We start from the raw sequence: 57,032 nt of genomic DNA, 5'->3' as shown, positions 1-57,032 counted from the left end.
TCCTGACCGTCGCGACCCGCGCGGTTGCCGCGGCGCCAAATCGCGCGCTGCGGGCGTTCGCGCCGCCGATCGCGCTGGCGCCAGTGCCGTTCCAGCAGGCATGGCACGCGCGGCGCAGGGCCGATCCCGCGCATCGCTGGCTGCGCCAGACAGTGTGGGAGTGCAGCCAGCAGCCTGAGGGCACCTAGCCGCGCGGTTTCGAGGTGGTGGCGGGTGATGGGGCGAGCACGCGCCGCCGGGCTGAAAGCAAGCCGACAAGCACGGTTTGAAGCGCTCGCATAAAATAGCGGCTCTTCTTGACCAACAAGAGCAGGCAGGCCGTCCGGCCAATGCCTGCCGTGCAGGCTCCTCCATGTCCGCTCCGCAAGCGCCCTCCGCCCCGCATTCACCCCCAGACGTGCCCGTGATGCAGGTTATCTTCGGCCTGATGCTGGCCATCATGCTGGGTGCCCTCGAACAATCGATCGTGGCCGTGGTCCTGCCCGAGATCGCCTTGCAGCTCAACGGTTTCGAGGACATGGCGTGGGTGATCTCCGCCTATCTGGTGGCGTCCACCGTGGTTACGCCGATCTACGGCAAGCTGTCCGACGTGCTCGGGCGCCGCTCGGTGCTGACGTTCTCGATCGTGCTGTTCGTGCTGGCGTCGATCGCCTGCGCGATGGCTACGACGATGCCGATGCTGATCGTTGCGCGCATTCTGCAGGGCCTTGGCGGTGGCGGCCTGATCTCGGTATCGCAAGCAACGATCGCCGACGTGGTGCCACTACGTGAACGCGGCAAGTACCAGGGCTACGTCAGCGGCGTCTGGGCCGTGGCCAGCATGGCCGGGCCCGTGATTGGCGGCTACCTTGCGCACTTCCTCTCATGGCGCTGGATTTTCTGGATCAACATTCCGCTGGGGCTGATCGCGCTGATCGTGGTGCGCCGGGCGCTGCGGCATCTGCCGGTCAGCGGACGCAAGCATCGCATCGACTACCTTGGCGCGCTGCTGTTTGGTGGCGGCCTGTCCGGCGTGCTGGTGTTCCTGACGCGGATGGGGCAGGGCCACTCGCCGCTGGAGCCGCAGACGATCGGCCTGCTGGCTGCCGGGCTGATCGGTCTGGTGCTTTTCATCTGGCAGGAGCGGCGTGCCGTCGACCCGGTGATTCCGCTGAAGATGCTCGCCGTGCCGACCGTCGCGATCTGCTGCCTGACGCTGTTCCTGTGCTTCTTCCAGTTGATCGCGATGTCGGTGCTGCTGCCGCTGCGCTTCCAGGTCGTGGGCGGCGCGGGGGCCGACACCGCCGCGCTGCGGCTGGTGCCGCTGACGCTGGCCATTCCGTTCGGCGCCTATGCGTCGGGCCGGCTGATGTCGTGGAGCGGGCGTTACAAGCCGCTGCAACTGGCTGGCTGTCTGGTGGCGCCGATTGCCATCGTCGGGCTGGCCTTTGTGCCGCCGCAGGCGGTGGTGCCGGCCGCGCTGGTGATGATCGTCCTGGGCCTGTCAATCGGCCTGCAACTGCCGAGCGGGCTGGTGGCCACGCAGAACTCGGTGCCGCCGCAGCAGGTTGGCATCGCCACCGCGCTGACCGCCTTCTCGCGCCTGCTTGGTGGCGCAGTGGGCGTGGCGGTGCTGACCACGGTGCTGATCGCGCTGCTACGCCATAGCGGCATGGCGGTCAGTGACCTGCATGGCGGCGAGGATGTGCTGATGAGCATGTTCCGGCGGGCCATGGATGCGGGGGATCAGGGCGATGCTGCCGCGGTGCGCGAGGCGGCGGAGCATGCCTTCCGCCTGCTGTTCCTGATGAGCGCGGGCGTGTCGTTGATCGCGCCGTTCTTCGTCATGCGGCTCAAGGAGAAGACGCTGCGCGGCAGCCCGGCCGGGGCAGCGGCGTCCGCCGCTGCCGAGTGATGCGGCGCGGGTTGCCCGCGTCCGCCATTCAGCTACGTGCGCGCAGTTCGTACACCCCGAGCCACGACGCTGTCTTGCCGACCCGGCCGCCGGATGCGCTCCACAGTACATCGAGGAGGCGGTTGTACTGGCGTGTGAACGCGCCCTTGATGCCACGGTTGACGTAAAAGGACCGCCACAGGCGCGTGCGATAGGGGTCCTTGAAGAAGTGAATGTCGACCATTTCAAGCAGGCCGGCTTCGCCATAGGAAATCGGCATGCCGGTTGCGCCGAACGCGTGCCGGATGCTCTGCGGCAGGTACGGGCGGATATGCGAGAAATCGTGATAGAAGCGCTCGCCGGGCGTTGGGCTCAGCATGATCATGCGGCCGTTCCTTGCCAGTTGCGCGCAGAGGCGGGGTACCAGTGCGACGAGTGCGTCCGGCGTGACGTGCTCGATGAGATGGCTCAGAAACACCACGTCGAATGGGTCCTGGGTCGTGGCGAAGAAGGCCTCCGGCTCGTAGGCCTGGAAGCCCTTTTCGCGGGCGCCCGCGACGTAGGCCGGATTCGCGTCGACGCCGGTGACCTCCATGCCCAGGCTTGCGAAGACGTTCAGGAATTTCCCGAGTCCGCAGCCGAAGTCCAGCACGCGTAGCGGCTTTGCGCTTGCGGCCTGATACTGCCGCATCAGCGACATGACGCGGACATACTCCAGGTACTGGTAGTGGGCGATTCTTTTCATGATCGGAGTCGTGCTGCGGAACTGTTCGTCGGGTACACCAGACCGCTCAGGAGCGGGCCATCGCGGGTTGCTTGACGAGCAGGGCGTGGCCGTTGAGGTTGTGAATGAACAGCCCGTCATCGTGGGCCGCGACGATTTCGTTGACGGCCTGGTTCGCGCCTTCGCAGCCGAATACGGCAAAGTCATCGAATACGACCATGCCGCCCGGCTGAACCCGCGGCCAGATTTCCGCGAACGACTCCTTGACGGAGCGGTAAGTGTCGACGTCGATATGCGCGAGGCAGATCGATGCCGGCAGACCTTGCAACGTGTCGTCCGGGAAGATGCCGCGGTGGATCCGGCATTCCACGTTGGCCTTCGCAAACAGGCTCCGCACGATGTCTTCGTCGGTGTCGGCGTGCTCTCCACCCGAGTAGAGCGTATCGAACTCGGCATCGTGCTTGACGACGCCGCTGAAGGTATCGAACAGATGCACCGGCCGGTTGTTCAAGGCATGAGCCATCAACGCACCGGTACCGCCCCGCCATACACCGACTTCGACGATCTCGCCGGCAACGCGACGGCATTGCCGCGCAAGACTGTAAAGCTCGTAGCAGCGGTAGATGTCCACCATGGTGAACGGCTTGACGATCTCGTAGATGGCGGAGAATGCCTCGTCATCGAGCCACGGTGAAAAGGTGGCAAAGGGGATGACCTGAGAGTGGCTGCACCCTTCCCTGAGCGATTCGAATCGGGTCTGCCGCATCCGGTTCAACAGATCTCTTCGCTCCGTGCGCAGCACAGCCAGAAAATCGGGAGATGTCTTTTCCATGGGTTCCGTCTACTTGATAAGGAACTCGACCATGTCCACATCGAGAACGGGGATTGCGAGCTTTCTCGCGACCTCGAGTCTCTCGGGAAAATGATTGTCGATAAAGATTGAGTCAGGTGAGAAATGGTCGGCCTTTGAGCCGCCGTCGGTGATCACGATGATCTGATCGAAGATGCCGCGGCTGATATGGGCCTTCTCGAGTGTCTGAGCGACATCGAACGCGTGCCGGGTGATCAGGTTCACTTTCTTGCCGTCCGCCTTGGACTGATACAGGAACGCCATGGTTTGCGGCACGGCATGTCCGTTCAGCACCAGGGTGTCGTCGAGATCGACGAAGACAGAGTCGTAGGCGAAATCCAGACGTGTACGCGTGGCGATACTCCGCTCCACCAGGTTGACGTGCGGATTGTCCAGCGCGACCAGATCGCGGCCGAGGTGATCCTGCACCGCCATCAGCGGCAGGTTCACGCCGCGCGCGCGCTGCGCGACCATCGTGCCGGCAACGCGGCATGAAATCTCGAGAAGCTTCCAGCGGCCATCCTTGTCCGCCTTGAGCTGGAAGAACCACGGTCCGCGGAGCTGCAGGCGTTGATTGATCTCGCGGGCGATGCCTTCGATCTCAGGGGACAGCGCCAGCAAGCGGGAGCGCATGGTGATGCCTGCCCGCACTCGTTCGCGGGTACGCGGTCCGGTCCAGACGAGCCGCCGTTTGCGGTCCGTGAAGCAATCCACGGTGATTTCTTCGCCCGGAAGGTACTCGACCAGGACCGGGAACTGCATCGCGTCCATCGCCGCGCGAGCCTGTTGCGGATCGTTTGCCAGCGTCACGCCCTGGCCGCCCTGTCCAAGATCAGGCTTGACGATGATCGGCCACGCTTTCACCGCCTCGACCGACTCGAACATGTGCGGCGCCCAGTCGGCATCGCGAAAGCACGCGTAGGTGGCGCTCTTGCGCCGCGCGATGGCCGCGGTCTGCGGGTCGCCATTGATCAGCGTGACGCCCATTCCAGGGGCGCGCGGCGCGAGATAGTCGAGCACGGAGTCGTGCGTTGCGAAGACGACATCAATGTCGAGTTCGACAAGAAGCCGCGAGAAGGTGCTGTCGAATTCGGCGTCGCTGATCTTCGGCAACCCGCCAACGTACCGTTCGAAGCGAAAGCGGCCGTGGTCGTCCACGCTGGATGCGCCGAACAGCTCGACATGCAACGAATACCTGAGCGCCTGGTGGATCTCGGCTGCGTTCTCCGAGCCGCAAGGGAAAACCAGGACCTTCAGTTTCTTGTTCATGGACGCATTCATTCAGTCTGACTTCAGGCGGTGTCGCCGCGCTCGCAGATCACGTAGATGCTCGAGCACAGATCCGGGTAGACCCGTCCCAACTCGAAGCATCCATCGAGATACTCCCTGGAGATGATGCCTGCCTTCAGTGCGGCGTCTATCTGGAAGTTCGCCAAGCCCTTGAAGATGATGCCGCCGTGAGTGACCGGTTGCAGCTGCGCGTCGCACAGGTCTGCCTTCAGCGTGTCCAGCGAATAGGTGACGCGATGGCCGTGCGCGGCTTCAGCGGGTGTGACGGCCGCCGCATGGCGGATCAATCCCATGTTGACGGCAATCTGGCGCGACCCGGCCCGCGCGTTCGGCGTCGCAACGAACAGGCGGCCACGCTCCGACAACCATTGGCGGATGCGGGACAGCACTTCGACAGGTTCGTCGAGATGCTCGAGCGTATGGATCAGGAAGATATTGTCGTACTTCTTCTTGGGTTCGAATGTTTCGAACGTCGAGTGATAGAACGTTGCCGCCTCGCCTGTCTTGGACGCGGCGACCTCGATGCAGTCGGAAGACGCCTCGACGACGTCGACCGTGGCAAAGTGCCCGAGCAGGCGCTGCGTGAAATGTCCTTCGAAGCAACCAAGCTCGAGCGCGTTCCCGGCCACCATGGATGGCCCGAACGTCTTGAGCATGTACTCATGCATCAGGTAGTCGAAGGCGTAGGCGTAGCTGTGTTCGGGATGGTCCTTGGCTTCGGCGTTGTAATCTCGGCTCATGATGTCAGTCCTGTCCGCGTTGATAGAAGCGCTGCTCGACCGGTACGTAGAACTCCTCGAGGGACGCGGGCACCCGGGCGTTGAAACCGATCACCTGCCGGAGGAATGGCGTGAGGGTCGAGACGCCGGAGCTGGCCATGAGCCTCGGATAGTCGAGCTGCGGTTTGAAGAAGGGGCAGGTGAACGTCAGCGTCAACGCCCTTCTGGGAAGATTTGTCGTGTTCTCTCCGGCGGCGTGCCAGATTCGGGAGTCGAACAGCAAGACCGAGCCGCGCTCGCCTGTCACGCGCGCCGCATCACGAAAGAACGTGTCGTTGGACGGCCTCTCGGGCTGATGCTGGGAACCGGAAAGAATATGGGTCGCGCCATTCGGCTCGGTGAACTCGTCGAGCATCACCAGCGTATTCAGCATGAAGCGCTTGGCGTTCGAATGAAAGCGGATATCCCTGTGAACGTCGTGGGCGTAGGTCTTGCCGTCGTTGATGAAGCCGCCGTACGAGTTCAGGATGTAGTTGCCGCCGAAGAACCATTTGACGATGGGATCGAGCGCTTCGAATTTCGCCAGCAGTTCGACATAGCAGCGGTCGTCGGAAAGCACGTGGTGAGCGGTGCCCTGACAGTTTTCCATCAGACCATTTGCCGTGCGGATCGCGTCACGCTTGTTCAGCGACGGAACAAGGGCGTGGTTCAGCGCGCCGACGAGTTCCTCATGGATCAGTCGCGGGACCACTGTCCAACCCTGGGATTCGAGTTCGGCTTCGTGCCTGGCAAGGTTCGTGTTCATGAATATGTTTGTCAATTCGGGACCATCATTGACGGTCGCGGTACTCCAGGACCTGCCGGGCAAGCGGAGCCAACTGCTCGGGCGAAAGACGCTGGTCGCAGGGAATGAAGAGCGTGTTGCGCGGCAGGCTCCGCTCGAACTCTGGCATGTCCTGGCTTTGCTCGAGGTCAGGCCAATAGGTTGCGCTGTATATGCGTTGGGACCGCCATGCTTCGCGCAGGCCCTGCGGCGCGCCCAGGAATGGGTAGCAAAGCGGCGCGCAATCGTGAGCCGCTGCAAGCGTCAGGCTGTTATGCCTGCTCAGGCATTCATGGAGAAAGGAGAAATTGGACGCACGCCGCGCGCGGATTTCCGGATAGTCGATCGCTGCGAGCAGGCGCTGCGTGAGCGGTGACATACGGCGCGGTTCCTGCCACTCCAGGCTGCACTCCGCGGCGGCATAGTCCGCATAGCCGGATTCGGCGCCACCCGCTAGTCGCTTCAGCAGGTGGCTGCTACGGGCTACCGAGCCATCGTCGGTCACTTCGGGAAGCTCCACCGATGCGCGTGTCGCGAGGTATCCGCCATCCGGTACGCCGACGAACTTGCGCGGTGAGTAAATCGTCGCCAGGTTGTCACGCGCCGCCGAGAAGAACGCGTGGGCATTGTCGATGATCACCTGTTCGTGTGGAAAGCGCGCGAGCACATCGTCCACGTGGCGATCGCATACACCGAAGTAGTTGACGTATAGCAGCCACTCGCCATCGGCGAGCGCGATATCGGGGCAACCGAGGTCGTGCCGCAGCGCGTATCGCTTGACTATCGAGCCCGCACTCCGAAGTGGTTCGAGCATGCTGTCGCACAGATACCAGGGTACCCAGACGGCTGCCGGTGCGTGTGTGCGAAGTAGAGCCAGGAATGCCGCGCGCGCCGATTGGAAGCGCAGTGCTTGCGGATACCACTCCTGACCGTACTGCGGCAATTCCAGGCCGAGGTAGCCGCCTATCGCGTCCGTGTTCATGCGGTGATGGCCTCTCGGGAAAGCATTGCGTGGACGGATTCGACATGATTGAACATCAGCACGTCGATGATCGACAGGCCGGGAACGAACGGCGCGCCGAACTGCGGATACGCAGGAAGCGCCGTATCGACGAACTCCAGGTCGATGCTGGCAGCGGCGAAGGTGCCAGCATCGTAGAGTGCGCGGCCGCCAGGTAGATTCACATAGGTACCTGCGTGTTCGCGAGCGCAGATATCGATAACACGCGCTTCGCTCCTGAGCGCTTCGTTGCCGTAGCCGGTTGACGTCGTCACGAACGTTGTCTCCAGGCCGAGGTATGCGCAGGTGTCGATCACGCTTTTCGCCGCGAGCCGTGCGATCGAATCCGTACTGTCGGAGAGCACCTGCTCGACCAGCCGGCTGACCGGTACGTATTGCGGCGCGCGCCCATAAGCGTGGCGGAGTTGCTCGAGCAGCTTCCCCAGCCAACGTTCGCGAGGCTGTGTGCGGACCTCGTCGATCCGGCGCGACGAGCTGGCTCCCGCCAGTGGTACGGTCAGGTAGTGTGGGGCGCTGGCGAGCAGGATGCGGTTCCGGTTGATCCAGCCATTCTTGATGAACGTGACATCGTCGTAGACCACGAAACGGTCCACCGATGCCGCTAGCTGGAAGTAGCCGAGGTACGGGAACAGATAGGGCTGCATGATTGCCAGCCGCATGCTCAATGCTCCGCGATGATGCTCACGACGCGCTGAACTTGCTCTTCAGTGAGCGCCGGATAGATCGGCAGGCACAGCACCTTCAGCGCCGCCTCCGATGCAATGGGCAAGTTATGGCGGCTGGCGGACGGCAGGCCGCGATACATCGGGAAATCCGAGATCAGCGGATAGAAGTAGCGCCGAGCGAAGATACCTTGCTCGCGGAACTTGTCAAACAGGGCATCCCGGCTGATCGGGTAGTCAGCTTCGACGTGAATGGGGAAGTACGCGTAGTTGGCTGTGGTTTCGCCGGCATCCGCCTGGCAACGAATGCCGGGGATGTTGCGCAACAGTTCGCGATAGCGTGCATCGATCGCCTTGCGGCGCTCGAGCGCCTCGTCGATGTGCTGCAACTGCAGCAGCCCAAACGCAGCGTTGATTTCACTCATCTTGCCGTTGATGCCGGCAGCGACGACGGTGACTTCGTCGACAAAACCGAAGTTCTTCAGATGATCGATGCGCTGCTTTGTCTTGGCATCGGGGCAGATGATGGCGCCACCTTCGAACGTGTTGAAGACCTTGGTGGCGTGCAGGCTGAGAATCGACAGGTCGCCGTGCTTCAGGATGCTGCCGCTTTCGTTACGGACGCCGAAGGCATGGGCGGCATCGTAGATCACCCTGAGGTTGTAGTTGTCCGCGATCTTCTGGATCGCGTCGACATCGCAGGGGTGGCCGTAGCAATGCACGGGCATGATCGCCGTTGTCTGCGGTGTGATCGCGGCCTCGATCTTTGCCGGATCGAGATTCATCGTATGCGGGTCGATGTCGACGAAGACGGGCTTGACGCCGTTCCACAGCAGCGAGTGCGCCGTCGCCACAAAGGAGTATGGCGTCGTGATGACCTCTCCCGTGATCCGCAGCGCCTGTAGCGCCGTCACGAGCGCGAGCGTGCCATTGGCGAACAGCGACAGGTAAGGGACGCCAAGGTACTCGCACAGTTCACGCTCGAACTGCTGGTGAAACGGCCCGCCATTGGTCAACACGCGCGAGTTCCAGATCTGCTGCAGATAGGGCAGGAACTCGTCGAGCGGAGGCAGGTGTGGCTGGGTGACGTAGATGCGGTCCTCGAGCAGGGCGCGCACGGATTCCGACGGAAGGCTGGCTGTCATGGTCGCTGATCCTTACGTGACGGGCTGGAGCGCGTGCTCGCTGGCTGCGGCGGGTGCAACCGTGTTCTGAACCGGTTCGATTTCGAAGCTATCGGGCGCCTGGCCCGCGCACCAGCGTTCCCACATCGCGCGTAGCGCAAGGGACAGGCTGGACGCGACGTTCGCGGGCTGGATCGACGTCGCGTGCATGCAACGCTCGCGCAGGGTGGCGCGTAGCTGCTTCAACGCATCCAGGTCCTTCGACAGGGCAAGCGCGCGTTGGACGAAGTCGTCTGCGTCGTTCGCGATGTACTGATGGAGTCCTAGCTGACCGAGCCAGCTAGCGCTGCCGCGGCTCAGCGGGCTGTTGCCTGCGATGGTTACCGTGGGTACGCCCATCCATAGCGCATTGATTGTCGTGGTTGCCCCGGTGTAGGGGAACGTGTCAAGGCAGATGTCGACGTGATGGTGCTGCTGGAGGTACACCGGTGTCTCGGTCCGGGTACGGAACGACAGGCGCCCGGCGTCGATGCCTTCATCGGCAAACCTGGTGAGACAGGTCTGCTGGTCTGCATCGCCCTCGATGGCACCGATGATCATTCGCGCGCTCGGGTCTGCGTGCAGGATTCTTGCCCAGAGCGCGACGACCTGCCGGCTTACCTTGTTCAGCCGATTGAAGCTGCCGTAGGTGATGTAACCCTTGTGCAGGGCAGGCAGGGTGTTGACAGGTGGGGAGGCGGCAGTCGGGCAATAGGGCGCGACTGCTGGCAGCAGGACGATCTTCTCGCTGAACTGCGCGTCAAATAGTCCTGGTGGTGTGCTGTGGCGGTCGGCCAGGAAATAGTCCATGGCGTCGAGTCCGGTCGTCGCCGGATATCCAAGCCATGTCACCTGGATTGGCGCAGGTTTCCGAGCGAACGCAGGCAAGCGATTGTGGTTCGTATGGCCTGACAGGTCGATCAGGATGTCGATCTCATCGCGGCGGACCGTCGCGGCAAAGCCGACATCGTTCATCCTGGTCACGACCGTCCACGATGCCGCGTGCGCTTGCAGGAAACTGGTGACCTCGTCTTCGATCGTGAAGTTGTAGTAGAAGTGCAGCGAGACACTCGGGTCCTTCGCCAGATACTCGACAACGGCCCCAAGATACGTACTGACAGCATGGTTGTAGAGATCACCGGATACAAGCCCGATCCGGAGCTTTCGACGGGGGTCGGGGACGTTCGCGTGCCGCTTCGGGCTGGTCCGGATCGCGTTCCGCTTGCCATAGGCGAAATGCGCTTCGGTCAGGGTTGCCGTATCAATGGCATCGCAGTGGGTCAGGCGGAACAGAACGGCACTGTTGTTCTTGGTATTGTTCGAGTCAAGCTCAATCGCCGTTTGCAGATGCCCAAGGGCCTCGGCTACCTGGCCCCTGTCGATCTGCACCATGCCGAAGCTGAGGTGGGCCAGCGCGTTATTGGGCGCAAGTTCGACAGCACGCCGGCCAGCGACGGCCGCTTCGTCATACCGCTTCTGGCAGTGCAGTACGCTCCCGAGGTGCCATAGTGTGTTGGCGTCGTCCGGGGCCGTCGAGAGAATGTGGCGGCAATGTGCTTCGGATTCCGACAGGCGGCCGATTTCGCGTAATGCGTTGGCAAGCAGTCTGCGGATCACCAGGTCGTTGGGCTGCAGTTCCACCGAGCGACTGGCTGCGTCGACGATATCCTGAAAGTGTCCTACCTGATGCAGGGCAAGGCCGAGTGCGCCCCATGCCGTGCCATCTGACGGGTACTCGGCCGTCAGGCCGCGGGCATACGCTATCGCTTCCTCAAGTTGCCGGTCCTGGATCAAGGCGTTGACCTTGTTCACTTTCGAGGATGGCGCCTTGCGCTTGTCGCCGCTCGCGGTGGCTGTGCCGGATGCGTTGCCGACGGCTTGATCCGGGGCGCCAGGCGTGGCGGCCGGCGTGGTGCCATTGGGTGTGGTGGCAGGCATTGCCACAGCAGCCGGCGCCGGCGACGCATTCGACCGCGCCATTTGCGTGATCAGCCAATCGAGGTCGGGGCCCTTGACCCCGCGCTGCTGCGCGAGATCGAGTGCGATCCAGGCAGCGGATGCCTGGCCGCTCTGGAACAGCGCGCTGATGTAGTTGACCCAATAGTGCCGGTTGTCGGGGCTGAGGCCGAGGGCGACCTCGAAGTTACGCAGCGAGTCCGCCGGTTCGCCCATCTGCACCTTGAGCATCGCGTAGCCATATTGGGCATCGGCGTGCATTGGCACGGCGCCGATGATGATCTCGTACAGGGCCCGCGCATCCTCATAAGCGCCGGCTTGCTGTAACTCAAGAGCGCTTTGCAGAATCAGCAGGACATCCTGCTCCTGCTGCTGCGCCTGAGGTAGGACTTCCGAGACTTCGGGACTGGACAAGGACAAGGACATGGGCATCGCCTGGACGGATTACGCCAGCATGATGCGTCCTGCCTCTACTGACTAAAGTACGGAGGAGAAGCCAAAAAATCAGTCAATTCGAATTGGGGTCGTTCAGCAGGCTTCTTCGGTGCCGCGATAAAAGTGACTGAAAATCATCATTTCTTCGGAAGATTAGCCACGCGTCGACGCGCGCGCGCCGCCAGCCCTGGGCCAAGCGCCCAGCGCAGCGTGGGTGCCAGCGCGCGCATGCCGGTCAATGCCAGCGAGCGGCGCAGCGATGGCCGGTGCAGGCCGAGCATCTGGCGCGCCCAGGGCGGCAGCAGCGCCACACCCGCATCGGCCATGGTCCGTACCGCCGGTATCAGCAGCGGATTGGCCACCGGCATCGTCATGACCAGTTGAACGACTTCGCGGGTGCGCTCGCTATTGACCAGCAGCGGCCGCTGCGCCTCCAGATAGGCGTCGATCTCCGCGCGGGAGCGCGGCACGTCCGGCGCGCCAAGCAGCGCGGCGACCCTGGCTTCTTCCTCGAAGTAACGATCCTGCTCGGCTGCGGAGAGCGGCCCGACATAGCGCAGGTATCCCGTCAGAAAGCTCGACACTTCGGCCACGTGTACCCACGTCAGCAGCGCCGGGTCGTCGGCGGCGTAGGGCTGGCCATCGGGCGCGGTGCCCTTGATGCAGGCATGGATGCGGCGCACGCGCTCGATCAGCGCCATGGCGTCGGCATGGCTGCCGTACGTGGTGCCTGCGATGAACTGCGCCGTTCGCCCGAGCCGGCCCTGCATGTCGGTGCGAAATGTGGAGTGGTCCCAGACGCCCGCCAATGCCAGCGGATGGAGCGCCTGCAGCAGCAGCGCGCTGACACCCCCGGCCAGCATCGCCGGGAAATCGGAATGAACGCGCCAGCAGACCGCGTCCGGCCCGAACAGGCCGGGGTCTCCGGGTGGGTTGTCGTAGTCGAGCGTCAGCCCGGAGTTGCTGCGCGTCAGGGCGCGGACCTGCGCGCCGGCCTGGTTGCGCAGACGCTGCAGCGGGCCGGCGGAAGGTGTGGACGGGGCGGACGAACGGGGGAGTCCTGGCGGCATTGCGGCATGGGCGCCTCCTCGACGCCAGAAAGCCACGGGTTCGATGGGGTCAGTCGTAACGCAGGTCCGTGGCCTTGCCCCAGAATACACGGTACGCGTAGGCCGTGTAACCCAGGATCGTGGGCAGCACGATCACCGCGCCGATCAGGATCACCATCAGCGATTCCGGCGCGCTGGCCGCCTGCCAGATGTCGATGCGATCGACCACGAGGTACGGGAACAGGCTGTAGGCCAGGCCGTTGAACGCCAGCAGGAAGATCACGGCGGTGCCCACGAACGGCACCCAGCACCAGCGGTCGTTGCCGTTCGCGTGCAGGTCACGCATCCGGCGCAGCAGTCGCTCGATGACCACGAACAGCACCATTGTCAGCAGCGGAATCGGCGCCAGCAGGATGATGTTCGGCAGGGAGAACCACTTCTCGAAAATGCGCTCGCTGACCATCGGCGTGACGATCGAGATGGCGGCCACGCCAATCGCGGTGAGCCACAGGCTGCGGCGCGCCCAGTAGATCGCGCGCAACTGCAGGTTGCCCGTGGTCTTCATGATCAGCCAGCTTGCGCCCAGCAGGCAGTAGCCGGCCACCAGGCACAGGCCAACGGCCACGGCGAACAGCAGGTTGGGAAGGTCGTAGCGGAAGCCGGTGATGTACAGGCCGAGCATCAGACCCTGCGAGAAGCTGGCCAGCAGCGAGCCCGCATAGAACGCGAAGTTCCACCAGGGCTTGTGCGGGTCCCGTGCCTTGACGCGGAAGTCGAAGGCGACGCCACGGATGATCAGGCCGGCCAGCATCAGCGCCACGGGCAGGTACAGCTGCGTCAGGATGACGCCGTGCGCCATCGGAAACGCGGTCAGCAGCAGGCCCACGCCGAGCACGAGCCACGTTTCGTTGGCGTCCCAGAACGGGCCGATCGAGGCGATCATGGTGTCCTTGTCGACGTCGTCGGCGCGCCGCAGCAGCACGCCCACGCCAAGATCGTAGCCGTCAAGGATCACGTAGATCAGCATCGACAAGCCCATCAACGCCAGAAACACCAGCGGCATCCAGCCGGCCGGCTGGGAAAGATCGTGCATCGTGGCCGGGTTCATTGCGCGCTCCTGAGCTGACCTGGGATAACGGATTGGGAGGAATCGTCCTTTGACTTGCCGGCCTTGCGCGCCAAGTGGAATACCACCGAGATATAGGCGACGATCAGTACGGCATAGAGCGTCAGGTACATGGCAAGCGTGCTGCCGATCATCGTCGCGGGCACCTTGGAGGCGGCCTGCGCCGTGGTCAGTACGCCGTAGACCAGATACGGCTGGCGGCCGATCTCGGTGACGTACCAGCCGGCGACCAGCGCGACCCAGCCGGAGAACGTCATCGCCACCAGCAGCCGCGCCATCCACGGCGCGGGCGCGCGGCGCTTGCGGAACTGCCACGCAGCGACCCACGAGGCCGCCAGCATCAGCAGGCCAACGCCAACCATGATGCGGAACGCGAAGAACAGCGGGGCCACGGGCGGGTGGCGATCGGCAAATGCGTCGATGCCCTTGATTTCGCCGTCGACTTTGTGGGTAAGGTAGATCGATGCCAGCTTCGGAATCGCGATCTCGAAATCGTTCGACTGCGTCGTGGCGTTGGGCAGGCCGAACAGCACAGCCGGCGCGCCCTTCTCGGTCTTCCATATGCCTTCCATCGCCGCGATCTTGGCCGGCTGGTGATGCAGCGTGTTCAGGCCGTGCAGGTCGCCGGCCACGATCTGCAGCGGAATCAGGATCGCCGCCAGCACCACGCCCGTATGCATCGAATGCAGGACTTCGCGGCTGCGATCGTTGCGCAGCCAGCGGTATGCGGAAATACCGGCCACCAGGAAGGCAACGGTAAGACCGGAAGCCAGCAGCATGTGGACCAGACGGTAGGGGAAGGACGGGTTGAAGATGACCTCGATCCAGCTTGTCACATGCGCGCGGCCGTCGATCATCTCGAAGCCGGCCGGGGTTTGCATCCACGAGTTCAGCGCCAGGATCCAGAACGCCGACAGCGTGGTGCCACCTGCCACCAGCAGCGTGGCGATGGTGTGCATCCGGTTGCTGACGCGGCGCATCCCAAACAGCATGATGCCCAGGAAGGTGGCTTCCAGGAAGAACGCGGTCAGGACTTCATAGGCCAGCAGCGGGCCCGCGATATTGCCGACGGTCTCCATGTATCCCGGCCAGTTGGTGCCGAACTGGAAGCTCATCGTGATGCCGCTGACCACGCCCAGCGCGAATGTCAGCGCGAAAATCTTCACCCAGACGCGATAGGCGTCCATCCAGTTTTCGTCGCCGGTCTTGTTGTAGCGCAGCTTGAAGAACAGGAGGACCCACGCCAGAGAGATGCTGATGGTGGGAAAGAGGATATGGAACGTGATATTCGCGGCGAACTGGATGCGGGCCAGTATCACCGGATCGACACTTGCAAACACGAATTACTCCTTGCGGGAACGGGCGGACTTCGCGGGGGCCTTGGCGGCTTCCCGGGGGGCTGGCTTGCTCGATGCCTTGTTGGAGGCCTTCTCCCTGCCGATACCAATGGCAGAGGTCAGACGGTCCTTCACGTCGAGCAGCTTGGTGACGCGCGAGCCCAGGCGCATCAGCTTTTCCAGCGTGGCGACGTCAAGCTTCTGCATGTCGCCGAACCACGTGGTGACCAGGAAAATCAGCCCGTACATCTCCTTCATGCGCGCCTGCGCATGGAGATCCTCGGGCGATGTCGGCGTTTCGAGCTGCACTTCGCGCAGCATCGACAACGTGGGATCGATCTCGCGCCGGCGGCGTTCCTCGGCCAGCGTGCGGAAGATGGCCCAGACGTCGTCGGGCGCGGAGAAATATTCGCGCCGGTCGCCGGGCTGGTGCGACAGCCGCACCAGGCTCCAGGATTCCAGTTCCTTCAGGCCGATGCTGACATTCGAGCGTGAAAATCCAAGAGATTCGGCGATTTCGTCGGCGTTGAGGGGGCGCGAGGCAGTGAAGAGCAGGGCGTAAATCTGACCAACCGTTCGGTTAATCCCCCAGCGACTGCCCATCTCCCCGAAGTGGAGAACAAAGCGCTGGATCAGGGGCGAGAGTTGCATGTTCGTTTCGAACTTTCAGAATTTTGTGAAAGTTTAGTACGAAACGCCTGATCGTGCTCAAGGAAGTTTGCGTGGCGCTTTGCCGCAGGGGGTATGCGTTGCGGGCTGCCTGGGCATATCGGGCGAGGGCAATTGTCTACCGAGAACACAATGCATCGGATTTGGCCAAGTATGCCGTAACGCAGGCCGACTCTCTGACCTCTCATTGATTCTCGACGCAACTTTCACCGCCACGAAGGACAGATGCAGCAAAGGGACCCGGCAGGGCACCACTTCAGTCTGCCCGCGCGAGCAGGTAGCGCGAGAGCATTCTGCAAAAATGATATTTGGTAGCATCATATGCTCCACATTCCAATATCGATCATGGATTTTGGAAGCAATTTTTAGTGCGCTCGTCGTAGCATTTCTACCCTTCTGAAGGATGAATGATGAGCACGGACACTCTGCGGTACTTCGATTACGCTGCAACCACACCGGCGGACCCTCGTGTCATGGAGGCGATGTTCGGCTGCCTGGGGGCCGCCGGCGTCTTCGGAAACCCTGCGTCGAACTCCCACGCTGCAGGGCTGAAGGCAAAGGATCTGGTCGAGCAGGCTCGCGCCCAGGTCGCCGCTCTGATTGGTGCAGAGCCATCCGAGATTGTCTGGACGTCCGGCGCGACAGAGTCGAACAATCTGGCTCTCAAGGGCTTTTTCGACCGCGAGCCGACACGGCGCCATTTGGTTACCAGCAAGCTTGAGCACAAGGCAATTCTGGACACCGCGTCGTACCTTGAGCGACTTGACGTTTCCGTTTCCTACCTCTTGCCGGATCCGTCAGGCGAGATTTCGCAGGCCGCTGTGGAAGCGGCCTGCAGCCATCACACGGGCCTCGTTTCGTTGATGATGGTGAACAACGAGATCGGCACCCTTACCAACATCGCCGAGATCTCGCGGCTCGTTCACGCCGCTGGCGCTCTGCTTCACGTGGACGCGGCGCAGGCGGTTGGCAAGACCGCGATTGACGTAAAGGCGATGGGCGTGGATCTGCTGTCGATGTCGGCACACAAAGTATATGGTCCGAAGGGCATCGGTGCGCTCTATGTGAGCCGCGAAGTGGCATCGCGTATCGCTTGCCAGATGCATGGTGGAGGACACGAGCAGGGACTACGGTCTGGCACCCTCGCCACGCACCAGATTGTCGGCATGGGAACGGCTTGCGAACTGGCGCGGACAGAAATGGCTTCGGACAACGAGCGCATCGCGCAACTGAGCGAGCGTTTGCTGAGTGGTGTGCGCGCGACAGGCGCCATCACGCAAAACGTCAGTTCCGCAGTCCGCATTCCGCACACACTCAGTCTGACTGTGGAGTTGCCCAATTTTCTCCCGTCCATGTTGGCCGACAACCTGGCCATCTCCTCAACGTCTGCCTGCAATTCGGCGGCTGGCAAACCGTCTCACGTGCTGACTTGCATCGGTCTGGGTAAGGATTCGGCGGAGCGCACAGTTCGCCTGAGCCTCGGACGCTTCACAACGGAGGCAGACGTGGATTTTGCGGTCGACTGCTTTCGTGGGGCCATAGAGCGCTGTCTGGAAGTGGGCGCGGGCCGACAGGACATGCAGATCAGGCAGCTCTCGAACGACGTGAGCGTGGCGCCACAGTTAAGCGGAGCCGACGTACGGGCGGCGCATGCGATTGGATTCCGTTCCATTGTCTGCAACCGGCACGATGGAGAGGCGGCCGGCCAGACCCAGTTCGCGAAAATCGCGGAGGTTGCCAGTTCGCTTGGCATGGCTGCGCACTACCTGCCCGTGGAATCGGGTGATGTCACCGTCGAAGCCGCTGCAGCCTTCGGTTTGCTCGTGGCAGAGCTGCCGAAGCCCGTACTTGCGTACTGCCGTACGGGAACCCGTTCGGCTACGCTGTGGAATTTGGCAAGCAGCAGGCAAGGCTGAAGGGGCGGTCGGCACGGAAAGATTGCGCGACGGGGCGTGCGTGGGTTGACGTGCCGTCCTCGGCGTTCGGCCAACGATCCTGCGGAAGGTAAGCAAAAACCATAGGCCTTCTCGCCCCCCCCGCCCCCCGAAATTGGATAGGACGCGAACTCGGCACTGGCGCGACACAAACGCCCGCAGCACGTTGGTACTCAAACGGCGACACATTACTGCCTTGACCATCAGTCGCCGGTGGCCGTCCAGAGGGCATTCGAGGGCCTCCGCTCGCCCTTTCGCGGTCATCCGCTCTCGAGCGACTTTAATGGCGACTTCCGATCCAGAAGTGCCGTTCGGTGACAGCCTACTCAGGTGTCTCTTGCCGAAGCACAGCCGTCGTTCGCCTGCTGGTTTGGCTGGCCGATGATCCGGACGGCCGTAAGGTCAGCCTCTCACAGAGCGCGACGTCGGCGTCCTCTCCCCCAGGTGCGGACCGTTAAAAAGCCCCTCATGATCACACATGGTCGAGGGGATTTTTTTCGCCTGGCAGCGAATTACCCATCAATCTGGGGTGCGTTTATGTTTGCGCAGTGCCGAAGGGGCGGCGCCATACCACTGACGGCAGGCCCGCGACAATGCAGATTGGGCGGGAAGGCCAAGAAGCAGGGTGATCTGCCCGAGAGGCAGATTGGTTTCGGACAAATAGCGCATCGCCAACTCCTTGCGCACATCGTTTCTTATGGCCTCGAAACTGGTTGCCTCCGCGGTAAGGCGGCGTTGCATCGTGCGCGGGTGCATGGCCAACAGATCGGCCACGCTGGCCTTGCTGTGGCTCGACGTGCCCAGCGTGTCGCGCAGCACCTGCCGCACACGATCCGAAACACTGCCGTGCTCGCTGCGGAAATTGCGGAAGATATAGTCCTCCGCGATCCGCCGCAACGTGGCGTCGACGCCCAGCAGGTCGGCCGCAAGCGTGCTGCGGCTGAGATGCAGACTGGCCCTTGGCTGCTCCACCAATACCCTGGCGCCAAAGAAGCGCTCGTAGGTGCTAAGCGATGCAATCGGCGTGTGAGGAATGGACACCGCGCGAAGCGCGTATCGGTCGCCGGCGAGTAGCCGGGTGAAGTTGTGCATATCCGCCAGGCACAGGTCAATGGCTTGCCGCTGGGCCGGCTGACGCGAGAGCCGGATCTCGATGGAGACCTCGGCCGCATCCTTCGCAATCTCGCTGTGCTCGTGGACTGTGTAGACGAGACCCGGACTATGCACAAACATATGGTGCGCCGCGAAATCCATACCGGCGCGGATTGTCGTTGCATTCTGCAACGCAATGCTCAAGGGCCCCAGCACGTCAATGCTCTGGTGGTTGGACAAGCGCAGGCCGAAGTCACCGGTCCGGGTCTGTTCCGCGCTGGCCTCCAGAAGATGCACGACAGCACGCAGGGAAATCATGGCGTCGTCGCTGTCGAGCGCCCCTTCGTCGACGTGATAGCGCCGCAGCAGCGGCGCGGGGTCGCAACCCATGGCGCGCATCAGCGCCGGGTAGCCACGCAGTCCGCTTGTTCGCACTAGGGCATCCATGGCTCGTAACGTAAATTAATTGTCTCGTGACGTCAAGAGTGGCTTGGCGCCACGCGCTACAGTTTCCGGACGACAAGGCCAGACATAAGGAGACGCTGCGTGAACGCCAATTACGACGTATTGATTATCGGCGCCGGACTATCCGGCATCGGCATGGCATGCCACCTGGCTGAGGCATGTCCGGGCAAGCGCGTCGGCATCCTGGAGCGGCGCAGTGCCATCGGCGGGACATGGGACCTGTTCCGGTATCCCGGCATCCGCTCAGATTCGGACATGTTCAGCTTCGGCTACAAGTTCCGCCCGTGGCACGAGTTGAAAGTCCTTGCCGACGGCCCTTCGATCCGTCGCTACATTGGCGATACCGCGCGCGAATACGGTGTCGACAAGTGGATCCAGTTCGGGCTGAAAGTCCTGCGGGCATCGTGGTCGAGCGAGGACCAGTACTGGACCGTCACCACACAGCAGGAAGGCAGCCACGATACCCGTACCCTCACTTGCAAGTTCCTGATCCCCTGCACGGGCTACTACAACTACGACCACGGGCACCGGCCCGACTTTGCCGGCCTTGAGCGGTTCCAGGGCATCTGCGTCCATCCGCAACACTGGCCTGAAGATCTGGACTATCGGGGCAAGCGTGTCGTCGTGATCGGCAGTGGCGCGACGGCGGTGACGCTGGTCCCGGCCATGGCCGGTCAGGCGTCACACGTCACGATGCTGCAGCGCTCGCCCAGCTACGTCTTCTCGGTGCCGGCATATGACAAGATCTCTGCCGTCCTGCAAAAGATGCTGCCGGCACGCTGGGTGTATGGCCTGGCACGGTGGCGCAATATCCGCCTGCAGCGCTTCATCTACAGGACCGCAAAGCGGTGGCCGCGGCGCGTCCGCTCCTGGCTGCTGTCGCATGTTGAACAACAGCTCGGACATGGCGCCGACATGCGGCACTTTTCGCCCAGTTACAACCCGTGGGACCAGCGGTTGTGCGCAGTGCCTGACGGCGATCTCTTCAAGGTTATCTCCGAAGGCAAGGCCTCTGTGGTGACGGACCACATCGAGACCTTTACCGAAACCGGCGTCCGCCTGAAGTCGGGCAAGAGCCTCGACGCTGACATCATCATCACGGCCACCGGGCTTCAGCTCCAGTCCCTTGGTGGCATGGAGGTACAGGTGGATGGGCGGCCGCGGCACCCCAGCAGTCTCATGACCTACAAGAGCGTGCTGATGCAGGACGTGCCCAACCTGGCCAACCTGTTTGGCTATACCAACGCATCCTGGACATTGAAGGTCGACCTGGCCGCCAACTACATCTGCCGCCTGCTCAACCACATGGACCGCCACGGCTACAACGTCGTAACGCCAATCGCCCCAGCCGGGGAAATGCTGGAAGAAACGGTCATGGATTCCCTGCAGTCTGGTTACGTGCAACGCGGTCGGAGTACCTTGCCTCGTCAGGGCCGTACGCCTCCCTGGCGCGTTCTCCACAACTTCGTGGCCGATCGCGAGATGTTGACGAGGCATCCGATTCACGATCCAGCGCTGAGGTTCGTCCGTGCCGCAACGACCACGACGGTGGCGCGCGGCCGGCCAGCCTGCGACCTTGTGGCAACCAGCATGGACGAAACAGCCGTGTGAGGTTCAGCCGCATTCCGCATCGGAGCCTTGCATGGTCAGCATTGATTCTTCCTTCCAAAGCCACGGTGAGCGTTGCGCGGCCACGCTGATGCTGCCGAGCCAGGGGACGCGCCCGCCCGTCATCATCATGGCGCACGGATTCGGCGCCATTCGCGCCGCCGGTCTGTCTGCCTTTGCCGAGCGGTTCGTGGCCGAAGGCTACGCCGCATATCTCTTCGATTACCGGAACTTCGGCGACAGCGAAGGCAAGCCGCGGCACTGGGTCAGCCCGCGCCGCCACCTGCAGGACTGGGCCGCTGCCATCGCACATATGAGCTCACTCCCAGAGGTTGACGCCGATCGCATGGTGTTGTGGGGGACATCGTTCTCGGGCGGGCACGTCATCCAGACTGCTGCTGCAGATCATCGGGTCCGAGCCGTCATTGCCCAAGTCCCGCATGTCAGTGGGCTGGCCAGCATGAAGCAGGTACCCTTCCATCTCTTGCTGCGCATGATGCTTGCGGCCATGCGCGACCTCTGCGGCAGCGTCATTCGTCGCGAGCACTACAGCCCGATCATCGGTCGTCACGGTGATATGGCCGCGTTGACCGGCGACGACGCTTGGCATGGTTATGCAAGGCTGCTGCCTGCGGGAACGGCGTGGGAGAACAAGGTACTGTCGCGCATCTTTCTGGAGGTGCCACTCTACAGCCCGATTCGCCACGCGCACAAGGTCGCCGCGCCTACCTTGATCGTGGCCGGAACCCATGACACGATCACCCCGGCCAGTGCCGCGCGACGGGCGTCCAGGCGCATACCGTACTGCGAGTTCCATCTCGTGGAAGGTAACCACTTTGAGCTGCATTTGCACGATGAACCGGCGTTCGCAAGCAGTATCGCGGCGCAGTTAGCTTTTCTGAACCGGCACGTTGGTGTCGCCCCCATCGCCCTCGAAAAAAGCGGCCGAGATCATCGTGCGGGCAGTGGCAGCCGACCGTGAACACGTGCTGTTGGGCGTCGCAATTTTCCATGTGTGCTGCACTTGGAGCATGAAACCCTCTGCTGTAATGTCTAGGAGCCGTGATGTCGATGAAGGATCTGTTGGTGGCCGCTTTGCTGTCGGTCTTTGCGTTGTCGGGATGCCAGTCCGTGAAGATTGGTCCTGCGACGGAACAGGCAACTGACGAGAGAGCCGCGAGCGCAGTCAATGAAGCGGAAGTCCGCTCCATCGCGCGCGAAGCCTACATCTACGGCTACCCGGTCGTCGAAGCGTACAAGACGCTCTACGCCCAGGCGGTCGACCAGGGCGGTCCGAACTTCAAAGCGCCGTTTAACCAGATAGGCAACACGGCCAACGTCTTCACGCCGAACGACACGGCGATCATCACGCCCAATTCGGACACGCCATATTCATTCGTCTGGATGGACCTGCGCGCAGAGCCGCTGGTGTTGACGTTGCCGCCCATCGAGAGCAAGCGCTACTACTCCGTTCAGCTGATCGATCTCTATACGCACAACTTCGCCTATCTTGGCACTCGCACCAGTGGCAACCAAGGCGGAAATTACATGATCGTGGGCCCTGACTGGAGCGGCGAGAAGCCAGCCAACGTGAAGGCCGTGATTCGCAGCGAATCCAGCATCGCCTATGCCATTTATCGCACGCAACTCTTCAATGCCAAGGACCTGCGCCGGGTGCGTGCCATCCAGAACGGCTACAAGGTGCGGACGCTGAGCGCGTTTCTCGGCAAGCCGGCACCAGCGCCAGCCTCCCCCATCGACTGGCCGAAGCCCGTCGCAGATGCCACGGATTCGTTGGCCTTCTTCCGCTACCTGAACTTCATGCTGCAGTTCGCGCCGACGGTGCCGAGCGAGCAGGACGTGATGGCGCGCTTCGCAAAAATCGGTGTGGGCCGCGGCTTGCCGTTCGACAAGAACTCGCTATCGCCAGCGATACAGGAGGCCATGGCGGGCGGCATGGCTGATGGCAAGTCCCAGTTTGTGGAATTCAAGAAATCGCAACTGGACACAAGGAAGCTCACCAGCGGCGACTTGTTTGGTACACGCGAGCACCTGAAGAACAACTATATGTACCGCTATGCAGCGGCAGTACTGGGGATATTCGGTAACTCGGCGGAAGAGGCGATTTATCCCGGCTACTTCCTGGATGCCGCAGGCAAGCCGCTGGATGCAGCCGCCACGCGCTATACGCTGCATTTCGACAAGGACAAACTGCCGCCGGCCGACGCGTTTTGGTCGCTAACGATGTATGACGGCCAGAGCAAGCTGCTGGTGGCTAACCCTCTGAACCGGTATTTGATCAACGCTTCGATGCTCGGCCAACTCAAGCGCGATCGCGACGGTGGGCTCACCCTATATGTCCAGAAGGACAATCCAGGCAAGGATAAGGCGAGCAACTGGCTGCCGGCGCCTGACGGGTCTTTCTATGCCATCTTGCGCGTGTACCTGCCGAAACAGGAGATGCTGTCTGGCCAATGGCGCCAGCCGCCCATGGTGGTGGCCGAGTAAGAATCAGGCGCAGGCGCCAAGGCGCCGGTGTGACTATGAAAACCCGATACGACGGAGGGGAACTGTGAAGAGAACAATGATTTCCAACGCCTTGATGGGCTTCGCACTCGTTGGCGTGAGTACGACCTATGGCCAGATTGCCGCTGCTCAGGCGACCGGCGCGCCCGTGCCGGTCACGGTAGACAACTTCGTGCGGGCGGAGTCCGACATGTATATCGTCGGAGTGGCAAAGCAGGGTGGCGTGGGTAAGCTGCAGCACCGGCGCGAGCCCGCGTCGATTGATGACCAGGCCGTCATCCGCCTGAACCGTGACACGCTGTATTCCTCGGGCGTGTTCGATCTCGATGCTGGCCCGGTGACAATTACCATGCCGGACCCGGGCAAGCGCTTCATGTCGCTGCAGGTCATCAGCGAGGACCACTATGTACCCAATGTGTTCTACGGTGCCGGCACGCATACGTTGACGCGCGAGAACGTCGGCACGCGCTATGTGGCCGCAGCTATCCGCACGTTGGTGAATCCGAACGATTCGAATGACCTGAAGCAAGTCCATGCGCTGCAGGACGCCATCAAGGTCAGCCAAAAAGCGACGGGAAAGCTGGATCTGCCCAACTGGGACCACGCCAGCCAGAAGAAGGTGCGCGACGCGCTGCTGGCATTGTCGGCCACGACACCGGACTTCAAGAGGTCATTCGGCAAGAAGGGAGAGGTCGATCCGGTGCGTCACCTGATGGGCACGGCGGCTGGCTGGGGTGGCAACCCCGACAAGGACGCCATCTACCTAAACATCACACCGGAAAAGAACGACGGAAAGACCGTGTACCGGGTGAACGTGAAGGATGTGCCCGTGGATGGATTCTGGTCGATCAGCGTTTACAACGCCGAAGGCTACTTCCAGAGAAACGCGGCCAATGCCTACACCGTCAACAACATCACAGCGACGAAGAACAGTGACGGGTCGATTCCGATCCAGTTCGGCGGGTGCAACGGACAGTTGCCCAACTGCCTGCCCATTGTTCCCGGGTGGAACTACACCGTACGCCTGTATCGGCCGCACGCCGAGATTGTCCGTGGCGCATGGAGTTTTCCGCAGGCTCAGGCTGTGGACTAAGCAGTGCGCGTCAGGAAAGGCGGAAGGCACTTGGACGAAGGCGGCATTCTGGATCTGAAAACGCCTTTGTCCTCTCTTGGATGGCGTTGGCCAAGGGGGAGGCGCGTCTTCGCGTTTCCTCGCAACGTCGCATCCGCACCCATTGTAAGTCGTAGCAGCACTCTTAACACGGAGACACACCATGAAGCGTGCAAGTGGCCCCGTCCTGGCCGCCATCGCCGCTGGCAGTCTGACGGCACCGCTGGCTGGACATGCCACGGAGGGCGCTTTGGGCCGACCGGTGGCGGGCACCAGCGTGTCGTCCAACGTTGCCGTAATCCCGGACCAGCCGGTATGGATAGCCAATCTCCAGCAACTCTACATGGACGGATCGATCAGCGGCAGTCGCCAGGTGCCGATCGGTGGCCGTACCACACTGGGCGTTGACGCGAAGATCGCGTTCACGCTGGCTACACTGATGAAGGTGTGGGATACGGGCCCCGGCGCTTGGCATTTTGCCTCGAGCTTCACGCTACCCTATGTCTGGACTTCGGTGCACGCCAACGCGGGCGTGACCGCCGGCGGCGCCAGCTTCTCGCGTGGCACCTCGGATCGGGCGTCGAATCTTTATGATATCTATTTCAGCCCGATCATCGCCGGCTTTCACTTCTCGCAGAACAGCCACATGGCCTTGAGCTTCAATGTCTGGGCCCCCACTGGGCAATACGACAAGAACGCTCTGGCCAATCCGAGCCTGAACAACTGGACCTTCGTGCCGCAGGCCGCATTCACGCACGTGATGCCGCAATACGGGCTGGAGTTTAACGGCGTGGCTGCGTTCCAGTTTTATACGCGCAACAGCGCCACTGACTATCAGAATGCGCCGTTGTTCACGCTTGATGTCATGGGGCTGAAGAAGTTCGGCGCCTGGGGTACAGGGATCGTCATGGGCACGGTTCAGCAGTTGGGTAACGACACCGGGCCCACGGCCGACCGCCTCAATGGCTTCCGCGGCCACGACTTCACGATCGGGCCGATCGTCACGTACGACACCAAGCTTGGCGGCAAGGCGCCGCTTTCATTCAGCGTGCGCTGGGTGCCTACGGTCACCAGCAAGAACCGGCTGGATAGCACTGCCACCGTCTTGGCTACAGCAACGCTTGTATTCTGACTTTCACGTGCGACATTCAGCGAGCCCAACAGGCTTCGAATCCTCGCTTTTTCTATGATCCACAGTCGCCTCTATTGCGATAAACGCTGATAAGGGGACGCTGCGACGTCTGCGCGATCACGTGCGGGTCGTGCTGGCCTCAGAAGCAACTACCAAGCCATTTGAGACATCCGATAGCTTCAGAGTGAGATACTTAAGTTCCCATAAATCTGAACTCTGAGACGCATGGATGGAGGTCTACGTTTGATTTCATCTGGAAGAACAATGCGGCCATCTCGGTGGGTGGCCTACCCAGCTTTGGTCTTTATGGCGGGCGGCATGTTCGGACACGTCGCCTGCTTCGTTGCCAATGTACGGCGCAGTGCTTTCGAACTTGACGCGTCCAGCTGCCGTTGGACGGCTTGCCGGTCCCGACTAGCTTCGCTTTGGCAGTCGCGTGGCTGGCACATGCGTTTCTGGTTGGCAGCTCAGACACCATGCATACAGCGCGTCGTACATCACCATGCCATATTCGAGCAACTCGCGGTCGTCGGCGAAAATGCGGGACAGTCCGAGTGAAATGGCACGGAGCCCACTTGACTGTGGGGTCAGCTCCAGCCGCGACGTACTCGCTCCGCGTACGATTCCCGCCATCAACTGCAGCGCGGGGTCGCCGGCAAGGTAGTACTTGTCCAGAAGCTCGTCGAAGCTGCAAAGCTCGTTTGCGGTCGTGAGCTCGGCATTTGGGACGTCATATGGAATTGCGCCGGTCTCATTGGCAATGCGGAGCACGTCTCCCGGTGGCACGAACAGGAAGTCTGGCGTGTCATCGATGAAGCGCGCAATCAGCCATGGGCTGGCGATCTGATCGATCCCGGGGTGTTCCCGTGAAACCCACTGCATGGGTGTCTCCGTTCGGCTTGCCGGATGTGTTTGAGGCTGTTTCCGTGCAGCGGAGAGTGGCTCAGCAGGATACTCTCAGTCGACCGAAGTGCGAGTCCGGCCGCTGTTCGTGCGTCGACCATCGGAACGCATGGAGTGACCCCAAAACATCCTTGCAGCTGTCGGTATGATGAGAGTGCACTACGCCGCGGTCTACTGTGATTAATAACAGTGGGCCTTGTACGGTGCGAAACCGCACATTGGCTCATTGGCTTGATGCCGGCAGCTTCCGCAATCGAACAGCCGATTGAATGCCCGGCTTCAAGAGAGTGGCGAACGGCTGCGCATGGTCGCGGACGGACGGCCGCTAAGAAGCCGAGGCCGCCTCTGCCCGACCCATGCGGGTTGTTCGATTGCCCCTCTTCGCCGCCGCAGGCACTGCTTTCGTCTCCCAGGCTGGGCTCAGGCCAGGAACGTCTCTGTCAGTCGGCACCAATACGCTGCACCCAACGCCAGGTTGCGGTCATTGAAGTCGTAGCGCGGATTGTGCAAGCCGCGCCCGCCGTCAGATGGGCCGTTACCAATGCGGACGAGCGCCCCCGGGCATTCCTGCAGCATGTAGGCGAAGTCCTCGCTACCCATCATCCTCGGATAGTCGCGGTCCACGTCCTCCGGGCCAACAAGCGCCGTGGCAACTTCCGCTGCCAGGGCAACCGCGTCGGCGGCGTTGTCGACAACCGGGTAGCCTTCCACATAGCGGATCTCAGCTTTCGCGCCATACGATTCGGCAGTCATGTGGACCAGCGTGGTGATGCGATCCCTCAATAGTGCGCGCACCTCCGGACTGAACGAGCGCACGCTGATGCCGATTTCGGCTTCGGCCGGAATAACGTTCAGTGCGTCTCCCGCACGTAGCCGGCCAACCGTGAGTACTGCCGACTCGTTGGGGGGGACGTTGCGGGAGACTACGGTCTGGAGTGCCATCACGATGGCAGCCGCTGCCACAAGTGGATCGACCGCAAGATGAGGGCGCGCGGCGTGGCCGCCCAGGCCGATGACCTTGATGAACACCCGATCGCCCGCGGCGAGAAACGGTCCCGGACGCATCAGGAACCGGCCTTGGGGTGCACCGGGATGGTTGTGCATGGCGAACACCATGTCGCAAGGAAAGCGGTCGAACAAACCATCCGCCACCATGGCCTTGGCGCCGCTGTCGAACCCGCGCTCCTCTGCAGGCTGAAAGATCAGGTTCAACGTACCGGAGAAGTTCCGTGTGGCCGCAAGGTGCTTTGCCGCACCAAGCAGCATCGCGGTGTGGCCATCGTGTCCACAGGCATGCATGAGGCCGGGCCGGATGCTGGCGTAGGGAAGCCCGGTGTCTTCCTGGATAGGCAGGGCATCCATGTCGGCGCGCAGGCCAAGACACCTGTCACCGTTTCCCACGCGCAGCTGGCCAACCAGCCCCGTCTTTCCGATGCCGCGCGTTACGTGGTATCCCCATTCCTGCAACTTCCCGGCAACCAGATCCGCAGTGTCGTGCTCCTCAAAGGCCAGCTCCGGATGCCGATGGATGTGCTGTCGCAGCGCGGCAAGCTCGTCGTGCAGGGGGAGCAGGTCGGGAAGCGCTGTACTCGCCTTGGAATCGATGGCCATCGTCAATCCAAAGTGATGTGGTTGTCTTTGGCGATGCGCTGGTAGAACTTGATGCGCTGCTCCGTTTCCCTGGTATAGGCTTCCGGCGTAATGTCCTCGGGCACGATCATGCCCTTCGCAGTCCAGATGGACCGAGTCGAAGGTTCCGCAAGGATCTTGCGTACCGCGAGGTAGAGCTGTTGAACAATTGCATGCGGCGTCCCTGCCGGGGCGGCAAGGCCGGTCCATGATGTCTCATTCAGGTCAGGCAGCTTGAGTTCGGCAAAGGTTGGCACATCCGGCAGTTGCGGCACGCGCGCCGGTGCCGCCACGGCCAGCGCACGCAATTTGCCTTGCAGGATGTGGTCGAGGTTGGAGGACAGATTGTTCCAGGTCAGTTGCACCGACCCGCCCAGCAGGTCGGTCAACGCTGTACCGGCGCCCCGATATGGCACATGCGTCATCGGGATACCCGCCTGGGCTTTGAGAAGCTCCATGCTGACGTGTGACACCGAACCCGTCCCGGCACTTGCATAGTTCAGCGCGGTGGGATTGGCCCGCGCGTACTTGACCAGTTCGGCGAAGTTGCGAATCGGCAGCGATGCATTGCACAGCAGCACGTTTGACAGTCGGCTGATGAGCGTGATATTCGAGAAGCCCTTCACAGCGTCATAGGGCAGCTTGGGGTTCATCGCCGGATTCACGACATGCGTGCTCTGCGAGGTGACGATGAGGGTGTAGCCGTCCGGCTGTGCTTTCGCTACATACGTCGAACCGATGGCGCCCCCGGCGCCGGGCCGGTTGTCGATTACCACAGGCTGGCCAATCGCTCTGCCCAACCTTTCGGCGATCAGGCGACCGGACACGTCGACCGAGCCACCCGGGGAGAACGGCACAACCAGAGTGATCGGGCGTGTGGGATATTTGTCGGCGGCAAAGGCGGGCAGTTCCAGGCCACCAAGGCTGCCAAGGGCGGTTGCTTTGAGAAAGGTGCGACGATTGATGGACATTGCCGGCGTGCGAGTTAGCGTTGTCCGAAGGTTAAGCAGACGCAGATCCGCAAGCAAACGACAAAACCATTGAGCACGATAACAAAATGTAATGACCCATGAAAATTCGCTCTCCTTCACTGGTGGAACTGCATGCCTTTCTGGCGGTGAGTCGCCTGCGCAGCTTCCGCCTGGCGGCCGAGGAACTTTGCGTCACCCAGGCGGCTGTCAGCAGAGCCGTGCAACGTCTGGAGCAGCACCTGGGTGATTGCCAGTTGTTCGAGCGATCATCGCAGGGTGTGGCGCTGACCGAAGAAGGCCGCCAGTTACGCAAGTTGACGGAGCGCCATGTGCTGGCCCTCGAGGCTGCGGCGACCAGACTTCAGGGGCCACGCGCTGACGGGAAACTGCGGCTGAGCGTGATTCCCACGCTCGGTACTCAATGGCTGCTTCCCCGCCTCGCGCGCTTCAGGGCGGCGCACCCGGATGTGGACGTCGAAATGCGGCAATTTCGCCATGACGAAGACTTCAGCCGCGATGACATCGACATCTGGATTGAGGTGAAGCGTCCCAAGCGACGTTGGCCGGCCAGAATGCAGGTGAAATACCTTCTCGGACGCGAACTCGTTCCGGTCTGCGCGCCATCGTTGCTTTCGCGCCTGAAGCGTCCCAGAGACTTGCTTGAAGAGGCGCTGCTCCACCATACGAACTTCCCGGAAAACTGGGCGCTCTGGGCCAAGGTGGCCGGACTCGGGGTCGCACCCAAGCTGGGCCCAGGCTACGACCTGAGCATCAATCTGATCTTTGCGGCGAAGGCCGGACTGGGTATCGCGCTAACGCAACCCTGCCTGATCGAACGCGAGCTGGAAGCCGGTGAACTGGTGATGCCTTTTGATTTGCGAGTCGACACCGGGCGCGGCTATTTCACCTGTGTCGACGCACAGCGGCCACGGAGCGCCGCGCAGAATGCATTTCTGGACTGGATTCTGGCGGAGGCTCGCCAAAGCGAACCGGCTGGCGCTTTCGTATCGGGGCAACAGGGTTGACGGGGGAGGGCAGTACGAGCTGGCGAATAGGCTGAACGAAGACGGGTTGATCGATCTTCCTGGACGATCTGAGCGGGCGCCAATCGCCAGGGTCATGGTTGTCGCTGATCGACCCATTGCGGCCAATCGGGGTGGGACCATCTGAACGACTGCTTCCGAGGCGGAGCTGTCATCGTTCCTCGTGGGATTTTCGACAGGTGTTCCTCGCCGGTGCGGATGTCCCGACCGGCGCCTGGACAGTTTTATCGATCTGCGCCGCTGCTCCATCTCTGCACACCGTATGGCTTGTGGTGCTAATACAAGTATTCGACTGGCGATACTACTTCTGATAACGGAGGTGAGGCCAAGAACAAAAGCGTATCCAGGTCGCTTCCCCTAAGCCCTGAGAACAAGCTCATTGATTTTTTGCCCCCCGTAGCGAGAGTCAGTGAGGCTTGTAGCTGAACTTCTGGCCACCAATGCTCGCCTCGTACATCAAGCCGCCCTTGGTCACTGTAAATGTCGCCATGCCCTTGTGATAGCCACCCGCGGTCTTGGCGTCTTTCTTGCCGGCGCTCGCACGCGCAGACGTGCCTGTCGTGCTTGTCTGTGCGCCCGCAGCCGCCGTAATCGCAACCGCAGAGGCATCTGCGCCGAACTCAAAGTTACCACCGGTAAATTCCTTGAGCGCCCGTTCATCCTCGAACACGATCATCTCGCTATAGGCTTCGCCGCCGAGCTGCAGGCCCACGGTCACCTGGGTCATCGACGTGTCGCCGATATACTTTCCCTTTTCGTACACACGGCCCTTGCCATGGGCCCCACCTATGCCGACAGCCCCCTTGCCAATTGTAGGAAATACCGCGTAGCCGTAAGCAGATTTGAGGAGCTGGCCACTTTCTCCTGCATTCTTGAAGAGTTTGATCGTGTCGGTGTACTCGTCCGCCCAGGCAGAAGAAATCGGTAACAGCAGCGACAAGACTGCGAGAATCGATATCAGACGTTTAAGCATGATTTGTTCTCCATCGTGGTTGAAACTCATCGTGTACAGCACTACCGCGTCACACTTCTGCCCACGTCTTTTCAATTATGCTGCTGCGACAAAAACAGTCGGAGTCAACGCGCGAGAGCTTGCTGTAGCTCGTTTTCAGGATAGACGAGATGCGTTCCGACTCAGGGAATCTTATGATCGAGTAGTAATGCAGTTCGCCCGGAAGCGGGTGCTGCGCGAGCGAGCCACGCTTTGCGGGTCGTCAGTCCTAGGCTATGCACGGCCCAACCATCACCCGATGTGCAGGTCGAGCCCGGAAGATATTGCAGCAGTACGGCTTGGTACTTCTCCGCGTAGTTGTCGAGAGGTAACCGCCAATCGCGCCTGCACTCAGCACCGCCGCCACCGCGAATCTGGCGGCGAAGGCACACAAGACCTTCAGGCGGACCGTCGGCGACCTATAATTATTTCTCATCACGTGAAGTGCCATTTGAGCGACTCACGCGGGCCCGCAGAAACGCGATGCAACCGGGAGTGTGCGTTACAAGCGCCGGCCATACTCGCGAGAGGCCATGATGAAATGCATCGAGACGCACATTTTGGCTGTCGTGATCATCGCCTGCTCGATCGCTGGCTGTGCCGTCCCACCTGCCGATGTATCAGGAAGTGATTACCGCAGCCGCGCGGTGACTCGCGTCCAGGGCGCATTGCGTGTATCGGCAGCCGTTCTTTCCGCAGAGGAAAGCGCCGCCGTGTATGGTGTCCCTCTGGCAAAGAAGAAGATTCAGCCGGTATGGGTCGAGGTGCAGAACAACGACGATCGCAATTACTTCCTGCTGTCGCCAGGCATGGACCCGAACTTCCTTCCCGCATCTGAAGGGGCCGAAGCGTTCGCTGACGGCGCGTCGCAAGATGTCGCAGCCAGGCTCGAGGCGCGCTTTGGCGCGCTCGCTTTTCACAATTCCATCCCACCGGGGAAGACGGTCTCGGGCTTTGTGCTCACCAACCTGAACGCGGCTGTCAAGCTCGTTCAACTGGACCTGGTCGCGAGTAGTCGCGCAACGACATTCTCGATCCTGATACCAGTCCCAGGCTTCCGGGCCGACTACAAGGCCAGTGAAGTTTTTCTGCGCGACGTCTATCCGCCCGACAAAATCGTGGACTACACGGACGACGACGCATTTCGTGCGGTGCTCGAAGCGCTGCCTTGCTGCTCGACCAACGAAGACGGTTCGATGAATGGTGATCCGCTCAATCTGGTGATCGTGGGCGGGCTGGACGACGCGTTTCCCGCGCTCGTGCGCCGGGGCTGGCAACCGGCCGAGCAGAAGTGGTCAGGCGCGATCATGAAGATGATCACGTCGGCCCTGTCTGGCGAGCGCTATGCCAACGCGCCCGTAAGCGATCTGTATGTCTTCGGGCGCCCGCAGGATCTCGCATTGCAGAAGGCGCGGGATACCATCCACCAGCGCAACCATCTGCGACTCTGGCTGACTCCAATGCGCTACCAGGGCAAGCCCGTCTGGATAGGCCAGATTAGCCGTGACATCGGCGTCCGTCTTACGACTCACTCGCCAACGCTTGTCACCCACAAGATCGACCCTGACGTCGACGAAGCCCGCGCGGCGCTCACGGAGGACATGGGGTATTCGCAGAATCTCGTCAAGGTCGGATTCGTCGGGGGCGTTGGCGGCGCACGGCCGGACGCGCCGCGCGAAAATCTGACGACTGACCCCTACTACACGAATGGATACCGTGTCGTACTGGTGTTCGACCGCGCGCCGACATTGCTCTCGGGAATCAGCCTGTTTCCGTGGAACATGGAAGACTTGCTCAAGTATCCAACTTCGACAACAAACACTGAAATCAAGCCCGGAGCGAAGCCATGAGTGCGTCCGGGCGCCTGTGCGTCTTGTTGCGACGCGGTGCATCCAGCGCTCTGCTGCTTGCGCTCGGTGCGTGCGCAACATGGCAGCCGCCCACCGATGCCGGCGACGGTCCGCTGCGCGAGCGCGCCATCAGCGCGACCAGCCGCGACGTGCGTGTCAGTGCGACCGTACTCGGCAAGGAGGATAGCAAGCGCATGCTAGGTGCCGACGTGACGAGGATGCGCGTGCAGCCGGTATGGGTGGAGATCCATAACGGGACGGCCCAACCGCTGTGGCTGCTGCGTTCGGGCACCGACCCGGACTACTTCTCGCCGCTCGAGGTGGCATGGTCGTTGCACACCCTGCTTGGCGGGACGATTAACCGGCGCATCGACGCTTACTTCAACGGTCTTGGGTTCAGGAACCCCATCCAGCCCGGGCAGACCCGCGCCGGCCTGCTGTTCACCAATCCCGACTACATCACAAAGTTCGTCAATATCGATTTCTTCGGCAGCAATACCTTGATACCGTTCACGCTGTATCTGCAGGTGCCAGACGACGAACGCTCTATGGCCGCATCGCGGTCGCTGCTCATATTCCGCTACCCCGAAGCCGACATCCAGAACTACACCGACCTGGCGTCGCTGCGGGCCGCACTCGAGACGCTGCCAGCCTGCGCCACGGATGCAAGCGGCACCGGTCAGGGCGATCCATTGAACGCGGTGATTGTCGGCGAGATCGACGACATCAGCGCTGCGGCAGTGCGTCGAAACTACCGGCGCGATCTGCGCCAGTCCGACCTCCCTCAGCGGGTGTTAGACCGTCAACCGGACGTAGTCACGCGCAAGCAGGCACAGGCCGGCGCACCTGCGATATGGATACGCGGATGGCTCACGCCCATTCGATTTCAGGGGCAGCCTGTCTTCGTCGCCCAAGTTGGACGCCCCGTTGGCGGGCGTTTCGCACGTACCGACGATCAATCCGTGCTCTTGCAAAGTGACGTCGATGAGGCCAGAAATCTGTTTGTCCAGGACATGATGTATTCGGGCGGCCTCGAGAAGCTCGGCTTCGTGTATGGCGTCGGTGCTGCTTCGCTGCATTATCCGCGGACGACACTGGGCAATGCGACTTACCACACCGACGGGTTACGTGCGGTTCTGTTTTTCGTGACCCGTCCGCTCAGCGTTTCGGATGTGCAGTTTCTTGACTGGGTGCCCTATCTTGAGCAGCGAGAGCGTTTCCAAAGCGAGGAGAGCGACGATGCAGCTCGACACGCTGAGCACTGAATCACAAGCCGACGGTGCGACGCCGGCGTTCCGCGTGATCCGTGCATGGTTGGCGAGCTTCGCGTGCTCGACGGCGCTCGTGGCGAGCCTCGTGCTCGGTGCATGTGCATCGAAGCCGATCGTCCCCTATTCGACTGATACGCCTCCGCTCGTGCTGGTGCCGGCGCCCCTCGCCGGAGTGACGGACAAGCGGGGGCGCTTTCGCGAAATCTATTGTGCTGTGCTCCAGACCCGTGGCTCAGCCCTTCCCGATTACCGTCCTTGCGACGAGGCACTGACCCGTGTGGGCAGCGAACCTGCTGGCACCGGCAAGCCTGTCGATCTCGGTCCATCGAAACGGCATCTCATCGCAGCAGTTGTGGCAGGCATCGGGTACGAATGTTTTAAGCCATGGCTGGATCCACCGGGAACTGTCGTAACCCATTTGCGCGAATTCGGCTATGACGCGACGATGATCACCGTCGACGCGCTTTCGAGTTCGACGAACAACGCCCGTCAGATCCGTGACGCGATCATGGACATGTCGCTCGCGGTCAACGAACCGCGCATTGTATTGATGGGCTATTCAAAGGGCGCACCCGATATCCTCGAGGCCGTCGTCACGTACCCAGAGATCCGCAGCCGTGTGGCCGCCGTGGTTAGCGCGGCCGGCGCCGTCGGTGGGTCGCCACTCGCCAATGATGCCGAGCAGTATCAGGCCGACTTGCTGCGGCACTTCCCGGGTGCGACGTGCTCGTCGGGAGATGGCGGTGCGGTGGAGAGCTTGCGGCCTCAGACACGCAAAGCATGGCTTGCACAGAACCCTCTGCCATACGATCTGCCCATCTACTCGATCGTCACGTTCCCGCAACCGGAGCGCATTTCGTCGATTCTCAGATCGAGCTACAACAAGCTGTCCCGCATCGACGCGCGCAACGACAGCCAGATGATTTTCTATGACCAGATCGTGCCCGGGAGTACGCTTCTTGGCTATGTCAACGCTGACCATTGGGCGCTCGCCGTGCCCATCGCACGTACGCATGACACGGTCGGATCGTTGTTCGTCACGCAAAACGCGTATCCGCGAGAGGCACTGGCCGAGGCTTTGCTCCGTTTCGTCGAGGAAGATATGGCAGTGCCTGCGAGCCATGTTCCTTCCTCCGTGCGAAGACGGCCAGCGGACTGAGCAAACAGGAAACAACGCTGCGGTCTTTAGCAAGATCCGCCCGAACGGTAACTGTACCGTCCCAGCGCCCACGCCCATGCATTACTGATCGATGTGACCGTAGCCTGTCCGCTGGAAATCAGCTTGCGTTTTGGAGAGTTCGGACGGTAGGCGACAGCTATGGCCGGCGACCAGCAGAACACAATCCGAGCACGAAGGTCCGTTGCTGGATCGGACCGGTCGCTTGTATGACCGTATGACCGTGAGAGCAAACGGCCGAAAATGGCCGATCTCGGACACCGGACCTGACCCATCAACTGCGAGACGGGATACGAATGCGATAGGGCGCCAGCATCGGCCGGCCCGGGCGACGTCATGCTTGCCAGCCTCGGAACGAGGTGTTTCATGACGTAGATTCCATGCGGCCTTCGATACGCACGCGAGGCAAGCGAGGAAATCTTGCAGAACCGGCTGAGCAAAGCGGCGACCGCGCATCGGGGTCGGGGGATGCCTTGATGGCCGAGTTGATGGCCGAGTTGATGGCCACGACGCGCAACCCTGCGCGCCGTGCGTTCGCACGGATGCAGGGCAGGGCTGGCGCGCGCCGGGTGCCCGTGTCTCCCCGACCAGGGCGCCGGCGGCGCGTGGGGGCCCGTCAGATGCCGCTGCGGTCGGCCTTCAGGTCGGGATTGCGCAGGGCCGGACCCTCGTCGCCGCCGTTTGCTTCCTTGGAGGCGCCGCCCCAGCCGTGGTCGGTCAGGTCGATGATGATGCCGTTCGGGTCGCGGTACTTCACCTCGTAGAAGATGTTGCCCTTCACGGGGACTTCGCCCATGTAATAGCGGCCGCCGGCTGCTTCCACGGTCTTGCGTGCCTCGACGATGTCGTCGACCCACACGCCGATGTGATGGAGCCCGACGAAGTCCTTGCCGCGGTCTTCGCCGGCAGCGTGGTCGCTCTTGTAGTTCAGCAGGGCGATGCTGATCGTGCCGTCAGTCAGATAGACGCCGCGTGCCAGCGACGAATCCGTCTCGCCGACTTTGCGGAAGCCAAAGGCCTGCTGATAGAACTCGGCCGCGGCCCAGGGGTCCGGGACGGACAAGGCGATATGGCGCAGTTTGCTGCTCATGGGTGTGCTCCTCTTTGTGGTCAGTGTGTTGTCGTCGTTGCGGACTCAGGTTGAACGCCCGGGCTCGATTCGACGTACGTGTATACACTACACACAAAGTGTGTTCAATAGAAGAAAAAAGTACTCACATGGGTAAATAAAAATAACCAGTCTTCATCGCGTATAATTGCGTCGCATCCAGCGCGTACCAGACCTGAGGACACCGTGACCACCATCGCTTCCCAAATTGGCCAGCAACTTGCCGACGAGATCATCTCGGGCGCGCTGCCGCCCGGCGCGAAGCTCGAGGAGCCTGCGCTGGCCGAGCGTTTCCAGGTATCGCGCACGCCAGTGCGCGAGGCGCTGCGGCTGCTCGATGCACGCGGCCTGATAGAACTGGTGCCGCGTCGCGGCGGGGTGGTGATCAACACCAGCCCCGAGCAACTCGCCGATATGCTCGAGGCACTGTGCGAACTGGAGTCGCTGTGCTGCCGCATTGCCACGCAGCGTATGAGCGCGATGCAGCGCCGGCAGCTGGAACTCCTGCACGAAGAGGCCATCTCCGCTGCGGAGAAACACGACAGTGACGCTTACCTGACCCTGAACCATCGCTTTCATCAACTGATCTGCCAAGGCACCCAGAATGCGACCCTGGTAGCTGCGGTGGAAAGCCTGCGCGAGCGGCTGGCGCCGTTCCGCGCGGCGCAGTCGGGCGTCGAGCGCCGCTTCGAGGTTTCGCACCGCGAGCACCAGCAGATCGTGGAGGCAGTGCTGGGCGGCCATCCCGAGCAGGCCTATCTGGCGATGCGCAGCCACACCACGCGGCTCACCCTGCATGTGATGGAACTGATCCAGTCGAAGCAGGGCGGCGGCGCGAAAAGCGCGGGCTGATACCGGGCGAGGCGGCATCCAAGTCCGCCGCTGTCCGATACAGCGGCGGAGCACCGATGTGCAGCGGGGTCCTCAGCCTGTCAGACCGAAGAAGCGCATGGCATTGCCTGCCAGAATCCGCGCCCGGTCCGTTTCATCGAGGTTGGGGCTGTTGGCGACCAGCTTGCCGATTTCCTGTTCACCGAGCGGAAACGGGTAGTCCGAGCCCAGCATCACGTGGTCGGCACCCATGACTTCCACCAGCAGACGTAGCGAACGATCGTCGAATACCGCGCTGTCCACGGAGAACCGCTTCAGATAGTGGGAGGGCGGCTGGGGACAGTCCTGCCGCACGATGTCCCGGCAATGCCAGGCGTTCTCCGCGCGACCCAGCAGGAAGGCAAAACCACCACCGCCGTGGGCGAAGCAGAGCTTCAGCGTTTCCGGAATCCGCTCAAACGCGCCGGACAGGATCAACGAGAGGATGCCGAGTTGCGTTTCCGCCGGCATCGATACCAGCCACGGCAGCATCCATTTTTTCATGCGCCCGTCGGTCATCATGTCCCATGGATGCACCAGCACCGGAATATCGTTGTTCGCGCAATGCACCAGGAACCTGACCAGGCGCTCGTCATCCAGGTCGTGCGGACCCAGGTGATTGCCGATTTGCACGCCAACGTGGCCGGACTCCCTGGCGCGTGAGGCTTCGATGCACGCCAGGTCCAGGTCCTGCAGCGGCACCTGTGCCAGCGCCTTCAGGCGCTGCGGGCGATAGGCGCAATGCTCGAGCGCGAGGTCGTTCATCCGGCGCGCCCACGTGGCTGCGGCGCTGGCGTCGTATCCATAACCGAACATGATCGGCGTGGCGCAGACGATCTGCATGTCCAGTCCGTTGCGGTCCATTTCCTCGATGCGCAGCGCGGGGTCCCATAGCGCGCGATAGACGGGCCGGAAACGTCTGTCGCCGGCCATGATGTGGCCCGATTCGCCATCGCTGTCGACGGCGAGCCATGGCGCGTTGTCCGCGTCCAGCGCGGCGGCTTCTTCCCGCGTGATGCGCGGAAAGAAGTGGGCATGCATATCGATTTTCTTCATGTTGCCTGGGACGTGAGCGGACGGTAGGCGATCGCTTTGATCTCGATGCGCAGGTGGGGATGCGGAAGCTGGTGCACGGCCACGGTCGTGCGGGTCGGTCCTTCGTAGCCGAAGTACTCGGCATACACCGCGTTGTAGCCACCGAAGTCGTTCATATCCACCAGGAAGCTGGTGATTTCCACCACGTCCTCCAGGTCCGCGCCCACGCTGCGCAGGATGTCCCGAATGTTCTCGATCACAGCGCGGGTTTGCCGGCGGATATCCAGTGCGGTCGTACCCATGGCATCCACCTCGACGCCCTCGAAGGTATTGTCGGCGCGGCGGGAGCTGGTGCCCGAGACGAACAGGAAGTCTCCAGCGCGACGCACATGGGGAAAGGTGCCGCGTGGCGTGGCCTTTCCGGCCACCACTGATGAAGCGGAGTTTGCCTGCATGTTTGCTCTTTTCGTTGTGAAGGCCTGCCCGGTAGCCGGGCAGGCATGGCGTCATGCCGCCAGGAAAGAAGCGCGGCCAAGCGCGCCTATCGTTGCCGAAACATGGTTGCCGCGCACGAACGCTTCCGCAGCCGTGGCCGCTCCCGCCATGATCAGGCTGCCGGCTGGCAGCACTGCGCCGGCGCGCGTCAGCACGTGCGATGCCTGTACGAGGCTGCGCAGCGGATGTCCGAGAATGGCGGCGGTCGAACCCGTTTGCCTGGTGCGGCCGTCGATGCGCAGCACCACGCCGAGATTGGCCAGTACATCAACATTGCGCGACCACGGGCCGACGACCAGTCCCGCCGACGAGCAGTTGTCGGCCACGACATCTTCCAGCGTGAAGCGGAAATCGCGGTAGCGCGAGTCGATGATCTCGATCGCCGGCGCCACGGCCTCCAGGTAGTCGACACTCTCCAGCAGGGTCAGCGGGCCAGTGATGTCGCGGCGGGTCAGAAAGCAGACCTCCGGTTCGGCGCGCGGATGGATATAGCGTTCCAGATCCACGCGGCCGCCGTCTTCCTCGATCATGGCGTCGGTCAGCCATCCCCAGATCAGGCTATCCACGCCCATCTGGACCATCTTGGCGCGGCTGGTGAAACCCAGCTTGATGCCGACGCGGCGTTCGCCGCGCTGGCAGCGGTGTTCGATCGACATGGCCTGGATGCCGTAGGCCTCGTCAATCGTGAACGGCGAGGCCGCGCTGAACTGGCCGATCGCCGCGGCGTCGCGCGCGGCAGCGTCCAGGGCGCCTGCAATGGCGGCGTGATGGCTCATGCTGCCTCCCTGCTCTTCGCGCCGCCCGACCGCTGCAGGTCGAGCGCCACATCGACGATCATGTCTTCCTGCCCGCCCACCATGCGGCGGCGTCCCAGCTCGACCAGGATATCGACGGTCTTCAGGCCGTACTTGCCGGCCGCGCTCTCCGCGTGGCGCAGGAAGCTCGAATACACGCCGGCGTAGCCGAGCGCCAGCGTTTCGCGGTCCACGCGCACGGGGCGATCCTGCAGCGGGCGCACGATGTCGTCGGCGGCGTCCATCAACTGGTAGAGATCGCAGCCGTGGTGCCATCCCATGCGTTCGGCAGCGGCAATAAAGACCTCCAGCGGCGCATTGCCCGCGCCCGCGCCCATGCCGGCCAGGCTCGCATCGATGCGGTCGCAACCTTCCTCAACCGCGACGATGCTGTTGGCAACGCCCAGGCTGAGGTTGTGGTGCGCGTGCATGCCGGTCTCAGTCTTTGGATCGAGCACGTCTTTGAACGCACGAAAGCGCGCGCGCACGCCGTCCATGGTCAAGGCGCCGCCGGAGTCCACCACGTAGACACAATGCGCGCCGTAACTTTCCATCAGCTTTGCCTGGCCGGCCAGCCTGTCGGGCGGGATCATGTGGCTCATCATCAGGAAGCCGGCGACATTCATCCCCATCGACCGCGCGGTCTCGATATGCTGCCGCGCCGTGTCGGCCTCGGTGCAGTGCGTGGCCACCCTGACCACGCGTGCGCCGGCGGCGTAGGCTTCGCGCAAGTCGTGCACGGTACCGATGCCCGGCAGCAGCAGCGTGGCCACCGCTGCGCGCTGCACGGACTCCGCCACTGCCGCGATCCATTCCACGTCGGTGTGGGCGCCGAATCCGTAGTTGAAGCTGGAGCCAGCCAGGCCGTCGCCGTGCGCCACCTCGATCGAGTCCACGCCTGCCGCATCGAGCGCGCGTGCGATGGCACGCACCTGCGGAACCGAGTACTGGTGACGGATCGCGTGGCTACCATCACGCAGGGTCACATCGGAGATATAAAGTTTCTTGTCGGTCATGACCGGCTCCTTAGCTTGCTGCCGACAGGGCATGATGATTGCCCAATGCCTGTGCGACGCGTTCGGCGCATGCGAGCGCGGCGCTCGTCATGATGTCCAGATTGCCTGCATAGGCGGGCAGGTAGTGCGCGGCGCCTTCCACTTCCAGGAAGACCGTGACCTTCAGGCCGGTCGTCGGTCCGAGGCCGGGCACATTCACCGGTGTGTCGATGCGGTCGAACTGCACACGCTGTTTGAGCCGGTATCCGGGCACATAGCCCTGCATGCGTTCCACCATCGCGTGCACCGCGGCTTCGATCGCCGCGGTGTCGGCTTCGTCGATCAGGCAGCACACGGTGTCGCGCATGATCAGCGGCGGCTCGGCCGGGTTGAGAACGATGATGGCCTTGCCGCGCCTGGCGCCGCCCACTGATTCGATGGCGCGGGAGGTCGTTTCCGTGAACTCGTCGATGTTGTCGCGCGTGCCGGGGCCGGCGGACTTGCTCGCGATCGAGGCCACGATCTCCGCATAGTGGACCGGCGTCACGCTGGCCACGGCTGCCACGATGGGAATGGTGGCCTGGCCGCCGCAGGTGACCATGTTGAGGTTCGGCGCATCAAGATGTTCGCCGGCATTGACGCTGGGCACCACGTAGGGGCCGATGGCAGCTGGTGTCAGATCGATCACGCGCACGTTGTGCGCCTGCAGCGTGGCGTTGTGGCGGGCGTGCGCGCCGGCGCTGGTGGCATCGAAGGCGATGCGGATCTCACCGAACTCCGGCATGGCCAGCAGGCCGTCGATGCCGGCGGCGGTGACCGGCACGCCGAGGCGTGTCGCGCGCGCCAGGCCTTCCGAGGTGGGATCGATCCCCACCATGGCGCCCATCTCGACATGCTTGCCGTGGCGCAGGATCTTGATCATCAGGTCGGTGCCGATGTTGCCGGAACCGATGATGGCTACCTTGCAGGGTTTCATCTCAGGCGTCTCCTTGTCTGACGGCCTGGAACGACGCGGTCACGCTACCCAGGCCCTCGATGCTGGCGGTAAAGACATTGCCCGGCTGCACGGCGACCATGGGGCCGAGCGCGCCGGTAAGGATGGTGTCGCCGGCGCGCAGCGGTGCGCCAACGCGGCTCATTGTGTTGGCGAGCCAGACGGCGGCATTCAACGGATTGCCAAGACAGGCCGCGCCGCTGCCCACTGAGACCGGTTCGCCGGCCAGTTCCATGACCATGCCGCAATGCGGGAGATCCAGCGCGGCGAGCGAAACGGGCCGCGTGCCCAGCACATAGAGGCCGGACGAGGCATTGTCGGCAATGGTGTCCGTCAGCCGGATATCCCAGTTGGCGATCCGGCTGCCAACGATCTCGATGGCGGGCAGCGCGAAGGCGGTTGCCCGGATCACGTCGGCGACGGTGTGCGCGGCGTGCGGCAGGTCATGCTCCAGCACCAGCGCGATCTCGGTTTCGACCTTGGGCTGCAGGACATCGCCCCAGTCGATCTCTTCACCGTCCTGGCGCACCATGTCGGCAAAGAGCATGCCGAAATCTGGCTGGTCCACGCCCAGTTGCCGTTGTACGGCGACGGATGTCAGGCCGATCTTGCGGCCAACCAGCCGGCGGCCGGCGGCGAGTGCGTGCTCGGTGTTGCGCTGCTGGACGGCGTAGGCCAGCGCAAGTGGATCGGCGCCGGCGCTGGCGGCCCGCGCGATGGCATCGCGCACCGGCGGGCAAGGCTGGCCATGCTCGGAGGCGAACCGGAGTTGGTCCGCAACCTGGATGAGTTCGGGGTTCAGCATGCGGTCTCTCGCAATGGCGTCAGGGATTGACGCAGATGGTGGTCAGGGAGGAATAGAAGTCGAGCGAATGGCGTCCACCCTCGCGGCCGATACCGGACAGCCGGGTGCCGCCAAATGGCGTGCGCAGATCGCGCAGGAACCAGGTGTTGACCCAGACGATGCCGACGTCGAACTGCCGTGTGACGCGGTGCGCGCGCGCGAGGTCCCGGGTCCACACCGAGGCGGCGAGTCCATAGCGCGAATCGTTGACGCGCTTCACCACCTCGGCGTCGGTGTCGAACGGCGCGATATGGCAGACCGGTCCGAAGATCTCCTCCTGAATGCAGCGTGCCGAGTCAGGCAAGCCGGTCCAGATGGTGGGCTGCACATAGGCGCCGTTGTCGCGTGCGTCGCCAAAATGCGGCACGCCGCCACCGGTGACGACAGTCGCGCCTTCCTCCCGCGCCAGCGCGTAATAGGACAGCACCTTGTCGCGGTGATTGCGGGAGATCAGTGAACCCATCTCCACGCCCTCCACCGTTGGGTAGCCGATGCGCAAGGCTTCCGCGCGCGCCTTCATCGCCGCCACAAAGCGTTCGAAGATTGGCCGCTCCACGTAGACGCGCTCGGAGCACAGGCATACCTGCCCGGTGTTGGTGAAGCTGGACCGCATCACGCCCGCCACGGCCTTGTCGAAATCGCAGTCGGCGAAGACCACGGCGGCGTTCTTGCCGCCCAGTTCGAAGGAGATTTCCTTCACGCCGTCAGCCACCGCTTTCATGATGGTGCTGCCGGTGCGAGATTCACCCGTAAAGGTGAGGGCGTCGATGCCCGGATGCCGCGACAGGAACTCGCCTGCCGAGCCGCCGCCGAAGCCGTGTACGAGATTGAATACACCCGCCGGCACGCCGGCCTCATGCATGACCTCGGCCAGCAACGTGGCGCTACCGGGGGTCTCCTCCGATGGCTTGACGACGACGGCGTTGCCGCAGGCCAGCGCGGGGGCAACCTTCCACGTCATCAGCAGCATGGGCAGGTTCCACGGAGAGATGATGCCGACGACGCCGTGGGGTTTGCGTACGGTGTAGCTGAAGACGTCGCCTTCGGCCGTCCTCATGTCGAAGTAGTCGCCGCCCGCCTGGCTGGCCAGGTCCGCGAACGTGCGGAAGTTCAGCACGCCGCGGCGGATGTCGAGCGCGCGCGCCTGTTGCTCGGTACGCCCGGTATCGGCCACCTCGGCGGCGACGAATTCATCGAAGCGCCGTTCGATGCCGTCGGCAACGGCATGCAACACCCGGGCGCGCTCGGCGGCGCTGGTGTTGCCCCAGGGGCCCTCCATTGCGGCGCGTGCGGCTTGCACCGCGCGATCCACCTGGCTGGCGTCGGCTTCGCAGACGTGGCCGACGATGCTGCCGTCGACCGGTGAGAGATTGGGAAAAAGATTGGCCGCTTCCTCGAAGCGGCCATCCACGTAGTTCCGATAGAGAGCGGAAGGGAGCGACACGGTGCAGTCTCCGGCGATGGTCTGAGACGCAGTGTAGGCAGCGGTCACATCGCTGGAAATTGAATCCTTCGCCGTTGTCTATTCCGGGTCGGAATACCTGCGGCCCAGCCTTACTCGGGCTGGATGCCAGCCGCCTCGACGACGGGTTTCCACTTCGCGCGATCCTTCTGGATGCGCTGGGCAAAGGCGTCGCGGGTCTCTCCCAAGGGGATGATGCCGGCTTTCTCAAGGCGCGCGCGGAACTCCGGCTCGGCGATGATCTTCTTCGATTCGGCGGCGATGCGGTCGACGATTTCCGGAGGCATCTTTGCCGGCCCCACCAGCCCGTTCCACGTATCCACCTCATGGCCCGGGAAGGTCTCGGCGATGGTGGGGACGTTTGGCAGCACTGGCAGGCGCTTGTCGCTGGAGACGGCCAGCAGGGACACCTTGCCGGTACCGTTGTAGGGCATGACTTCCGACACGCTGGCGCTGTACAAGTCGATCTGGCCGGCGAGCACATCGGCAAGCGCTGGCGCGCCGCCGCGATACGGAACCATGGTGGCCTGGATGCCGGCCCGGTTCAGGAACAGCAGTGCGGAGAGTTGCGTCAGGCCGCCATTGCCGGCATGTCCGACATTGAGTGCGCCGGGGTGGGCCTTGCCATAGCGCACCAGGTCGTCGAGCGACTTGAAGTTGTTGCGCGTACTGGCCGTCAGCACGAAAGGATTGCCGCCGACGTTGATGATGGGTACGAAGTCACGCACCGGATCGTAGCGGATCTTGTTGGTCATTGGCGCGGTGACGATCTGCGTCAGCGTGGACATGAACAGCACGTAGCCGTCGGCGGGCGCGCGCGCGACGTACTCGGCCGCGATCAGGCCCGCCGCACCGCCGCGATTGTCCACGACGAATGGCTTGCCGAACGCCTTGGTCAGGCGCTCGGCCATCAGGCGCGTGATCATGTCGGTATTACCGCCCGGCGCAAAGGGCACGACAATGGTGACCGGCCGCGATGGCCAGGGCTCCTGGGCATGGCCGGGGGCGGCAGCGAGCGCGCACAGCGCCAGCGCGGCCCCGCGGGTGATGGCGCGCAGGCGGGCGCGCAGCTGGGAAATGTTCATGGTCTCCTCCAGTTCTCCTGCACCGGCCTTCTGGCTCTGTGCGCAGGGGGATATTGTGATGGGTTGCGGCCGGCAGTGCTACTCGATGCGGCAGGCCTGATCGAAGGGTAATCGCGGCAGCTTTGCGAACAGTCGCGCCGGGTCTCCCTTGCCAAGGTTGCACAGGAAGTTGACACGCCAGCGCCCGTCGGGAAAGAAGGCGCGGTTCACCGCGTCCGCATTGAAGCCGGAGAGCGGGCCGCAGTCCAGGCCGAGCGCGCGCGCCGCCAGAATCAGGTAGCCGCCCTGCATCGAGCCGTTGCGCATCGCCGTTTCCGCAGCCAGTGCGGGGTCCGCTGCGAACGTGTCGAACATGGCGGGACGGTGCGGGAACAAGGTTTCGCCGAACGCGTGGAACGCCGTGTCGTAGGCCACGATGGCGGTGACTGGGGCGTGCCTGACCTTGTCGACATTCGCTGGCGCGAGGGTAGGCAGGAGCCTTGCCCTGGCGGCGTCGGAGCGCACGAAGACCAGGCGCATCGGGCTGCAGTTGGCGCTGGTCGGCCCCTGGCTGACGAGTGCATAGAGCCGGGTCAATGTGGCGTCGGAGACGTCCCCGTCGAGCCAGCCGTTGTGGCTGCGGGCCGTCAGGAACAGGGTGTCGAGCACATCGGATGCGACTGGCGCACTCATGCGGCACCCCGTGCGTTGCTTGGGCTGTCCGGCGTGTCCGGCCCCCAGGCCGTCGCGGTGATCTCCACGCGCATGTCAGGGTGCGGCAGCGCGGCCACAGCCACACAAGTACGCGCCGGCAAGGGCTGGCCCGCGCTGGAAAAGCGGCGCATGCAGATGGCATCGTAGGCCGCATTGAATGCGGCGTAGTCGCGCATGTCGACCAGATAGCAAGTCATCGTCACGCAGTTGACCAGTTCGAGTCCTTCCGCCTGTAAGGCACGATCGATCTTGTCGAGCACGCACTCGGTCTGCGCGGCGAGGTCATAGACACGCTCGCCGTTGGCGCCGGTCGACACGCCCGCGCATCCATCGTGCGTGCGCGGGCTCATGCCGGCCAGGTGGACATGGCCACCGGCCCGGCGCGCAGGCGAGTACGCCGCAAGTGGCGGCGGATTCATGCGCGCGCCTCCATGGCGGGAATGCCGGCCAGTGCCTGCAGCAACTCGGTGGAGGCATCCGCCGCCAGCGGCACAAGGGGTGGGCGCACGTGACGCCAGCTGGGGTCGCTGGTCTGCTGCGCCAGCGTGTGCTTGACGGCGGCCACCATCGGGAATCGCTCCACCGTGCTGCGCACCGCGGCGATCGCTGGCTGCAGGCGCGCTGCATCGGCCGCGTCGGCGAATGCCTGTGCGATGGCGCGCGCATTGATGTTGTTGGTGGCGGAGATGCAGCCGGCGGCACCCAGCGACAGACTGCGCAGCATCAGCAGTTCCGAGGCCGGAAAAATGGAGAGCGACGGGAAACGCTCGAGCATGGCCACGAGGTTGTCCCAGTTGCCGCTGCTGTCCTTGATGCCCACGATATGCGTTGGGAATGCCTGCACGAGGCGCTCGATCAGCGACAGCGAGATGGGCACGCCAGACATCGCAGGGATGTGGTACAGCACGATGCGCAGGGCGGGATCGTTGACGCGCGCGATCAGTTCGCTGTAGTAGGCGAAGACACCGTCTTCGCTCACGTTCTTGAAGAAGAACGGTGGCAGCACCAGCACACCCGCGCAACCACGTTCGATGGCGTGGCGCGTCAGCACCACGGCATCGTCGATCGCGCAACAACCGGTTCCCACCAGCACGCGCTCGCCGGGGATTCCCGCATCGATGGCGGCGTCGACGAGCGCGATGCGTTCCTCGAACGTTTCCGAGCAGGCTTCGCTGTTGGTGCCCGAGATGGCGATACCGGCGCCATCGGCGATCAACCGCTTGCAGTGCGCGACGAAAGCGGGCAGGTTGATCGACAGGTCTTCATGAAACGGGGTGACGACGGGGGTGAACACGCCCCGTAGTTGTTGGGTGGGCATGACTTTGTCTCCTGTTTTTTTCTTTGATGCTTGTCTGGTAGGGGCGGTAGGGTCGGTGGGTTGAGAGCTACGTGGTTATCCGCGTGACCGTCTCCAGAAACTCGCTCAGGGTTTGGCTGAGTGTGGTGTCGGCCGTGCCGAGGTGGGCGACGATCGACGTATGGTTGTGGCGTGCCACCTGCACCACGCGCGGGCTGCGTCCCTGCGCCTCGCGTACGCGCGCCGCGTACTGCAGCGCGTACAGATCCAGGTAGGGATTCTCGAACTCCGCGAAGGCCACCATCAACGGCACACGCAGGCGCCCCGCGAAGGGCATCGGCGCGTGGGCTAGTTGCAGTGCCGGGTCGCTGCCGTAGTACGCGGCGACGCCGTTGGCGTTGGGGTTGTCCGGCAGCGTGTCGGCCTGCAGGCGTGCGCTGACGAGCACGGCACCGGCCACGCCAGAGCCGTTCTCGCCGCAGGCCGGATCGCTGAGGCAGCTTGCGACGTGGCTTCCGCCCGCGGAGTGGCCGATCAATACGATGCGCCCTGGATCGCCGCCATGGGCGCGTGCATGGGCACGCAACCACGCCAGCGCCATGGCCACATCCTCGGCGCCGGCGGGATAGGACGCCTCCGGAGCCAGCCGGTACTCGACGTTGACACCGATGTAGCCCTGCCGCGCGCACCAGCGTGGCACGTTGGCGTAGATATGCGGGCTGGCATCCTTGTCGCCACGTATGAACGCGCCACCGTGGACGAAGACCACCACTGGCCGGTCATCGCCGGCGGCGCTGCCCTCCGGCAGATAGAGATCGAGCCGTTGCCGTGCGTGCGTACCGTAGGCAATGTTGGCGTGGCTGCGGATGCCGTCGGCAGGCTGTGCCGCATGCACGCTGTCGTAGATCGTGCATACCTGCCGCCGGTTGGCCTGGATGTCATCGGTCCAGCGTGGTCCAAGGGCCAGCATGGCGCTGGCCTGCGAGGACGAGAGTCCCGGGAACGCCGATGCCACCGGCATGGCGCTCCCGTTCATGCGCCCGCTCCACCGCCGGTGTCCTTGCCGGCATCGTCGTCCTCTGCCGGGGCTGGCCGCTGCTCGCTGCGCTGCTTGGCCGCGAGCAGGCCCGGCGCCGGCGGCACCACGAAGTGTGCAAGGCGATGGCGGTCAAACGATTCCAGGTTTCGCTCCCACGTCTGCGCGGTGTGCTCGCTGCCGGTGGGAATCTGCTGCATCTCCGTATAGATCTCGACGTTGTTGCCATCGGGATCCTTGAAGACCAAGAACCAATTGCCGCCGGGTCCGTGCTGCCCGATGCCACGCTCGATGGTGACGCCGTGGCTGCGTGCCACCTCGACTGCGCGCTGCATTTCATCGAGCGATTCCACGTAGTACGAGAAATGCTCGAGCCCTGGCCGTGTGTAGCTGGGCGGGGTGTCGCGGTCGGGCGCGTCGGGCGGAAGCCGCGAAAGTGCCAGGTCGTGGTGGTCCTCGCCGGCGCGCAGGAAAACCATCTGGTCGGCGATACGGTCCGACACCGTAAGTCCCAGGACCTCGGTATAGAAGCGCGTCGATGCTTCGAGATCGCGCACCATCAGGACGAGGTGGCCCAGCTTGCGGGTTCGAATGGGGGTCATGTGATTGTCTCCTGCCTGGTTTGCCTGGCGAAGCGGGCTGTGGCCGGCGCGTGGCTAGCGTGCGTTCGGTTCCAGCGCGACGCGGTTCTCGATCGTGCCGATCTGCTCGACCCAGGCCGTCATGCTGTCGCCAGGCTTCAGGAAGAGTCCACGCCCCATGCCCACACCGTCCGGCGTGCCCGTGGCGATAAGGTCGCCAGGTTGCAGCGTCAGAATACGCGACAGGTAGGCGATCTGCTCGGCCACCGAGAAGATCATTTGCGAGGTGTTGCCGTTCTGCATGACCTCGCCGTTGACATGCAGCGTCATGCGCAGGTTCTGCGGATTGGGAATGCAGGTCGCGGGCACAAGCCACGGGCCCATCGGGCCGAAGGTATCGAAGCTCTTGCCGCGGAACCAGTCGTGCGTGAACGGATAGTCGGTGCGGCGGTTCAGGTCACGCGCGCTGATGTCGTTGAACACGGTATAGCCGGCGATCACCGACAGCGCGTCCTCCACGCTGACATGGCGGCATGCCTGGCCAATCACTACGCCCAGCTCCACTTCCCAGTCGAGTTTCTTGGTTTCCGGCGGCATCAGCACCGTGGTGCCGGTGGCCACCACGCTGGTTTCAGCCTTCATGAATATGTAGGGCTGGCTTTCGCTGCGGGCAGCCAGCTTGGTGCCCATCTCGTCCGCGTGCTCGTAGAAGTTTGAGGCGGTGCCAAAGATCCGGCGTGGCCGATAGGGCGCCGCATAGGTGGCGGCGGCGTCCACCGCGGCGAGCTTGCCAGCCGCGCGCAATGCGGGAATACGTGCGGCGGCGTCGGCCAGCAGCGGCGCATGGCGCGACCAGTCCGCCAGTGCCGCATTCAGGTCCTGCGGCAGGCGCGATGCCTCGATGCCGCACGCCTGGCCCACATCGGCCAGCGCATAGAGCGTGTTCTCAACGACCAGGCCGGGCTGCTGCCGACCGGCAAGTTCAAAAGTGGCGAGGCTATACCAATTCACCATGTCTCCTGTTTGGTGTTGTCGGACAAAGTTGGTATGCGCAGCACGTATTCGGTCTCCCGATTCGTTTTATGCACATCCGCGTTTGTGAATACTTTATTTTCTATGTGTATACATGTCAAGGAGTAAGTGATACTTTTCATCGTGTACCGTGTATCGACGCGGAACCCATCAACAACGAGCCAAAGGGAGCGAGGCAATGTCGCTGGCGTGCATGAAAGACGAAGGGGAGGTGATCGTGCTGACGCGGCTGCCACTGGATCAGGACTGGCTGCGGGCGCATGCGCCGCGTTACCGGTTCGTGCCGTGGACAGCGGTGGACGAGGCGCAGCGTGTGCAGGCGCGCGCAGTGCTGACCAATGGTTCCACGGGACTGACCGGGGCCGAGATGGCCGCATTGCCGGCGCTGGAACTGGTCGCGAGCTTTGGGGCCGGCTACGAGAACATCGAACGGGATGCGGCGCGGATGCGTGGCGTGCGCGTGTGCCATGCGCCGGATACCAATAGCCAGGTCGTGGCGGACCACGCGCTGGCGATGATGCTGGCGTGGTCGCGCGGCATTGCGATGCTCGATCGCGGCCTGAAGGCGGGGCAATGGGATGCGCTGCGCGCGCCGCGGCCGGGCGTGCGCGGCAAGACCCTGGGCATCGTCGGGCTTGGCAATATCGGCCAGCGTCTGGCCGCGCTGGCAGAGGCCGTGGGCATGCGCGTGGCCTACCTGCGCCGCAGTGGCGCTCTGCAGCCGAACCGCACGCCGTATGGCGACGTGCGTTCGCTGGCGGCCGCAAGCGATGTGTTGGCATTGACCTGTCCCGGCGGTCCGGCCACTCGGCATCTGGTCGACGCGGAGGTACTGCGCGCGCTGGGTCCCGACGGCCTGCTTGTCAACGTGGCGCGTGGCAGCGTGGTGGATACCGAGGCGCTGGTACAGGCACTGCGACGCGGCGAGCTGGGTGGTGCCGCACTCGACGTGTTGGAAGCCGAGCCCCTGGTGCCCGAGGCGTTTCGCGAGATGGATCAGGTCATCCTGACGCCGCACATGGCGGGCCGTTCGCCCGAAACGCGCGTGGCCCAGCACGAGGCGCTGCTGCGTAATCTGGACGGATGGTTCCGTCACGCTGCGCCGGCCCATCCGGTCGATCTGGCAGGCTGAGCGCGACGCCGCCGGCGCGCATGTGGCAGCCGGCGCGTCGGCTGCCACTAGTTGCGCTGGCCCGGTGCCGCAAGCTGCAGGATCCAGTGCGCGAAGCGTGTGGCTTCGGCGGGCGTGATGGGATTGGGCGGCATCTGCGCCGTGCCCCATTTCCCGCTGCTACCCTGGAGCAGGCTCTGCTTCAGCTTGTCGACGGCGTCGGCATCGTCGTGATAGCGCGAGGCAATCGCACGGAATGGCGGCCCAACCTTGACCGTATCGAGCGCGTGACACGCGCGGCAGGTTTCCTCACTGGAAGAAGGGGCGGCGTGCGCGGCCGGATTCAACAGGCCGAGCACGGCCGCCCAAGTGGAGAACACCGCAAAAACAAACGCTTTCTTCGACTTCATCTTCGACTTCATCAATTCATCGTGTCGCCTGAAAGACCGGCCCGCCGGCCCACGCAAGGCATGGCGGGCCGACATGCTTAGCGTCGCGGCCAGGGCTTTGCCGGCGCGCCGAGCACGGGTTCGCCGAGCAACGGCGTCGACAGTGCGTAGGCGCCGTCTTCGGTAAAGGCCCAGATGATGTTGCGGTCGTACTCCGTGTAGATCGCGAACACGCCCTTGCCCAGGGTGTAAGACGGCAATTGCGTCTCGTCGGCCAGCGGCGGGATGAAGTAGCCGGCGATGGTGGGCTGCGCCGGGTTCTTCACGTCATAGATCTGCACGCCGGCGTTATAGAACGAGTACGGCACGATGCCCTGGCGCCAGCCGCCGGGCTGACCGATGGCGTTGGCGCGCTTGGGCCCGAAGTTGCCGCCGCGCTGGCAGAAGCTGGTGAAGGGCGCGCCGGCCGGGACCTCGGGTCGCGGCAGCTTGGCCGCCACCTTGAGGCGCGCGGGATCGCGCGCGTCGACGACGAAGATGTCCTTGTACGGCTCGTAGCAATCCCGGTTCATCGGATAGCCGTTGGTGAACACGTAGCCCGTGCGCTCGTACTGGCTTACGTCGGCATTGTCGAACTCGGTGCCGGCGTAGCTCGGCGGCGTGTTGACGTTGCCGAGCATCTTCGGACGGGCAGGGTTGGACAGGTCGAACGCATAGAACCCAAGACCACCCATCGCGCCGAAGCCGATCTTGCCGCCTGCTTCGAGCGACTTGGGCAGGAAGATGGGGTTGCGTGCCCCCATCCACGAGGTGCGGTTACCCGCGCGCGGGTTCATGAGGTAGGTCTGTTCATGCTCCGCGTTGCCGAGGATCTGCCCCGGTACCGCCACCTGCGACACGAAGGTAGGATTGGCCGGGTCCGACATGTCCCAGACCTGGTATCCGGGCGAGTACAGATAGTTGGGGTATTCGGTCAGGGCGTAGCTGTCGTCGGGCGCCGATGCAACGATCATGTACTTGCCGCCGTAGTACTCGGGCGCATCCAGCGAGCCGGAACCCTGTTGCTGGCCCACTGGCGCATCCGGATGCTGCGTGTCCGTGGTGCGGGTTGCCAGCAGTCTCCACTGGCTGGGCAGCGGGCCGTCCATGACGAACACCTTGAAGCCCTTGAGCGAGTTGTAGTGGCGCTGAGCCGCGACCTTGTCGGGCTGCTCCATCTTCTCTTGCATCAGGCCGTAGCGGCCGATCTCGTACGAGGCCACCATGACCGGCTTGCCCAGCTTCTTGCTCCAGGCGATGGTCGCGCCACCGAGATAGTCCTGCACCGTGTTCGGGTCATACTTTTCGCTCGATCCCTTGGGACCCCAGACACCGCCTTGCGAGTAGACCACCTTGCCGTGAGCGGGGTCGGTCACGTCCATGATGCGCAGGTAGTCGCGATCATGGATGTACAGGTATCGCTTGCCTTCGAAGTCGATAATGTTGTTCCAGGCATGGAACGGCGAGCCGACACCCGGGTAGAAGGCGAGAACCTTGACGTTCTTCGAGTAGGTGTTCTTGTCCCACGTGGTCATCTCGCCAGGGAAGCGTTGGCCGTTGTGGACTTCCTGCGTGGCCTTGGGCCAGATGAACTCGCCGGTGGCCGGGTCCATGCCGTAGTCGACGCCGGCCTTGAGCGCGGTGGGCCGACGGTCGGGGGTCAGGCGCAGCCAGCCTGCCAGGTACGGGTCCTTGACGTTGGGCGTGCCCGGCGAGACCTGGCCTGCGTTCGGCGTGACGGCAGGGGTAGCGGCAGTCGTGGCGGCAGCGGGAGCGGCGGATTCGGCGCCGGCGGCCCGTGCGGCCAGCGGCAGCAGGGCCGCGGACATCAGGGCGATTGCCAGAGCGCAGCCCCTGGTCAGGGCCGTGTGGCGATGCCGGCGTTGGGGATGATGCATGACTGACTCCTTGTTGATCAGGCGATGTGGTTCCAGCCGGCGCCACATCCGCAGCGCCGGCAGCAAGCGGGTGTGTTCAGAAGGCGTGGCGGATGCCAAGCTGCATCCCCGATGGGTTCTGTCCGGGACTCGGGTTGGACTGGAAGGTCACCGGGTACGCGATTGGCACCGTGTTCTGGTTATGCACGTGTGCGTAGGTGGCATAGAGATCGGTACGCTTGGACAGGCCGTAGATGTAGCCGATCACGAAACCGGTCGCGCTGGTGATGCTCTTGTTGTTGTCGTCGTGACGATAGACCACGCTGCCATACAAGCGGCTGCGGCCGTCGATGTTCCAGCGCGCGCCGATCTGCGCATCCCAGCCGCTCGAATTAAACGCCACATAGGGTGGATACGCGTAATAGCCCTTGTAGGTATGGAAGATGGCGGTTGGCTCGAAGCCCCCGATGCGGTAGACCGCGGAGAAATAGTTGTCGCGTGACGACGGGATCTGCGACGCCTGGTGGATGTCGCGTGTGTACTGCTGCTCGCTGACCGCACCCAGGAACAGCGGGCCGTTACGGTAGTCAACGCCGATACTGAGGAAGCGCCCCGCACGCGTCGTGTCTTCGAGTCCGAACGCATACATCACGCGGCCGGTGAATCCGTAGAAGGTCGGCGTCTTGTACTGGATGGCGTTGTCTACGCGATAGGACGCGTAGAAGAACTCCATGTTGTTCACCATACTGTACGCGGCGGCCCAACTCGGGTCCGCGTAACCCGCAATCCAGTACGAAGGCGTGAACTGGCGGCCCATCGTCACCTCGCCCAGGTCCGCACTCTTGAGTCCGACGAAGGACTGACGGAACTGCGCCGACTGCACGCCCGTGTCGGCGGAGAACATCGGCTCGATCGTGAACACGGCCTTGTAGCCGCCGCCGAGATCCTCGACGCCGCTCAGGTTGAAGCGCGAGTTGTTCAGCCCGCCGCTGGTCATGCGCGTGACGCTGGCCGGGCCCGATTGAATCAGGTGCTCGATGTTCAGGTCGACGTAGCCCGATAGCCATACCGCGCTCTGGGCATAGGCACCAGCGCATGCGAACAGCATCGCGCCCGGTACAAGCAGCTTCCTTTTCATTGTGTCTCCGAATCTTTTCGTTTCTTGTGTCGCGGGCAATGTCCATCCGCACGGCAGCGCGGCCAGCGTGGGTCGCTGGTCATCGCCACAGGCACCTCCCCCTGCCATCGTGCGGAAGACCTCGCCTGGCGGCGTCTTCCTCTCTCCCGCGTATTTCCTCAACGTGTATACTCGGGAGTTACAAATTATACGTAGACGAGTATGTGTATTCCGATGATTATTTTCTTATACACAGAGGGGGTTTGGTAATAGCGGGTTGACCCGAATGTGTGTGCGCTATACGGCACGTATATGGCGGAAAATCGCCGGCTGCCCGCGCAGGACTTCTCAACTTTGTGATTCCGAGGCTCAAATGTCCGTCAATCCACTCAGCGAGATCTCGCTGATTCGCAGGTTGAAGCTGAACCAACTGATGATCTTCGAGCGCGTGCTGCAGACGCGCTCGGTGATGCGCGCCGCCAATGACATGCGTCTGACGCAGCCAGCCGTGACCAAGGTGATTCACGAACTGGAGTCTTGCTTCGATGGCGCGCTATTCCTGCGTTCCAACCGCGGCGTGATGCCGACGGAGCTTGGGCTGCTGCTCGGCCAGCGCGTCAAGTCGCTGATGGCCGAACTGCGCTACATGACCGACGAGCTGAATGATTTCCGCTTGGGGACCAGCGGACACGTCATCGTCGGCACGCTGATCTCGGCATCGGCACGACTGTTGCCGCTGGCCATCTCCATGCTCAAGTCGCGCACGCCGAACGTACTGGTGACCGTGCGCGAAGGCACCACCGCCCACTTGTTTCCGGCGCTGGCCACGGGAGACCTCGACATCGTCGTCGGCCGCCTTCCCGAGCGTGAACTGCCGATTGCCACGGCCTTCCCGCTGACGCATGAGGTGTTGTTCGAGGAGTCGCTCTGCGCGGTGGTCGGCAAGGGCTACGGCGACGCGCCGGATCGCGTGGGGCACCTGTCCGAGCTGGCCGATTCGGCGTGGATACTCCCGACGTCCGACTCTCCGGCACGCCTGGCAGCGGAGCAGCTTTTCCGTACTGCCGGCCTGCCGCTGCCAGGGGACGTCGTCGAGTCGCTGTCGCTGCTGACCAACCTTGGGCTGCTGATGGAGACCCCGCGCATTGCACTGATGCCAAGCGTGGCGGCGAACCAGTTCGCGCGCGCCGGCCTGTTGCGCGTCCTCGACCTGCCGGAGACCTGCGCCTTCGGCACGGTTGGATTCTCGGTGCGTTCGAACAAGGAACAGAGCGCGGCGGGCCGTGCATTCATCGCTTGCCTGCGAGAGGCCGCGCAGGCAAGCGTGCCCGACGTGCCGCTGCCTTGTTGAGTGACACATTCCGAAAGGGTGGCTTCGGGACGCGCTGGTATTCCTGTTCGGGATAGCCAGCGCCGGATGTTTGATTATCGAGGCCGGCGTGGCTCCCCTAGACTCCGGTCGAGCCATTCAAGAGGCCGGTGACGCATTGCGACGCGACACCGACGGAGAGAGACACCTATGCTGACCTACGGAGCGCCCTTCAATTTCCCGCGCTGGATCGACGAGCATGCACACCTGTTGAAGCCGCCCGTCGGCAACCGGCAGGTGTGGCAGGACAGCGATTTCATCGTGACGGTGGTGGGCGGGCCCAACCACCGCACGGATTATCACGACGATCCGCTCGAGGAATTTTTCTACCAGCTGCGCGGCAATGCCTACCTGAATCTCTGGGTCGACGGCAGGCGCGAGCGGGCGGACCTGAAAGAGGGTGACATCTTCCTGCTGCCCCCGCACGTTCGCCATTCCCCGCAGCGTCCCGAGGCCGGCAGCGCCTGCCTGGTGATCGAGCGGCAGCGGCCCGCCGGTATGCTGGACGGATTCGAGTGGTATTGCGATGCATGCGGTCACCTGGTGCATCGCGTCGAGGTGCAGCTCAAGAGCATCGTCACCGACCTCCCGCCTCTTTTCGAGAGCTTCTACGCCTCGGAAGACAAGCGCCGCTGCCCGCACTGCGGACAGGTCCATCCCGGACGCGCGGCCTGACACGCTGGGTTGACGTCCCGACGGGACACCAGCATTTCCACGTCTTTTTCTTGCAGCATTCCCGCAACCCATGATGATTCGCGAAGACTGTGCCGCGCTGGACGCGGCAGACAAACTGGCGGGCTGCCGCGCACGATTTGCGCTGCCGGCCGGCACCATCTACCTCGATGGCAATTCCCTGGGCGCGATGCCCGCCAATGTGCCAGCCCGCATGAAGGTGGCCATCGAACAGGAATGGGCGGAAGGCCTGATCCGTTCGTGGAACGATGCCGACTGGTATCCCGCGCCGCAGCGCACCGGCGATCGCATTGCCCGGCTGATTGGCGCCGGGCAGGGTGAAGTGATCGTGGCCGATTCGACCTCGGTCAACCTGTTCAAGGTACTGGTGGCGGCCACCCGTATGCGGCCCGGCCGCGGCGTGATTCTCGCCGAGCGTACCAATTTCCCGACCGACGTCTACATTGCGGAGAGCGTTGCGGAGATGACGGGCTGCGAGCTGCGTTGCGTCGATCCCGAAGAGGTGATGTCCGCAATCGACGAGAACGTGGCCATCGTCTCGCTGACCCACGTGAACTACAAGACGGGCAAGCGTTACGACATGGAGGCGATGACCCGCCGCGCGCACGAGGCTGGCGCGCTGGTGGTCTGGGACCTCTGCCACACGGCGGGCGCCATGCCGGTCTACCTGAATCGCTGCGAGGTCGATTTTGCGGTCGGATGCGGATACAAGTACC

The 57,032-nt window shown here is 63.1% G+C and carries 53 protein-coding genes (2 of these 53 running past the window's edge); 17 read left to right on the top strand and 36 right to left on the bottom strand.

Translation table 11 applies throughout. From position 1 onward, the window contains the following. A protein-coding gene (locus RMET_RS26830) for a LysR family transcriptional regulator (protein ID WP_011519650.1) crosses the window boundary here: on the top strand, positions 1–188 show its end. 724 nt of this gene lie to the left of the window's left edge; the window shows 188 of its 912 coding nt (coding positions 725–912); the start codon falls outside the window, past its left edge; its stop codon occupies positions 186–188. 164 nt (positions 189–352) lie between these two features. Beyond that, positions 353–1,894, top strand: a complete 1,542-nt coding sequence (locus tag RMET_RS26825; RefSeq protein WP_011519649.1) for an MDR family MFS transporter — start codon at positions 353–355, stop codon at positions 1,892–1,894. A 28-nt stretch (positions 1,895–1,922) separates the two neighbouring features. Here RMET_RS26825 and RMET_RS26820 read toward each other — a convergent pair whose 3' ends face one another. The 13 genes from RMET_RS26820 to RMET_RS26760 form a co-directional block, all read right to left on the bottom strand. Beyond that, positions 1,923–2,618, bottom strand: a complete 696-nt coding sequence (locus RMET_RS26820) for a class I SAM-dependent methyltransferase (protein WP_011519648.1) — start codon at positions 2,616–2,618, stop codon at positions 1,923–1,925. Positions 2,619–2,664: 46 nt separating this feature from the next. Then, positions 2,665–3,429 (bottom strand): TylF/MycF/NovP-related O-methyltransferase, encoded by a 765-nt coding sequence (locus tag RMET_RS26815; RefSeq protein WP_011519647.1) that lies wholly within the window; start codon positions 3,427–3,429, stop codon positions 2,665–2,667. Positions 3,430–3,438: 9 nt separating this feature from the next. Then, a complete protein-coding gene (locus RMET_RS26810; protein WP_152560168.1) occupies positions 3,439–4,716 on the bottom strand; it encodes an ATP-grasp domain-containing protein in 1,278 nt (425 codons plus the stop codon). A 23-nt stretch (positions 4,717–4,739) separates the two neighbouring features. Beyond that, positions 4,740–5,477, bottom strand: a complete 738-nt coding sequence (locus tag RMET_RS26805; RefSeq protein WP_011519645.1) for a class I SAM-dependent methyltransferase — start codon at positions 5,475–5,477, stop codon at positions 4,740–4,742. A 4-nt stretch (positions 5,478–5,481) separates the two neighbouring features. After that, positions 5,482–6,261 (bottom strand): phytanoyl-CoA dioxygenase family protein, encoded by a 780-nt coding sequence (locus tag RMET_RS26800; RefSeq protein WP_011519644.1) that lies wholly within the window; start codon positions 6,259–6,261, stop codon positions 5,482–5,484. Positions 6,262–6,286: 25 nt separating this feature from the next. Continuing rightward, positions 6,287–7,261 (bottom strand): hypothetical protein, encoded by a 975-nt coding sequence (locus tag RMET_RS26795; protein ID WP_011519643.1) that lies wholly within the window; start codon positions 7,259–7,261, stop codon positions 6,287–6,289. Continuing rightward, positions 7,258–7,959, bottom strand: a complete 702-nt coding sequence (locus tag RMET_RS26790; RefSeq protein WP_011519642.1) for a WbqC family protein — start codon at positions 7,957–7,959, stop codon at positions 7,258–7,260. Before RMET_RS26790 ends, RMET_RS26795 begins: the two co-directional genes overlap by 4 nt. A 2-nt stretch (positions 7,960–7,961) precedes the next feature. Beyond that, the gene (locus tag RMET_RS26785; RefSeq protein ID WP_011519641.1) at positions 7,962–9,107 is read right to left on the bottom strand and encodes a DegT/DnrJ/EryC1/StrS family aminotransferase; all 1,146 of its coding nucleotides are present in this window, start codon (positions 9,105–9,107) and stop codon (positions 7,962–7,964) included. Positions 9,108–9,119: 12 nt separating this feature from the next. After that, positions 9,120–11,507, bottom strand: a complete 2,388-nt coding sequence (locus tag RMET_RS26780) for an O-linked N-acetylglucosamine transferase family protein (protein ID WP_029309759.1) — start codon at positions 11,505–11,507, stop codon at positions 9,120–9,122. A gap of 146 nt (positions 11,508–11,653) precedes the next feature. Then, on the bottom strand, positions 11,654–12,586 hold the full coding sequence (locus RMET_RS26775) for an oxygenase MpaB family protein (RefSeq protein ID WP_011519639.1): 933 nt from the start codon (positions 12,584–12,586) through the stop codon (positions 11,654–11,656). 49 nt (positions 12,587–12,635) lie between these two features. Beyond that, positions 12,636–13,673 (bottom strand): cytochrome d ubiquinol oxidase subunit II, encoded by a 1,038-nt coding sequence (locus RMET_RS26770; protein WP_011519638.1) that lies wholly within the window; start codon positions 13,671–13,673, stop codon positions 12,636–12,638. Further along, positions 13,670–15,031 (bottom strand): cytochrome ubiquinol oxidase subunit I, encoded by a 1,362-nt coding sequence (locus RMET_RS26765; protein WP_011519637.1) that lies wholly within the window; start codon positions 15,029–15,031, stop codon positions 13,670–13,672. The genes RMET_RS26770 and RMET_RS26765 overlap by 4 nt, the downstream gene beginning before the upstream one ends. A 3-nt stretch (positions 15,032–15,034) precedes the next feature. Next, a complete protein-coding gene (locus RMET_RS26760; protein ID WP_011519636.1) occupies positions 15,035–15,679 on the bottom strand; it encodes a GbsR/MarR family transcriptional regulator in 645 nt (214 codons plus the stop codon). A 425-nt stretch (positions 15,680–16,104) separates the two neighbouring features. On the opposite strand from RMET_RS26760, the gene RMET_RS26755 reads away from it, so the two are divergent. Next, positions 16,105–17,613 (top strand): aminotransferase class V-fold PLP-dependent enzyme, encoded by a 1,509-nt coding sequence (locus RMET_RS26755; protein WP_029309758.1) that lies wholly within the window; start codon positions 16,105–16,107, stop codon positions 17,611–17,613. A 537-nt stretch (positions 17,614–18,150) separates the two neighbouring features. Here RMET_RS26755 and RMET_RS26750 read toward each other — a convergent pair. Further along, positions 18,151–19,170: an AraC family transcriptional regulator gene (locus RMET_RS26750; protein WP_011519634.1), complete on the bottom strand. Its 1,020-nt coding sequence runs from the start codon at positions 19,168–19,170 to the stop codon at positions 18,151–18,153. 99 nt (positions 19,171–19,269) lie between these two features. Here RMET_RS26750 and RMET_RS26745 point away from each other — a divergent pair, with 99 nt between their 5' ends. From RMET_RS26745 to RMET_RS26725, 5 genes are all read left to right on the top strand, one after another. Next, positions 19,270–20,799: a flavin-containing monooxygenase gene (locus tag RMET_RS26745; RefSeq protein WP_011519633.1), complete on the top strand. Its 1,530-nt coding sequence runs from the start codon at positions 19,270–19,272 to the stop codon at positions 20,797–20,799. 31 nt (positions 20,800–20,830) lie between these two features. Next, positions 20,831–21,778 (top strand): alpha/beta hydrolase, encoded by a 948-nt coding sequence (locus RMET_RS26740; protein WP_011519632.1) that lies wholly within the window; start codon positions 20,831–20,833, stop codon positions 21,776–21,778. Positions 21,779–21,861: 83 nt separating this feature from the next. Then, positions 21,862–23,304, top strand: coding sequence for a DUF1254 domain-containing protein (locus RMET_RS26735; protein WP_011519631.1), 1,443 nt, complete (start codon positions 21,862–21,864; stop codon positions 23,302–23,304). 76 nt (positions 23,305–23,380) lie between these two features. Beyond that, on the top strand, positions 23,381–24,415 hold the full coding sequence (locus tag RMET_RS26730; RefSeq protein WP_029309757.1) for a DUF1254 domain-containing protein: 1,035 nt from the start codon (positions 23,381–23,383) through the stop codon (positions 24,413–24,415). Between the two features lie 181 nt (positions 24,416–24,596). Beyond that, complete coding sequence (locus tag RMET_RS26725; RefSeq protein ID WP_011519629.1) at positions 24,597–25,565, top strand: SphA family protein; 969 nt, start codon at positions 24,597–24,599, stop codon at positions 25,563–25,565. Positions 25,566–25,979: 414 nt separating this feature from the next. Here RMET_RS26725 and RMET_RS26720 read toward each other — a convergent pair whose 3' ends face one another. From RMET_RS26720 to RMET_RS26710, 3 genes are all read right to left on the bottom strand, one after another. After that, a complete protein-coding gene (locus RMET_RS26720) occupies positions 25,980–26,447 on the bottom strand; it encodes a chromate resistance protein ChrB domain-containing protein (RefSeq protein ID WP_011519628.1) in 468 nt (155 codons plus the stop codon). A 441-nt stretch (positions 26,448–26,888) separates the two neighbouring features. After that, a complete protein-coding gene (locus RMET_RS26715; RefSeq protein WP_029309756.1) occupies positions 26,889–28,079 on the bottom strand; it encodes a M20 aminoacylase family protein in 1,191 nt (396 codons plus the stop codon). 2 nt (positions 28,080–28,081) lie between these two features. Continuing rightward, a complete protein-coding gene (locus tag RMET_RS26710; protein WP_029309755.1) occupies positions 28,082–29,068 on the bottom strand; it encodes a Bug family tripartite tricarboxylate transporter substrate binding protein in 987 nt (328 codons plus the stop codon). 98 nt (positions 29,069–29,166) lie between these two features. Between RMET_RS26710 and RMET_RS26705 the strand changes: the two genes are divergently transcribed. Further along, positions 29,167–30,093: a LysR substrate-binding domain-containing protein gene (locus RMET_RS26705; protein WP_011519624.1), complete on the top strand. Its 927-nt coding sequence runs from the start codon at positions 29,167–29,169 to the stop codon at positions 30,091–30,093. 424 nt (positions 30,094–30,517) lie between these two features. Here the strand turns inward: RMET_RS26705 and RMET_RS26700 are convergent, their stop codons facing one another. Continuing rightward, the gene (locus RMET_RS26700) at positions 30,518–31,084 is read right to left on the bottom strand and encodes a lipid-binding SYLF domain-containing protein (protein WP_011519623.1); all 567 of its coding nucleotides are present in this window, start codon (positions 31,082–31,084) and stop codon (positions 30,518–30,520) included. 554 nt (positions 31,085–31,638) lie between these two features. Here RMET_RS26700 and RMET_RS26695 point away from each other — a divergent pair. Genes RMET_RS26695 through RMET_RS26685 form a run of 3 tightly spaced genes read left to right on the top strand, consistent with a single transcriptional unit; the run spans position 31,639 to position 35,382 of the window. Next, positions 31,639–32,952: an LssY C-terminal domain-containing protein gene (locus tag RMET_RS26695; protein WP_011519621.1), complete on the top strand. Its 1,314-nt coding sequence runs from the start codon at positions 31,639–31,641 to the stop codon at positions 32,950–32,952. Beyond that, positions 32,949–34,217, top strand: a complete 1,269-nt coding sequence (locus tag RMET_RS26690) for an LssY C-terminal domain-containing protein (protein ID WP_011519620.1) — start codon at positions 32,949–32,951, stop codon at positions 34,215–34,217. Before RMET_RS26695 ends, RMET_RS26690 begins: the two co-directional genes overlap by 4 nt. Then, the gene (locus RMET_RS26685) at positions 34,192–35,382 is read left to right on the top strand and encodes a hypothetical protein (protein WP_011519619.1); all 1,191 of its coding nucleotides are present in this window, start codon (positions 34,192–34,194) and stop codon (positions 35,380–35,382) included. The genes RMET_RS26690 and RMET_RS26685 overlap by 26 nt, the downstream gene beginning before the upstream one ends. 634 nt (positions 35,383–36,016) lie before the next feature. On the opposite strand, the gene RMET_RS26680 is transcribed toward RMET_RS26685, so the two are convergent. Beyond that, on the bottom strand, positions 36,017–36,490 hold the full coding sequence (locus tag RMET_RS26680; protein ID WP_011519618.1) for a VOC family protein: 474 nt from the start codon (positions 36,488–36,490) through the stop codon (positions 36,017–36,019). A gap of 204 nt (positions 36,491–36,694) precedes the next feature. On the opposite strand from RMET_RS26680, the gene RMET_RS26675 reads away from it, so the two are divergent. Next, a complete protein-coding gene (locus RMET_RS26675) occupies positions 36,695–37,360 on the top strand; it encodes a GntR family transcriptional regulator (RefSeq protein WP_011519617.1) in 666 nt (221 codons plus the stop codon). Between the two features lie 72 nt (positions 37,361–37,432). On the opposite strand, the gene RMET_RS26670 is transcribed toward RMET_RS26675, so the two are convergent. From RMET_RS26670 to RMET_RS26605, 14 genes are all read right to left on the bottom strand, one after another. Beyond that, entirely contained in the window at positions 37,433–38,434 is a 1,002-nt protein-coding gene (locus RMET_RS26670; RefSeq protein ID WP_011519616.1) for an amidohydrolase family protein, read from the bottom strand. Further along, positions 38,431–38,868, bottom strand: coding sequence for a RidA family protein (locus tag RMET_RS26665; protein WP_008645543.1), 438 nt, complete (start codon positions 38,866–38,868; stop codon positions 38,431–38,433). Before RMET_RS26665 ends, RMET_RS26670 begins: the two co-directional genes overlap by 4 nt. A 51-nt stretch (positions 38,869–38,919) precedes the next feature. Next, a complete protein-coding gene (locus RMET_RS26660) occupies positions 38,920–39,684 on the bottom strand; it encodes a 2-keto-4-pentenoate hydratase (RefSeq protein WP_011519615.1) in 765 nt (254 codons plus the stop codon). Beyond that, complete coding sequence (gene dmpG, locus RMET_RS26655; protein ID WP_011519614.1) at positions 39,681–40,718, bottom strand: 4-hydroxy-2-oxovalerate aldolase; 1,038 nt, start codon at positions 40,716–40,718, stop codon at positions 39,681–39,683. Before dmpG ends, RMET_RS26660 begins: the two co-directional genes overlap by 4 nt. A gap of 10 nt (positions 40,719–40,728) precedes the next feature. Beyond that, positions 40,729–41,673: an acetaldehyde dehydrogenase (acetylating) gene (locus tag RMET_RS26650; protein ID WP_011519613.1), complete on the bottom strand. Its 945-nt coding sequence runs from the start codon at positions 41,671–41,673 to the stop codon at positions 40,729–40,731. Position 41,674: 1 nt separating this feature from the next. After that, positions 41,675–42,496, bottom strand: coding sequence for a 2-keto-4-pentenoate hydratase (locus RMET_RS26645; RefSeq protein WP_011519612.1), 822 nt, complete (start codon positions 42,494–42,496; stop codon positions 41,675–41,677). Between the two features lie 19 nt (positions 42,497–42,515). Continuing rightward, positions 42,516–43,979: a 2-hydroxymuconic semialdehyde dehydrogenase gene (locus RMET_RS26640; protein ID WP_011519611.1), complete on the bottom strand. Its 1,464-nt coding sequence runs from the start codon at positions 43,977–43,979 to the stop codon at positions 42,516–42,518. Between the two features lie 110 nt (positions 43,980–44,089). Then, on the bottom strand, positions 44,090–45,082 hold the full coding sequence (locus RMET_RS26635) for a Bug family tripartite tricarboxylate transporter substrate binding protein (protein WP_011519610.1): 993 nt from the start codon (positions 45,080–45,082) through the stop codon (positions 44,090–44,092). A gap of 78 nt (positions 45,083–45,160) precedes the next feature. Continuing rightward, positions 45,161–45,754 carry a malonic semialdehyde reductase gene (locus RMET_RS26630; RefSeq protein ID WP_011519609.1) on the bottom strand — a complete coding sequence of 198 codons (594 nt, stop codon included), beginning with the start codon at positions 45,752–45,754 and terminating at the stop codon, positions 45,161–45,163. Further along, positions 45,751–46,194, bottom strand: coding sequence for a RidA family protein (locus tag RMET_RS26625; RefSeq protein WP_011519608.1), 444 nt, complete (start codon positions 46,192–46,194; stop codon positions 45,751–45,753). The genes RMET_RS26630 and RMET_RS26625 overlap by 4 nt, the downstream gene beginning before the upstream one ends. After that, entirely contained in the window at positions 46,191–47,093 is a 903-nt protein-coding gene (locus RMET_RS26620) for a dihydrodipicolinate synthase family protein (RefSeq protein WP_011519607.1), read from the bottom strand. The genes RMET_RS26625 and RMET_RS26620 overlap by 4 nt, the downstream gene beginning before the upstream one ends. 67 nt (positions 47,094–47,160) lie before the next feature. Further along, positions 47,161–48,108: an alpha/beta hydrolase gene (locus tag RMET_RS26615; protein WP_029309754.1), complete on the bottom strand. Its 948-nt coding sequence runs from the start codon at positions 48,106–48,108 to the stop codon at positions 47,161–47,163. Further along, the gene (locus RMET_RS26610; RefSeq protein ID WP_008645561.1) at positions 48,105–48,710 is read right to left on the bottom strand and encodes a VOC family protein; all 606 of its coding nucleotides are present in this window, start codon (positions 48,708–48,710) and stop codon (positions 48,105–48,107) included. Before RMET_RS26610 ends, RMET_RS26615 begins: the two co-directional genes overlap by 4 nt. A gap of 54 nt (positions 48,711–48,764) precedes the next feature. Continuing rightward, entirely contained in the window at positions 48,765–49,703 is a 939-nt protein-coding gene (locus tag RMET_RS26605) for a fumarylacetoacetate hydrolase family protein (RefSeq protein ID WP_011519605.1), read from the bottom strand. Between the two features lie 211 nt (positions 49,704–49,914). Between RMET_RS26605 and RMET_RS26600 the strand changes: the two genes are divergently transcribed. Next, a complete protein-coding gene (locus RMET_RS26600; protein ID WP_231138553.1) occupies positions 49,915–50,853 on the top strand; it encodes a 2-hydroxyacid dehydrogenase in 939 nt (312 codons plus the stop codon). Between the two features lie 47 nt (positions 50,854–50,900). On the opposite strand, the gene RMET_RS26595 is transcribed toward RMET_RS26600, so the two are convergent. The 3 genes from RMET_RS26595 to RMET_RS26585 form a co-directional block, all read right to left on the bottom strand. Beyond that, complete coding sequence (locus RMET_RS26595; RefSeq protein ID WP_035820599.1) at positions 50,901–51,254, bottom strand: c-type cytochrome; 354 nt, start codon at positions 51,252–51,254, stop codon at positions 50,901–50,903. Positions 51,255–51,319: 65 nt separating this feature from the next. Continuing rightward, complete coding sequence (locus RMET_RS26590) at positions 51,320–53,089, bottom strand: LVIVD repeat-containing protein (protein ID WP_152560170.1); 1,770 nt, start codon at positions 53,087–53,089, stop codon at positions 51,320–51,322. A 145-nt stretch (positions 53,090–53,234) separates the two neighbouring features. Continuing rightward, entirely contained in the window at positions 53,235–54,275 is a 1,041-nt protein-coding gene (locus tag RMET_RS26585; protein ID WP_008646197.1) for a porin, read from the bottom strand. A gap of 352 nt (positions 54,276–54,627) precedes the next feature. Here RMET_RS26585 and RMET_RS26580 point away from each other — a divergent pair, with 352 nt between their 5' ends. The 3 genes from RMET_RS26580 to kynU all read left to right on the top strand — a co-directional run. Continuing rightward, positions 54,628–55,605, top strand: coding sequence for a LysR family transcriptional regulator (locus RMET_RS26580; RefSeq protein WP_035820597.1), 978 nt, complete (start codon positions 54,628–54,630; stop codon positions 55,603–55,605). Between the two features lie 168 nt (positions 55,606–55,773). Continuing rightward, the gene (locus tag RMET_RS26575; protein ID WP_011519599.1) at positions 55,774–56,298 is read left to right on the top strand and encodes a 3-hydroxyanthranilate 3,4-dioxygenase; all 525 of its coding nucleotides are present in this window, start codon (positions 55,774–55,776) and stop codon (positions 56,296–56,298) included. A gap of 70 nt (positions 56,299–56,368) precedes the next feature. After that, positions 56,369–57,032, top strand: the 5' portion of a protein-coding gene (gene kynU, locus RMET_RS26570) for a kynureninase (protein WP_011519598.1). The gene runs 566 nt beyond the window's last position; the window shows 664 of its 1,230 coding nt (coding positions 1–664); it begins with the start codon at positions 56,369–56,371; its stop codon lies off the right edge, out of view.

Source organism: Cupriavidus metallidurans CH34 (assembly GCF_000196015.1).
Taxonomy (GTDB): domain Bacteria; phylum Pseudomonadota; class Gammaproteobacteria; order Burkholderiales; family Burkholderiaceae; genus Cupriavidus; species Cupriavidus metallidurans.
The sequence above is the reverse complement of the archived record's forward strand: the minus strand, read 5'-3'. Positions and strand labels throughout refer to the sequence as shown.

What these genes read in the sequence shown, in the direction of transcription:
- RMET_RS26755 (WP_029309758.1), top strand. Translation starts at nt 16,105, where the DNA reads ATGATGAGCACGGACACTCTGCGGTACTTCGATTACGCTGCAACCACA.
- RMET_RS26760 (WP_011519636.1), bottom strand. Translation starts at nt 15,679, where the DNA reads ATGCAACTCTCGCCCCTGATCCAGCGCTTTGTTCTCCACTTCGGGGAG.
- RMET_RS26750 (WP_011519634.1), bottom strand. Translation starts at nt 19,170, where the DNA reads ATGGATGCCCTAGTGCGAACAAGCGGACTGCGTGGCTACCCGGCGCTG.
- RMET_RS26795 (WP_011519643.1), bottom strand. Translation starts at nt 7,261, where the DNA reads ATGAACACGGACGCGATAGGCGGCTACCTCGGCCTGGAATTGCCGCAG.
- RMET_RS26610 (WP_008645561.1), bottom strand. Translation starts at nt 48,710, where the DNA reads ATGACCCCCATTCGAACCCGCAAGCTGGGCCACCTCGTCCTGATGGTG.
- RMET_RS26790 (WP_011519642.1), bottom strand. Translation starts at nt 7,959, where the DNA reads ATGCGGCTGGCAATCATGCAGCCCTATCTGTTCCCGTACCTCGGCTAC.
- RMET_RS26670 (WP_011519616.1), bottom strand. Translation starts at nt 38,434, where the DNA reads ATGAAGAAAATCGATATGCATGCCCACTTCTTTCCGCGCATCACGCGG.
- RMET_RS26660 (WP_011519615.1), bottom strand. Translation starts at nt 39,684, where the DNA reads ATGAGCCATCACGCCGCCATTGCAGGCGCCCTGGACGCTGCCGCGCGC.
- RMET_RS26575 (WP_011519599.1), top strand. Translation starts at nt 55,774, where the DNA reads ATGCTGACCTACGGAGCGCCCTTCAATTTCCCGCGCTGGATCGACGAG.
- RMET_RS26805 (WP_011519645.1), bottom strand. Translation starts at nt 5,477, where the DNA reads ATGAGCCGAGATTACAACGCCGAAGCCAAGGACCATCCCGAACACAGC.
- RMET_RS26800 (WP_011519644.1), bottom strand. Translation starts at nt 6,261, where the DNA reads ATGAACACGAACCTTGCCAGGCACGAAGCCGAACTCGAATCCCAGGGT.
- RMET_RS26585 (WP_008646197.1), bottom strand. Translation starts at nt 54,275, where the DNA reads ATGAAAAGGAAGCTGCTTGTACCGGGCGCGATGCTGTTCGCATGCGCT.
- RMET_RS26680 (WP_011519618.1), bottom strand. Translation starts at nt 36,490, where the DNA reads ATGAGCAGCAAACTGCGCCATATCGCCTTGTCCGTCCCGGACCCCTGG.
- RMET_RS26600 (WP_231138553.1), top strand. Translation starts at nt 49,915, where the DNA reads ATGAAAGACGAAGGGGAGGTGATCGTGCTGACGCGGCTGCCACTGGAT.
- RMET_RS26620 (WP_011519607.1), bottom strand. Translation starts at nt 47,093, where the DNA reads ATGCCCACCCAACAACTACGGGGCGTGTTCACCCCCGTCGTCACCCCG.
- RMET_RS26590 (WP_152560170.1), bottom strand. Translation starts at nt 53,089, where the DNA reads ATGTCCGCGGCCCTGCTGCCGCTGGCCGCACGGGCCGCCGGCGCCGAA.
- RMET_RS26730 (WP_029309757.1), top strand. Translation starts at nt 23,381, where the DNA reads ATGATTTCCAACGCCTTGATGGGCTTCGCACTCGTTGGCGTGAGTACG.
- RMET_RS26695 (WP_011519621.1), top strand. Translation starts at nt 31,639, where the DNA reads ATGAAATGCATCGAGACGCACATTTTGGCTGTCGTGATCATCGCCTGC.
- RMET_RS26645 (WP_011519612.1), bottom strand. Translation starts at nt 42,496, where the DNA reads ATGCTGAACCCCGAACTCATCCAGGTTGCGGACCAACTCCGGTTCGCC.
- RMET_RS26665 (WP_008645543.1), bottom strand. Translation starts at nt 38,868, where the DNA reads ATGCAGGCAAACTCCGCTTCATCAGTGGTGGCCGGAAAGGCCACGCCA.
- RMET_RS26710 (WP_029309755.1), bottom strand. Translation starts at nt 29,068, where the DNA reads ATGTCCATCAATCGTCGCACCTTTCTCAAAGCAACCGCCCTTGGCAGC.
- RMET_RS26625 (WP_011519608.1), bottom strand. Translation starts at nt 46,194, where the DNA reads ATGAATCCGCCGCCACTTGCGGCGTACTCGCCTGCGCGCCGGGCCGGT.
- RMET_RS26715 (WP_029309756.1), bottom strand. Translation starts at nt 28,079, where the DNA reads ATGGCCATCGATTCCAAGGCGAGTACAGCGCTTCCCGACCTGCTCCCC.
- RMET_RS26725 (WP_011519629.1), top strand. Translation starts at nt 24,597, where the DNA reads ATGAAGCGTGCAAGTGGCCCCGTCCTGGCCGCCATCGCCGCTGGCAGT.
- RMET_RS26775 (WP_011519639.1), bottom strand. Translation starts at nt 12,586, where the DNA reads ATGCCGCCAGGACTCCCCCGTTCGTCCGCCCCGTCCACACCTTCCGCC.
- RMET_RS26700 (WP_011519623.1), bottom strand. Translation starts at nt 31,084, where the DNA reads ATGCTTAAACGTCTGATATCGATTCTCGCAGTCTTGTCGCTGCTGTTA.
- RMET_RS26705 (WP_011519624.1), top strand. Translation starts at nt 29,167, where the DNA reads ATGAAAATTCGCTCTCCTTCACTGGTGGAACTGCATGCCTTTCTGGCG.
- RMET_RS26605 (WP_011519605.1), bottom strand. Translation starts at nt 49,703, where the DNA reads ATGGTGAATTGGTATAGCCTCGCCACTTTTGAACTTGCCGGTCGGCAG.
- RMET_RS26785 (WP_011519641.1), bottom strand. Translation starts at nt 9,107, where the DNA reads ATGACAGCCAGCCTTCCGTCGGAATCCGTGCGCGCCCTGCTCGAGGAC.
- RMET_RS26770 (WP_011519638.1), bottom strand. Translation starts at nt 13,673, where the DNA reads ATGAACCCGGCCACGATGCACGATCTTTCCCAGCCGGCCGGCTGGATG.
- RMET_RS26630 (WP_011519609.1), bottom strand. Translation starts at nt 45,754, where the DNA reads ATGAGTGCGCCAGTCGCATCCGATGTGCTCGACACCCTGTTCCTGACG.
- dmpG (WP_011519614.1), bottom strand. Translation starts at nt 40,718, where the DNA reads ATGACCGACAAGAAACTTTATATCTCCGATGTGACCCTGCGTGATGGT.
- RMET_RS26740 (WP_011519632.1), top strand. Translation starts at nt 20,831, where the DNA reads ATGGTCAGCATTGATTCTTCCTTCCAAAGCCACGGTGAGCGTTGCGCG.
- RMET_RS26580 (WP_035820597.1), top strand. Translation starts at nt 54,628, where the DNA reads ATGTCCGTCAATCCACTCAGCGAGATCTCGCTGATTCGCAGGTTGAAG.
- RMET_RS26825 (WP_011519649.1), top strand. Translation starts at nt 353, where the DNA reads ATGTCCGCTCCGCAAGCGCCCTCCGCCCCGCATTCACCCCCAGACGTG.
- RMET_RS26690 (WP_011519620.1), top strand. Translation starts at nt 32,949, where the DNA reads ATGAGTGCGTCCGGGCGCCTGTGCGTCTTGTTGCGACGCGGTGCATCC.
- RMET_RS26685 (WP_011519619.1), top strand. Translation starts at nt 34,192, where the DNA reads ATGCAGCTCGACACGCTGAGCACTGAATCACAAGCCGACGGTGCGACG.
- RMET_RS26635 (WP_011519610.1), bottom strand. Translation starts at nt 45,082, where the DNA reads ATGAACATTTCCCAGCTGCGCGCCCGCCTGCGCGCCATCACCCGCGGG.
- RMET_RS26810 (WP_152560168.1), bottom strand. Translation starts at nt 4,716, where the DNA reads ATGAACAAGAAACTGAAGGTCCTGGTTTTCCCTTGCGGCTCGGAGAAC.
- RMET_RS26815 (WP_011519647.1), bottom strand. Translation starts at nt 3,429, where the DNA reads ATGGAAAAGACATCTCCCGATTTTCTGGCTGTGCTGCGCACGGAGCGA.
- RMET_RS26820 (WP_011519648.1), bottom strand. Translation starts at nt 2,618, where the DNA reads ATGAAAAGAATCGCCCACTACCAGTACCTGGAGTATGTCCGCGTCATG.
- RMET_RS26780 (WP_029309759.1), bottom strand. Translation starts at nt 11,507, where the DNA reads ATGTCCTTGTCCTTGTCCAGTCCCGAAGTCTCGGAAGTCCTACCTCAG.
- RMET_RS26650 (WP_011519613.1), bottom strand. Translation starts at nt 41,673, where the DNA reads ATGAAACCCTGCAAGGTAGCCATCATCGGTTCCGGCAACATCGGCACC.
- RMET_RS26735 (WP_011519631.1), top strand. Translation starts at nt 21,862, where the DNA reads ATGTCGATGAAGGATCTGTTGGTGGCCGCTTTGCTGTCGGTCTTTGCG.
- RMET_RS26720 (WP_011519628.1), bottom strand. Translation starts at nt 26,447, where the DNA reads ATGCAGTGGGTTTCACGGGAACACCCCGGGATCGATCAGATCGCCAGC.
- RMET_RS26595 (WP_035820599.1), bottom strand. Translation starts at nt 51,254, where the DNA reads ATGAAGTCGAAGATGAAGTCGAAGAAAGCGTTTGTTTTTGCGGTGTTC.
- RMET_RS26615 (WP_029309754.1), bottom strand. Translation starts at nt 48,108, where the DNA reads ATGAACGGGAGCGCCATGCCGGTGGCATCGGCGTTCCCGGGACTCTCG.